General features: G+C 30.5%; 42 protein-coding genes, 1 pseudogene, 1 riboswitch and 1 other annotated feature. Of the genes and pseudogenes, 10 read left to right on the plus strand and 33 right to left on the minus strand.

All coding sequences use genetic code 11. The features are described from left to right. A partial coding sequence (locus J2Z42_RS06205; protein ID WP_209701785.1) for a transposase occupies positions 1-277 on the minus strand: 277 nt, incomplete at its 3' end. 68 nt (positions 278-345) lie between these two features. Between J2Z42_RS06205 and J2Z42_RS06210 the strand changes: the two are divergent. After that, positions 346-837: pseudogene (locus tag J2Z42_RS06210) on the plus strand (IS91 family transposase); the annotation flags it as partial. Between the two features lie 346 nt (positions 838-1,183). After that, complete coding sequence (locus J2Z42_RS06215; protein ID WP_209701786.1) at positions 1,184-1,492, plus strand: DUF3784 domain-containing protein; 309 nt, start codon at positions 1,184-1,186, stop codon at positions 1,490-1,492. A gap of 247 nt (positions 1,493-1,739) precedes the next feature. On the opposite strand, the gene J2Z42_RS06220 is transcribed toward J2Z42_RS06215, so the two are convergent. The 6 genes from J2Z42_RS06220 to J2Z42_RS06245 all read right to left on the minus strand — a co-directional run bounded on the left by J2Z42_RS06220 (position 1,740) and on the right by J2Z42_RS06245 (position 6,576). Further along, complete coding sequence (locus tag J2Z42_RS06220) at positions 1,740-2,336, minus strand: RloB family protein (protein WP_209701787.1); 597 nt, start codon at positions 2,334-2,336, stop codon at positions 1,740-1,742. Next, positions 2,327-3,580, minus strand: coding sequence for an AAA family ATPase (locus J2Z42_RS06225; protein WP_209701788.1), 1,254 nt, complete (start codon positions 3,578-3,580; stop codon positions 2,327-2,329). Before J2Z42_RS06225 ends, J2Z42_RS06220 begins: the two co-directional genes overlap by 10 nt. A 457-nt stretch (positions 3,581-4,037) precedes the next feature. After that, on the minus strand, positions 4,038-4,280 hold the full coding sequence (locus J2Z42_RS06230; protein ID WP_209701789.1) for a hypothetical protein: 243 nt from the start codon (positions 4,278-4,280) through the stop codon (positions 4,038-4,040). Further along, positions 4,277-5,095 carry an ImmA/IrrE family metallo-endopeptidase gene (locus J2Z42_RS06235; RefSeq protein ID WP_209701790.1) on the minus strand — a complete coding sequence of 273 codons (819 nt, stop codon included), beginning with the start codon at positions 5,093-5,095 and terminating at the stop codon, positions 4,277-4,279. Before J2Z42_RS06235 ends, J2Z42_RS06230 begins: the two co-directional genes overlap by 4 nt. Then, on the minus strand, positions 5,095-5,472 hold the full coding sequence (locus tag J2Z42_RS06240) for a helix-turn-helix domain-containing protein (protein WP_209701791.1): 378 nt from the start codon (positions 5,470-5,472) through the stop codon (positions 5,095-5,097). Before J2Z42_RS06240 ends, J2Z42_RS06235 begins: the two co-directional genes overlap by 1 nt. A 369-nt stretch (positions 5,473-5,841) precedes the next feature. Then, positions 5,842-6,576, minus strand: a complete 735-nt coding sequence (locus J2Z42_RS06245) for a Fic family protein (RefSeq protein ID WP_209701792.1) — start codon at positions 6,574-6,576, stop codon at positions 5,842-5,844. Positions 6,577-6,865: 289 nt separating this feature from the next. Here J2Z42_RS06245 and J2Z42_RS06250 point away from each other — a divergent pair, with 289 nt between their 5' ends. The 4 genes from J2Z42_RS06250 to J2Z42_RS06265 all read left to right on the plus strand — a co-directional run bounded on the left by J2Z42_RS06250 (position 6,866) and on the right by J2Z42_RS06265 (position 11,146). Then, positions 6,866-7,324 (plus strand): PTS sugar transporter subunit IIA, encoded by a 459-nt coding sequence (locus J2Z42_RS06250; protein WP_209701793.1) that lies wholly within the window; start codon positions 6,866-6,868, stop codon positions 7,322-7,324. Between the two features lie 2 nt (positions 7,325-7,326). Further along, on the plus strand, positions 7,327-7,626 hold the full coding sequence (locus tag J2Z42_RS06255; RefSeq protein WP_209701794.1) for a PTS sugar transporter subunit IIB: 300 nt from the start codon (positions 7,327-7,329) through the stop codon (positions 7,624-7,626). 29 nt (positions 7,627-7,655) lie between these two features. Beyond that, a complete protein-coding gene (gene ulaA, locus J2Z42_RS06260) occupies positions 7,656-9,023 on the plus strand; it encodes a PTS ascorbate transporter subunit IIC (RefSeq protein ID WP_209701795.1) in 1,368 nt (455 codons plus the stop codon). Between the two features lie 62 nt (positions 9,024-9,085). Further along, positions 9,086-11,146, plus strand: coding sequence for a BglG family transcription antiterminator (locus J2Z42_RS06265; RefSeq protein ID WP_209701796.1), 2,061 nt, complete (start codon positions 9,086-9,088; stop codon positions 11,144-11,146). 77 nt (positions 11,147-11,223) lie between these two features. On the opposite strand, the gene J2Z42_RS06270 is transcribed toward J2Z42_RS06265, so the two are convergent. The 6 genes from J2Z42_RS06270 to J2Z42_RS06295 all read right to left on the minus strand — a co-directional run bounded on the left by J2Z42_RS06270 (position 11,224) and on the right by J2Z42_RS06295 (position 19,041). After that, a complete protein-coding gene (locus J2Z42_RS06270) occupies positions 11,224-11,856 on the minus strand; it encodes a DUF6198 family protein (RefSeq protein WP_209701797.1) in 633 nt (210 codons plus the stop codon). A gap of 40 nt (positions 11,857-11,896) precedes the next feature. Further along, positions 11,897-12,760 carry a DMT family transporter gene (locus J2Z42_RS06275; RefSeq protein ID WP_209701798.1) on the minus strand — a complete coding sequence of 288 codons (864 nt, stop codon included), beginning with the start codon at positions 12,758-12,760 and terminating at the stop codon, positions 11,897-11,899. Positions 12,761-12,786: 26 nt separating this feature from the next. Continuing rightward, the gene (locus J2Z42_RS06280) at positions 12,787-14,118 is read right to left on the minus strand and encodes an MATE family efflux transporter (RefSeq protein ID WP_209701799.1); all 1,332 of its coding nucleotides are present in this window, start codon (positions 14,116-14,118) and stop codon (positions 12,787-12,789) included. Positions 14,119-14,216: 98 nt separating this feature from the next. Then, positions 14,217-15,755 carry a sigma-54-dependent transcriptional regulator gene (locus J2Z42_RS06285; RefSeq protein WP_209701800.1) on the minus strand — a complete coding sequence of 513 codons (1,539 nt, stop codon included), beginning with the start codon at positions 15,753-15,755 and terminating at the stop codon, positions 14,217-14,219. Between the two features lie 52 nt (positions 15,756-15,807). Further along, entirely contained in the window at positions 15,808-17,820 is a 2,013-nt protein-coding gene (locus tag J2Z42_RS06290; protein WP_439897316.1) for a glycosyltransferase family 39 protein, read from the minus strand. Between the two features lie 84 nt (positions 17,821-17,904). Next, positions 17,905-19,041 (minus strand): acyltransferase, encoded by a 1,137-nt coding sequence (locus tag J2Z42_RS06295; protein WP_209701801.1) that lies wholly within the window; start codon positions 19,039-19,041, stop codon positions 17,905-17,907. Positions 19,042-19,186: 145 nt separating this feature from the next. Between J2Z42_RS06295 and J2Z42_RS06300 the strand changes: the two genes are divergently transcribed. Next, positions 19,187-20,062, plus strand: coding sequence for an SDR family oxidoreductase (locus J2Z42_RS06300; protein ID WP_209701802.1), 876 nt, complete (start codon positions 19,187-19,189; stop codon positions 20,060-20,062). Positions 20,063-20,132: 70 nt separating this feature from the next. Here J2Z42_RS06300 and tyrS read toward each other — a convergent pair whose 3' ends face one another. Continuing rightward, positions 20,133-21,353, minus strand: coding sequence for a tyrosine--tRNA ligase (tyrS, locus tag J2Z42_RS06305; RefSeq protein ID WP_209701803.1), 1,221 nt, complete (start codon positions 21,351-21,353; stop codon positions 20,133-20,135). Positions 21,354-21,544: 191 nt separating this feature from the next. Continuing rightward, a complete protein-coding gene (locus tag J2Z42_RS06310; protein ID WP_209701804.1) occupies positions 21,545-22,687 on the minus strand; it encodes an AlbA family DNA-binding domain-containing protein in 1,143 nt (380 codons plus the stop codon). A 289-nt stretch (positions 22,688-22,976) separates the two neighbouring features. Here J2Z42_RS06310 and J2Z42_RS06315 point away from each other — a divergent pair, with 289 nt between their 5' ends. Further along, on the plus strand, positions 22,977-23,138 hold the full coding sequence (locus J2Z42_RS06315) for a zinc-ribbon domain-containing protein (RefSeq protein ID WP_209701805.1): 162 nt from the start codon (positions 22,977-22,979) through the stop codon (positions 23,136-23,138). Positions 23,139-23,175: 37 nt separating this feature from the next. Here the strand turns inward: J2Z42_RS06315 and J2Z42_RS06320 are convergent, their stop codons facing one another. Then, complete coding sequence (locus J2Z42_RS06320; RefSeq protein ID WP_209701806.1) at positions 23,176-23,742, minus strand: ECF transporter S component; 567 nt, start codon at positions 23,740-23,742, stop codon at positions 23,176-23,178. 553 nt (positions 23,743-24,295) lie between these two features. On the opposite strand from J2Z42_RS06320, the gene J2Z42_RS06325 reads away from it, so the two are divergent. Next, positions 24,296-25,285, plus strand: coding sequence for a phosphatase PAP2 family protein (locus J2Z42_RS06325; protein WP_209701807.1), 990 nt, complete (start codon positions 24,296-24,298; stop codon positions 25,283-25,285). Between the two features lie 85 nt (positions 25,286-25,370). Here J2Z42_RS06325 and J2Z42_RS06330 read toward each other — a convergent pair whose 3' ends face one another. Next, positions 25,371-26,963: a peptide chain release factor 3 gene (locus J2Z42_RS06330; RefSeq protein ID WP_209701808.1), complete on the minus strand. Its 1,593-nt coding sequence runs from the start codon at positions 26,961-26,963 to the stop codon at positions 25,371-25,373. Between the two features lie 203 nt (positions 26,964-27,166). Between J2Z42_RS06330 and J2Z42_RS06335 the strand changes: the two genes are divergently transcribed. Next, entirely contained in the window at positions 27,167-27,982 is an 816-nt protein-coding gene (locus tag J2Z42_RS06335; protein WP_209701809.1) for a Cof-type HAD-IIB family hydrolase, read from the plus strand. 89 nt (positions 27,983-28,071) lie between these two features. Here J2Z42_RS06335 and trpS read toward each other — a convergent pair whose 3' ends face one another. The 16 genes from trpS to J2Z42_RS06415 form a co-directional block, all read right to left on the minus strand. Continuing rightward, positions 28,072-29,085, minus strand: coding sequence for a tryptophan--tRNA ligase (gene trpS, locus J2Z42_RS06340; RefSeq protein ID WP_209701810.1), 1,014 nt, complete (start codon positions 29,083-29,085; stop codon positions 28,072-28,074). Between the two features lie 343 nt (positions 29,086-29,428). After that, a complete protein-coding gene (locus J2Z42_RS06345) occupies positions 29,429-38,083 on the minus strand; it encodes a glycoside hydrolase family 94 protein (RefSeq protein WP_209701811.1) in 8,655 nt (2,884 codons plus the stop codon). Between the two features lie 114 nt (positions 38,084-38,197). Further along, the gene (lysA, locus tag J2Z42_RS06350; RefSeq protein ID WP_209701812.1) at positions 38,198-39,496 is read right to left on the minus strand and encodes a diaminopimelate decarboxylase; all 1,299 of its coding nucleotides are present in this window, start codon (positions 39,494-39,496) and stop codon (positions 38,198-38,200) included. A gap of 30 nt (positions 39,497-39,526) precedes the next feature. After that, positions 39,527-40,729, minus strand: coding sequence for an aspartate kinase (locus tag J2Z42_RS06355; RefSeq protein ID WP_209701813.1), 1,203 nt, complete (start codon positions 40,727-40,729; stop codon positions 39,527-39,529). 77 nt (positions 40,730-40,806) lie between these two features. Continuing rightward, positions 40,807-40,984, minus strand: a riboswitch (Lysine riboswitch). A gap of 60 nt (positions 40,985-41,044) precedes the next feature. Beyond that, complete coding sequence (locus tag J2Z42_RS06360; protein ID WP_209701814.1) at positions 41,045-42,349, minus strand: M18 family aminopeptidase; 1,305 nt, start codon at positions 42,347-42,349, stop codon at positions 41,045-41,047. A 23-nt stretch (positions 42,350-42,372) separates the two neighbouring features. Further along, positions 42,373-43,407: a [FeFe] hydrogenase H-cluster radical SAM maturase HydE gene (gene hydE / locus J2Z42_RS06365; RefSeq protein ID WP_209701815.1), complete on the minus strand. Its 1,035-nt coding sequence runs from the start codon at positions 43,405-43,407 to the stop codon at positions 42,373-42,375. Between the two features lie 31 nt (positions 43,408-43,438). After that, the gene (locus J2Z42_RS06370) at positions 43,439-45,571 is read right to left on the minus strand and encodes a HelD family protein (RefSeq protein WP_209701816.1); all 2,133 of its coding nucleotides are present in this window, start codon (positions 45,569-45,571) and stop codon (positions 43,439-43,441) included. Between the two features lie 100 nt (positions 45,572-45,671). Then, positions 45,672-47,528, minus strand: a complete 1,857-nt coding sequence (gene ftsH / locus J2Z42_RS06375; protein ID WP_209701817.1) for an ATP-dependent zinc metalloprotease FtsH — start codon at positions 47,526-47,528, stop codon at positions 45,672-45,674. 121 nt (positions 47,529-47,649) lie between these two features. Further along, positions 47,650-49,041, minus strand: a complete 1,392-nt coding sequence (gene pepV / locus J2Z42_RS06380; protein ID WP_209701818.1) for a dipeptidase PepV — start codon at positions 49,039-49,041, stop codon at positions 47,650-47,652. A 192-nt stretch (positions 49,042-49,233) separates the two neighbouring features. After that, the gene (proS, locus tag J2Z42_RS06385; protein ID WP_209701819.1) at positions 49,234-50,670 is read right to left on the minus strand and encodes a proline--tRNA ligase; all 1,437 of its coding nucleotides are present in this window, start codon (positions 50,668-50,670) and stop codon (positions 49,234-49,236) included. A gap of 59 nt (positions 50,671-50,729) precedes the next feature. Next, positions 50,730-50,939 (minus strand) — a binding site (T-box leader). Positions 50,940-50,995: 56 nt separating this feature from the next. Continuing rightward, a complete protein-coding gene (locus J2Z42_RS06390) occupies positions 50,996-52,093 on the minus strand; it encodes an Ldh family oxidoreductase (RefSeq protein ID WP_209701820.1) in 1,098 nt (365 codons plus the stop codon). A 156-nt stretch (positions 52,094-52,249) separates the two neighbouring features. Then, complete coding sequence (locus J2Z42_RS06395) at positions 52,250-53,521, minus strand: nickel pincer cofactor-dependent isomerase, group 22 (protein WP_209701821.1); 1,272 nt, start codon at positions 53,519-53,521, stop codon at positions 52,250-52,252. A gap of 74 nt (positions 53,522-53,595) precedes the next feature. After that, entirely contained in the window at positions 53,596-54,603 is a 1,008-nt protein-coding gene (locus tag J2Z42_RS06400) for an ABC transporter substrate-binding protein (RefSeq protein ID WP_209701822.1), read from the minus strand. A 19-nt stretch (positions 54,604-54,622) separates the two neighbouring features. Further along, a complete protein-coding gene (locus J2Z42_RS06405; RefSeq protein WP_209701823.1) occupies positions 54,623-55,822 on the minus strand; it encodes a threonine synthase in 1,200 nt (399 codons plus the stop codon). Positions 55,823-55,863: 41 nt separating this feature from the next. Next, positions 55,864-56,652 carry an ABC transporter ATP-binding protein gene (locus J2Z42_RS06410; RefSeq protein ID WP_209701824.1) on the minus strand — a complete coding sequence of 263 codons (789 nt, stop codon included), beginning with the start codon at positions 56,650-56,652 and terminating at the stop codon, positions 55,864-55,866. Positions 56,653-56,675: 23 nt separating this feature from the next. After that, positions 56,676-57,464 (minus strand): ABC transporter permease, encoded by a 789-nt coding sequence (locus tag J2Z42_RS06415; protein ID WP_209701825.1) that lies wholly within the window; start codon positions 57,462-57,464, stop codon positions 56,676-56,678. Between the last annotated feature and the right edge of the window lie 207 nt (positions 57,465-57,671).

A 57,671-nucleotide genomic window follows, 5' to 3' on the forward strand; every position in this document is an offset into this window, starting at 1 on the left:
TCTTGGCGAAGTAGGCTGCCGCTTTTTTTAATATTTCATTTTCTTCTTTAAGATCTCTAATTTCTTTTTCTAATCTTCTTAATTTCTCATCTTCAAGCTTAAGATGTCCACTGCCAGGAAAAGGTGTATCAGGTGATTCTCTATACTTCTTTACCCATCCATGCATTGTTGTTGGTCTTACTCCTAATTCTGTTGCTATCTTATTTAATGATTCTCCAGATTTCTCTAATCTTTTTATTGCTTCAATTTTAAATTCTGCGCTATATTGTTTTTTCATAACCCTACCATTCCTTTCACTTTTAATATAACACGAGTTCCTCGTGTCTATCAAAGTGGGTAAGGGTCAAAAAAGATTGGATAGTTTATTGTAAAGCCCCATTTAAGAGTAGTGAACATGTATTTGAATATTTAGGAAGATATACACATAGGGTTGCAATTTCAAATAACAGAATTCTTGCTCTTAAAAATGGCCTTGTGAGTTTTAAGTGGAGAGATTACAGGGATAATAATAAAGAAAAAGTTATGACAATTGCAGCTGAAGAATTCATACGTAGATTTTTAATGCATATACTGCCGTCTAAATTCATCAAAATAAGGCATTATGGAATTTTAAGTAATCGCAGCCGCAGAACAAAGCTTAAAAAGTGCAGGATAATTCTTAAGGTTTCGATAGGGAAAAGTGAATCTAAAACTAAAGTAACAGCATCAGAGTTCCTTTTAAAAGTTACAGGAGTAGATATAAATAAATGTCCATGTTGTAGTGGAAAAATGATAACAAAAATGAAAATAGAACCCAAAATTTCAGGACCACCAGATAAAAATACTAAAACAGCATAAAGTATGGACATTGTGATTAGTTTATTAACTATGGGGAGGGGGAAAGTCTGTATGTGATTAAGTAAAAGTCAAATAAATGTGGGCGTATCTTACAGTTTTACTCTAAATTCTGTGCTAAAACATAGGTAAATGTTAAACTTAAGAATATATAGGGTATATTGAAACCCCATAATAATTGCCTCGCGGCTTCGTCCTATAATTCGTTTCGGAAATTGAGCGACTTTAGAAATTAACATCATTTAAGTATGCATCTTATGGTGTTGGTTTTTATCGGCTCAAAATCCGAATACGAATCTATTCATATTACGTTCTAAAAATTATTTACTTTTTAAAGGAGTGAAAGATAATGCCTGTTGTAGTTTTGATAACCATATTATTCATTATTTTAGGAGTAGTTTTTTCTCTAGGCAAAGGATCTTTTTTAATAGCAGGATACAACACATCAAGTAAAGAAGAAAAAGCCAAATATGATGAAAAAGCACTGTGCAAATTTATGGGCAAATCAATGTTTGTATTTGCTTTTAGTATTTTTTTATTCGGTTTAAGTGATTTAATTAAACAACCTATTATATTTGTTATTGGATTAATCTTATTGCTTGCTACAGTCATATTTATTCTTATTTATGTAAACACCAAAAATAGATTTATGAAATAACACTGTACAAAATAAGCATAATATTCATTCGTTTTCTTCTTATTTTGTCTGTCATCAGCAGGCAGTCCAAATTCAGCTTAAATTTGGACTACCTGTCTTTAGCATATATCAGTAATTTAGTCAAAGTATAAATTTAAAATCACTTAATCCTATCCATTATTATCCCACCCCAAAAGCTTTTTCTCAAGCTCTTTAAAATCATACTTTCTTTGGTTTCTAAAATCACTAATCTTTAGGTTTTATAGTTTTATTCCTTATTAATATCTTCAATATATTTGACAAGTTCGCCTATTCTTGTATTTGGGTTACTTTCAACTATATTTTTTATATTTAATTCAGGTGGAACTTTAGAATAATCAATTAAAGTTTTTCCTAAATCTTTATGGTGCTTGTTTAACCTAAAAGAATTTTCAATTGCTTGATTTGTATGATCTACAATAATATTGTACACACTCTTATTCTTTTCGTAATCTTTAAGTGGGGTTTCTTTCTGAAGTTTTATTTTCAAAGCATCATAACTTTTTAAATTGGCGGTAGTATAAGTATAATGAAGCAAATACCAAAGTTCAAAACATGGATTTGATATTCCTAAATGTATAAATGCTTTTTTCCCTTTTGCATACCTTTTAACTTTTATATAGGCTTTTTCTAATTCTTCTGCTCTTTTGCTTGTTGGATCTGCAGTATTATAATTTACATCTACATTAACATACTTTAGATTAAATTCTTTAAAATAATTTACTTCAGTATCTTTACCTTCACATATTATTAAAATTGTAGGTCTAATTTTACGCTTTTTCCTCTTGTCCCTTGATAATTCTACAATTTTTCTTTTTACCGCCATTGTAAGCCACCTTTCAGATATGGAATAGCTCCATACTTACCCTGTAAATATCCTTTTTCAATTGCAGCATCTTTTCTAACCGGAAAATCATCTAGCGAATATAAGTCTGTACTATTATTTTCTTTCTTTTCAGTAAACCATATTTGATCTCTTCTGAAAATCTCCTGATCTAAAAGATTGGTATCATGAGTTGAAAAAATAAGTTGAGCATTTTTTTTATTTATTTCTTTATTGTGAAATAACTCTACCAAAAACCTTGTTAGTTTAGAGTGTAATCTTATATCAAGCTCATCTACCACAAGCGTTGCTCCTGTATCTAATACTTCAATCCACGGACCAAGGAGTCCAAAAAGTTTCTTAGTTCCATCTGATTCATTATCTAAATCAAATTCTACTAACTCTTCTGAATTATTCATTTTATGAAAGGTGCTTATATTTAAAAATTTATCAGAACTATTAACAAACTTAGCTTTTGCATCTTCACTTAAATATTTTAGTATTGGATCATTTTTTACATCCATTGGAATTTCTGTGAATTTGATGTCTTCAATATCATTAACTACAGTTTTTAATAATGATTTCACCCTCGTATTAATAGATTCATTTGATTTCATTAAATTCATGGTAAGTTCTTGTAAATCAGTATGATCAATTATAACAATCAAGTTATCGGTAAGCCATTTAAATGGTATTTGAGTTTTTTCATATTCCCATAAGCTTGCAACTGCAATAAAAAGTTTATTTGATGAATTAAATTTATCCTTTATTGCAGTTTGTTTTTCTATATCATTAGTAAACTTATAATTATTGGTATCTTCTCTTTCGAAAATTATTGTCTGTCTTCCATTTGGATAATAATAAAGATACTCATCAATAACTTTTTCATCTGTGGTTGAAAAACCATAAGCATACTTTATTCCTTCTGCTTTAAATATAATATCAAATTTACTTGGCATATTAAGACAAGCTCTATCAAGTTTAAATGGCTCAACTTCAATTTTTTTACCTTTCTGCATTTCATGTGACTTTCCTAAAAAGTAAGATACGAAACTTATTGCCTTTATCACATTTGTTTTTCCTGATGCATTAGCTCCATATATAGCTGCTGTTTTTAATACATTTACGTTTTTGCTTACATTTTTAATAATATTATTCTCGTGAGAGATATCTTTTGAAGTCACCATACTAAGTGTTACTCTATCCTTTATAGATAGAAAGTTCTCAGCACTAAATTCTATTAACATAATTTATCCTCCAACATCTTTTTTCTTGCTGCATATATTCTATATATACTAGTATGTATATTTATATTATATCCATAAACATGTGAAAAATCCACAAATTATAAATATAAAACATTATATATTTATAGTTTGTTTTTTAATTATATAGGCAATCATTTCTAATCTTAACAATTAATATACCACAAAATACTATTATTTGATTAATTTAACTAAATTATGCTAATATATTACTAATGGCATTTTAAGAAGGTGAAGGTTTGAAAATTATTGTAAAATTAAAAGATTTACTTCATAAAACAAAAGTAAAATCTAAAAAGTTAACTTATGATTTCATTGAACAAAGTGTTCAATGGCTAAACAGGTTTAACTTAAAATATATGCAGGATATTATATCAAATGATAATAAATATAATTATGAGGATTTAATGCCTAAAATTGATGAGGAAAAAAATAAACACTACTGCGAAACGCTTAAATCCTTATCACTTAGTACCATTATAGTTTCCTTTTCTATTAACTTGTCTAACAGCTTTTTTGACTCTTGCGGCCATCTAACTTCTTTGTGTATGTGAGCATGAATATAGTACACACCTTCTAATTTTAAAAGTTTTTCAAGTAGAGATTCTTCTTCTCTTTTTAAAGTTATAGAAGTTTTTATTATAGAATCTGTATCAAGAACAGTTGTGCCAAGCTTAATCACTTTTTTTCACCAAGCTCTCTATAAACTTCATCAATGTTTCTGGTAATATATTCAATGTCATCTTTAGCTTTCATAATAGGTACTAATTCTTCCGAATTATTGTCAATTATCAATGCCTTTAAATTGTCATATCTAATGTCATTAGTTCGCTTTTGCCATCTTACAGCTGTTTCGTACTTATTTATTTCATATAAAATTCCTTTATTTTCATCTCTATCTGGAATTTGCAGCAATTCATCTGCTTTCTTAACATTTATAAATTCTATTTCAAATAAACGTAAAACAATAGTTTTATAAGGTACTGCAAAAACATCCATAAGTTTTATAAGATCTAAAGTATGAATTTTATTTTTATCAATTTTTAAAAGCTCTATTTGTTTTTTTAAAGAATTGGTTGGAACTAATAATAATGCTGCAAAAAGATTTGCCTTTTCTTCCATATCATTTTCTAGATCTGTGCTCTTTACTAAATGGCTGTAGCATTTATCTAGCTGTTCCCTATTATATTTTAAATGATATAATTCATGGGCTGCCGTAAATATTTGTTCTTCTAGTGGAAGGTAGGTATTTATATACATGAAAATTTGTCCTTTATAATTGCATACAAAACCACATATTTCATTATCTTTAATTGGATACATTAATAATTTTAAGTCAGGACAGTAATTCATAATAATACTAAATATATCATCTTGAATGATCATTCTTTCTCCGGTTCCAAAATATTTAGTTAAAAATGAAATAGAGCCTTCTTCTAATTTTTCATAAGTATCCTTATTTCTATTAAATATACTTTTACTAATTAAATCATGCATTAATCATCCCACACTTCCTGAAGTATTCCTTTTTTCTCCTGGATTTCACTGTGAAAAAGAATCATATCCATAATCTTCTGTGCATGCATTAATCCACGCTTAGCTTCTTTGCTGTTAACTTCTCCCATAAAAAGCTTTATAGGCTCCTGCTCTTCTTCTTTTAAATCATCTTCATTTGTAAGTCTTTCCATATCTACACATAAAATATCACATATTTTCTTTATTTCATCTATTGAAATGTTTCTCCTGCCATGAATTATTTTATTTAAAGTTTGTTTTGTAATGTCTAATTTTTCTGCCAGCTGAGTTTGTTTTATGTCTTTTTCATTTAATATATTTAAAATATTTCGCCCTATTATCTCGTTTGTACTTAACATAAACAACCCTCCTTCTTACTTATATTATACTCATCTTTATTAATTATAGTCAACAAACTAGATACTTTTTATAATATATTTATAAAATTAGTATCTATTGTATTACTAATATCTTCACTATTATTAACTTATTTCTATTAGTAATTCTTATTATTTATGTCCTCCAACATGTAAAAACATAGAAATACTTGCTGGTAAATAAAAGAAATGTATTTTTTCTAATGCATTGATATAACTTGCTTCTAAGGTATATATTAAAACATACCAGTACAGATTAAAATACCTTTTGTACAACTCAAAATTGCTCAATAACTATTAATACGCATTCTTCATATTAGTGTAATAATTAAAATTAAATAATTTTCTGCATCATTTTAAAATATACAAATACGTATCTAGGCTTCTATTTACTGCTGCAGCAACAATATCTATAAAGTCTTCCAAATTATTTTCAACACTTGCTTTTTCAAGGGCACTCATATATTCATTTCTGTCTTCCATTCTTATAACAGTGATTGGATATCCACATCTCATAAGAATTAAATTCATGAGTAATCTTCCGCACCTGCCATTTCCATCTATGAAAGGATGTATAAAAGTAAATTTATGATGAAATTCTGCTACAAGCTTTATAGGATGCAATTTATTTTTATTTTCATCATACCACTTAATTAAGCCTTCCATTTCTTGTTGAACTAAGAAATGCTCTGGTGGTCTATGTTTGCTGCCACTTATGAGTACATTCACATTTCTGTATCTTCCTGCATTTTCATTGTTTATAGTTTTAAGAATAATGTAATGTAAGTTTTTTATGACGCTTTCAGTAATATCTATATTTTTATCAACTATATCTTCAATGTAATCCATAGCTTCTTTGTGATTAATTACTTCAAGATGCTCTCTAAGAGTTTTTCCTTTTCCAATAGTAATTCCATCTTCCAAAATAACTTTAGTTTCTGTAATTGTAAGGGTGTTTCCTTCAATAGCATTTGAGTTATATGTAAGTTCCACATCAAAATACTCTTTCAAATTTTTAATAGCAGTTTTATCAAATGGTCTTTTACTATCAAGTATTTTTTTCTTTTCATCTATCTCTTTAATCATAAATATCCCCCTCACAAACAAAATTGTTATTTATAAAATACTCTTAAGCGTATTATACCATACAAAATTTATATTCATGGTAAAATATGAATATCTCATAATTAGTATTATTTATAATATTAAATGAAGTCACATTTTGCACTGAAAAAAGTGTCATCTCTGCACTTGTAAACGCTTTTTTCTGAATTTATAATAAAACATGTAAATTAAGTTGTCCCTAAATAAATAAAAAAAAATAAACTATTGACGAATATGTCATTACATTAAATACAAGTGAGGTGAAGATAATATGCTAAGTGATTTATTAAATAAGGATACTATTCAAATTGATAATAACGCCCATATGAACTGGGAAGATGCTATTCGAAAAGCAGCTATTCCACTGTTAAAAAATAAGAGTATTGAAGACAAGTATGTGGAGGCGATGATTAATTCCGTAAAAGAAAATGGTCCTTATATCAATATAGGACAAGATGTTGCATTTGCACATTCTCGGCCAGAAAATGGAGTTAATAAAATTGCAGTTTCTCTTTTAAAAACATATCCAGCTGTCAATCTAGTAAACGAAAATCATAAAATCAAGCTATGGTTTGTGTTGTCAGCTGTAGATAACAATAGTCATTTAAAAGTAATTCAGCAGTTAGCAGAACTATTGGGAAATGAAGAAAAAGTCAACAGTATGCTGTCTGCAGAAAGTGTTGACGAACTAGTAAATATTATTGATTCAAATAATAAGGAGGAGAGATAAATATGAAAATTATTGCAGTATGCCAAAGTGGATTGGGAAGTAGTTTTATGGTTCAAATGAATATTCAGCAAGTTATGAAAGATGAGGGAGTTAATGCAGATACTATTCAACTAGAACACAGTGATGTAGGAAGCGTTACAGCTGGATCAGCAGATTACTTCTTCGTTGAATCAACTCTTGCTGGAGCACTCAGCAGTATTCCTAAAGACAAAATTGTGCCATTAAAAAGCTTAATTGATAAAGAGGAAATAAAAAAACACGTAAATACAATTTTGGATAAAGAAAATATAATCCATTCTTAAATAAAATAAATTAAGAGGTGAGTTTAAAAATGAAATCTTTACTAAACTTATTTGTGTCAATTGCAACTCAGCCCGCTATTTTAGTTGCCTTAATCGCAATGTTAGGTCTTATTTTACAAAAGAAAAAATCAACTGAAATCGTTCAAGGCACAATTAAGACTTTTGCAGGTTTTCTAGTCCTAATTGGTGGTGCAGGTATTTTAAGTAATTCCCTGACACCATTTGCCAAAATGTTTAAATTTGCACTGCATGTTCAAGGTGTTGTTCCAAGCAATGAAGCAGTAGTTGCACTTGCTTTAGTCAAATACGGAACTACAACAGCACTTATAATGTTAGTCGGAATGATTGTCAATATTATATTAGCTCGTTTTACAAGATTTAAATATATTTTTCTAACTGGTCAAGCAATGCTGTACGTTTCCTGTTTAACTGCAGTTATTTTAGTAAGTGCTAATTTAGGAACTGGTTTGGAAACAATTTTACTTGGAGGTTTATTTGAAGGAACATTATTAACCGTTACACCCGCTTTATGCCAGCCATTTATGCGTAAAATTACAGGTGGTGACGTTGTTGCAATGGGACATACCGGAAATATAGGATATGCAGTTTCCGGATTAATCGGTAAATGGTTTGGGAATAATAAACAAAGTACTGAAGATTTGAACATTCCCAAAAGTCTAAGCTTTTTGCGTGATTCGACGGTCTCAATTACTTTGTTAATGTCTGTAGTTTACATTGCCCTAGCTATTATTGCTGGTCCAAATTTTGTTGAAACCAAATTGAGTTCAGGAAATAACTTTATCATATATGCCATTGTTCAAGCTGGAACTTTTGCCGCTGGATTTGTTGTAGTTCTTCAGGGAGTCCGCATGATTTTAGGAGAAATTGTGCCTGCTTTTCAAGGTATTGCCCAAAAACTAGTTCCAGACTCCAAACCAGCACTGGATGTACCAATCGTATTTCCATATGCACCAAATGCCGTTTTAATTCGTTTCTTTGTAAGTTTTATTGTAGGTACTTTAAGCATGTTTGTAATGATTGCTATGAAAACAACAGTTATTATTCCAGGTGTAGTTGGACACTTCTTTTGCGGTGCAGCTGCTGCTATTTATGGAAATGCAACTGGAGGAAAACGAGGTGCAATCCTTGGTTCAGCAGTTAACGGATTATTAATTAGCTGGCTGCCACTGTTTGTTCTCCCTGTGCTCGGAAATCTAAAACTTGCTGCCTCTACATTTGCAGATACAGATTACTTAATTCCAGGAATTATATTAGGAAAGATTGGATCTTATGGTCAATTAGCACTTATTTTTGGTATTATTGCCTTTACACTTATAGTAGTTATTTTGAGTTTTTTACTAAATTCCCGTGACAAAAAAGAGATTATAGAAAAGTAGAAATTACAGCCTCCGGATTTTAATTCGGAGGTTTTGGTGTAACCTGAAAAGGGGTGTATTTTATGATTCACTTTAGTCATACAAAACATGGAGATGAGTTGTTAAATTTATTAATAAGTGCTGACAGGTATTTATCTCTTCAAGAATTACAAGATAGGCTAAAACTATCCAGGAGAAGTGTGTTCTACATACTTAAAAAAGTCAATGCTGAGCTTGAACAGGATAATTTAGATCATATTCAGAGAATCGGTACTGTAGGATATTATTTGACTCCAGATGATATTGCCCAATTAAATAAAAAACAATATTCATCTGATTTTGCACTAAAGCCTAAACTTAATCGTCTTGAAAGAGATCAATTTATTATATATAAATTAATAAATTGCGAAAGAGTCTCATTACTCACAATTACTTCAGCTTTAAATATTTCCAAAAATACTGCTATTAGCAGTTTAAAAAATGTAAACCTTGAATTAAAAAAGTATGGATTAAAATTAATTAAATCAAAGCAAGGTCAAAAGCTGGAAGGATCAGAAACATCGCAGCGTAATTGGGTATATGAGCAATTGAGCAAGCATAATTCAGTTATTTACAGTCAGCTATCCAATGACCCAAGCAAACTATCGCAGATTAATGCTTATCTTCACCAGTTGGAAAAAATAACTGGAAACTACTTAACAGATGATGCTTTAATGATTATAAGTACTTTCATACTCTGGTATTTAGATCGCATTAAAAATTCACATAAATTATCGATTAATATTCCAGAAAATGGCAGTTTTGAAGATTCAGCAGGATTAAAATGGACCAAAGAATTTCTCAATAAAAATGGTATTACAAATGAAGGTGAAGCTCACTATTTAGTAAAAATGATCAATTCCAGCCAATTTTCTAAAGTAAATCAGGAAGATCTCACAATTAAGAAATTGATTCCTATTACTAGAGCAATAGTTGATAGATTCAACCAGGTAGCAGGTGTTGCTATTCCACCTAAGAATTTAGAGATTTCTTTAACTACACACTTGCTTTCAACTTATCACCGCGTAAAGTACAACATTTCTTATAAGCATCCAAATTTAAAACAAATAGAAGTAAAATATCATCAGTTATTTAGCCTCACAAGATATTCTGTTTACTATTTTGAAAAATTTATTTCAACACACTTAAGCGATGATGAAATAGCACTTATTGCCCTTTATTTTGGAAGTGAACTTAGAAAACTAGAAGAAAAAGCTCTTAAAAATGAAAAGCCTGATGTAATTGTAGTTTGTTCCAGTGGAATAGGTACATCTATTGTTTTAGAGCAGCAATTGCGCAGTCGTTATCCTTCAATTAAATTTTCTTCACCTATGAGTGTCCTCCAGTACGAAAGTAGTTCTCTATCTGGAGTTAAACTAGTTATTAGCACAATAGATTTGCTGGAAAGAAAACAAATACCGGTAATTCAAGTTACTGCAATTCCAGATATACCTGAATGGAACAGCATTACCCAAACACTTGCTAAAGTCGGTTTAAATAGCGGAAAAAAGTCACAGATTAATATAGAAAATTTATTAGATATTATTAGTAACTATGCTAGAATTGAAGATGTAAATAGTCTTAAAAAAGCATTGGAAAGTTATTTTAATCAAGTAAAAAATGGTAAAAAGTTAAATACAGAAAATAATATCAGACTGCAAGACCTACTTTTTGAGTCCCACATTATGTTATATAAGCAAAAATCAAGCTGGGATGAGGCTATTCAAATTACCTATGCTCCACTTATTAAAGAAAATATCGTAAAATACAGATATATTGATGAAATTATTAATTTAACTAAAATTCATGGACCATATATGGTACTTGGAAAAGGCATTATGCTTGCACATGCAAAGCCAAGCAACGGTGTTAATTCTCTCGGAATTTGTTTAGCACTATTCAAACATGCTGTGGATATACCTGTTCTAAAAGATAAAGGAACAGCTAAAGTTAATCTCATTATAGGTTTAGCCCCAGTTGATTCAGTAAGTCATCTTACAGCACTATCACAATTGATGAATAAAATTCAAGATGACAATTGGATTGCTTCTGTTTATAAATGCACTAATGAAACACAGTTAAAAGAATTAATTTTATTTTCTTAAGAATTTATTCCTTTTTTTAGAAAAGCTATGCTTGAAGTAAAGGGGAGCCATTTCCTCTTTTACTTCAACTTATTAAATTACTCTACAAGTACAATCATTTTCTTTTCAAATAACATATTAGTTAATGCAATAGCACGTCCAACACCAATAACTGCTGCCAAAGTTCCAAGTCCAATTCCAACAATTTTTCCAGCACATACCAAACCAATAATTATAGTAATTATAACACACGATATATCCGTTATATTCTTCGCCAATCCAAGCCCTTTTTTTATTCGTTCTGATAGTGCCTGTGTGAGACCATCTGCTGCATTCGGAACTATCTTCATTTTAACTGTAATGTATGCCCCTATTCCAGTTAGCATAATTGCTGCTGCAAGTAAAAGCAAATTTATTATCAGGTTATTACAATTTATGACTATCATATCATTAAAAATGTTAATTATGCGACTAAATATAATGCTCATAGGAATTTGTAATAAATCAAATAGATGAAATTTTTTTCCTCGCAATACTGCTTGTCCAGCTACACACAGTATATAAATGCACATAGTTGCATTTCCTAAATTTATATTCCAAATCTTTGATATAGAATATGGTATTGAAATTATAGGAGATACCCCTAAACCAGTTTTTGTATTTAATATAATCCCTAATGCTAATATTAAAAGTCCAATACAGTACATCATTACTCGATAAAACTTCTTCACATGTATCCCTCGATTCTTAATTCTATTTTAATATTTCTATTCAATCTATTTTTCTAATATTGTAAACAGCATAAATAACAAGTGCAGCCCCAAAAACCTGCAGTAATGTCAAAGGTTCCTTTAAAATAAAAAATGAAAGCAGCATGGCTGTAGGTATTTCTAAGTTGCCTATTATTGAAACCTTTAAAGGTCCAATATTCTTAATTGCTGAATAAAGCAAAGTCAAAGGAATTATTTCACAGACTACTGCTAATATTACAATACAAATAATTAATTTAATGCTTAAATTCTGCTCAAATGCTTTCATTGGTGATTTAAATATTATCAGGGATAAGAATGAAAAAATAATTGAATAAAAATTAACCGTAAGAGAATTTATTTTTGTCATCTTTTTTTCAGTATATATGTTCATAAAAGCATAAAATATTGCTGCTAAAATCCCACATGCAAAACCTTTTATTGAAAATGACTTTATACCGTTTGTAAGTCCTAATGCCAGGAAACAGCCTGTAAAAGCAGCAGCAAGATCAAAAACTTTATTAAAACCTATCTTAATCTTTTCAAATATTGCATAATAAATAAAAACCATTGCTGGATATGTATAAAGCAGTATGGTAACCATTGAAACATCCAGATAATTAAAAGACATATAATAGAAAACTGTCATAAATGTATTACCTACTATCCCAAGTACTGCTGTATGACATAAATCACTCTTTTTTATTTTCAAAGCATTTTTGTCTGTTATTAATATACTTAAAAATATAATTGGAATTGACACCATATATTGAAGTATCAATATATTTATAGAATCTGCTCCTTCCGCAAAAGCAATTTTTATTATAATTCCACAAGTTCCAAATAATATTGCAGACAAAACAGAATATATGTAACCTTTTTTCAAAAAAACACCCCTACTTCAATAGTTAATTAACAGTTAATATAATTTTTCTTATACCTAAAATAATATGGTACTTCATAGACTAACATAAGTATCCATCCTATGAAGCTTGCATATGCAACTCCTTCAATTCCTATATGTGGAACTAATACATACACAAATATTACTCTAAATGATATTTGTATAATCGTAGAAACTAACGTAATCTTCATATTACCGATGCCTCTAAAGAATCCTTGTACACCATTTGTAAATGCCGAAAGTAGATAGAAAAATGCCATGAGACTTAAATACCGAACACCAATATTAATCATGCCTGTCTCTTTCGGAGAAACAAACAATTTCATAATTGGCTTTTTCAGACATAAAATAACTATACAAATTAATATCCAATAGCAAAATTCAACGAATAATCCATTTTTAAATCCAGCTTTAACACGTTCTTTATTTTTTGCGCCATCGTTTTGTGCTATAAATGTCATCATTCCGTGAGATATGCTTTGTTCTGGTGTAAATGCAAAATCATCAACTCTGCTTACAGCATTAAATGCTGCAATAGAATCGACTCCTAAAGGATTAATAACACCTTGTATCATCAACTTTCCAATCGGTTGGCAGGACTGTTGTAAAGCTGTGATAGACCCTTGACTCAGTGTCTTTTTCAAAAGATATTTGTCCAGTTTTATATCCTCTTTACTCATTCTTAATAGTGGAACTTTTTTATATATATAAATTATACAAAAAAGTGCAGAACAAGCTTCTGCAATATCTGTCGATAGTGCCGCTCCAACTACACCCATTTTAAAACCACCTACCAAAATCAAATCAAAACATCCATTTAAAATAGACGCAAATGCTAAAAATTTTACTGGTGTTTTGGAATCACCAACACTTCTCATAGCTGCCGCTATTGCATTATACAAATATGTGAATGGCATTGCTATAAATATAATTCTAAGATAAATTTCTGCAGAATCAAGAATTTCATTTGGTACTCCGAGAAGACTTAATATTCCTTTTGAAAAAATCAAACCGAAAATTACAATCAATAAAGAAAAAAAGCAGCCAAATAATAATGTGGTTGATATTTCTTTCTTTAATTTTTCATACTCACCAGCGCCAAAGAATTCACTCATAATAACTGACGCTCCAATGCATATACCTGTTATTCCCAAAATGACAATATTCATTACAGGATTAGCTGTCCCAACTGCTGCTAATGCATCTCTTCCTGAAAATTGTCCTACAACTATAGAATCCACTGCATTATAAGTTAGCTGAAACATATTTCCAAGTATCAAAGGTATAGAAAAACTAATCAAATGTTTTGGTATATTACCTTTTGTCATGTCTTTAATCATAGACTCACTTCCTCGTAATATTCTTTCAATATGATATTATACTAAAGTGATTATGACATCTTCAACACATTATTGATCAGTTTTGTTTCATTATGAAATCATTTTAATTTTCTCCACAATGTACTATGCCCAATCTCTAATCTTTTTGCAACTTTTACTTGATTCATGCCTTCCTCAACCATTATATGCCTTATAATACGAGTTTCAATTTCTTTTAAACTTCCACTAATATCAATAGGCACCAGAGAAGCATTTCTATAATTATCACGTTCTTTTTTTATGGCTTTTTTAACTTGGCTTTCAATAATATAGGAACCATTGCATGTCAGTGTCAATTCATTTATTACTCTCATAAACTGTCTCAAATTTCCCGGCCAGTCATAATACGATAATAATTTTATCCCTTCTTCTTTCATTCCAACAACCTGACTTGCACATCTTACATCTAATTTGGCAAGATACATACTTATCATATTATTAATTTCACTTGTATAATTTTTAAAAGGCATTAGCTCTATTCTTACTTCATCTAAAATTGAACGAAGCTGTCTTAGAATCCGTTCACTCGAAACGCCAATTTCTACAGGTAATTCAGAAGATGCAATTATTTTAACATTACCATTTTTATTTAACCTTTTTAAGATATTGATTATATTTTTCTGTCCTTTTTTGCATAACTTTTCTATATCCTCTAAAAATAAAGTTCCACCTTCACTATTCAAATGATTCATTATAAGATTATCCAGTAAATCATAGTTATAATCATCTGGTATTGAATAACAACTTACACATATTACACTCTTCTTTTTCTGAGGACCAAAACAGCAGCATAAATATCCAACATCATTTTTACACATTCCATCTTCACCAGTTATAATAGTTGGAAGTGATGTATTGCTTAGTTCTGATATTTGAGAAAAAATTGTCTGTGGAAATACAGTGTGTACAAAACCGGGTGATATTTCATCTGCATTTAAAATTCTCACAAATTTATTGACATTATCTTTTTCTATCTTCTTATCATATGCGTAATTATTTGATAAAGTAATTTGATCTTCATTTTTATAAATAGCATTGCATAATCTCACTGCCTCTTCAATAGCACTTTTTACACTTTCTATTCCACTAGTAAGCAATATACTGTTCATTCCTAATTCTTGTGCTGTCTCATATACAATATTATCTCCAATTACTAGTTCATAGTTTTCTTTTTTTAGTTTTTCAATTATGCTTTTTACTTCTTTATGCTCAAAATAACATTGTGAACTTATGGAATATCCCATAAGTTCACTTAACTGTTTGAATGACTTAAAAATGCTTTGATAAGCTAAAAATATTTTCTTTCCCGTATACCCTTCAGACAATTTTAAAATTCTAAGTATATCAAAAGCATTTGAATAAACTTCAATGATTGGCGTTGTTGTAACCTTCTTGCATACTTCAACTGTGCCGCCCCTTGTTATAATCGCACTATAATTTTCATCAGCCTTAAGTTTCTTTAGAAGTTTTGGTCCATTTTCATAATTTCCTTGATACACATCAATCTGTATACCTTCATATTCCTTTTCCTCTAAAACTGACATTGCTAGTTCTTTCAGTCCCAAATATGGTGCTATAAAAAGAATTTTCATTTTCATAACTATATTCCTCATTTAATTACTGTTTTTATTGCATTTTTATCAATAGCTATTATCTTTTTAGGTCATATAATTCAGCAGCCCCATTATTAAATCTTTGATTTTTTTCCTGGCTCTTTGAAGTATTGGAATTATTCCATTTACTATTTGGAACAACTTTTCCATTTTCTTTAATCCAATTCATGATATTATTATTTGAATTATTTCCGCCAGCACCTCCGAAACCTCTATTGTTGTCTGTATTCACCAAAGCATACCTTAAAGCTCCACTATCAACTAATTTTTTAAACTTTTCTACAGTAAGTATTGGATCGGAACCACTAAATCCTCCAATTGCCATTACAGGCTCACCAGTTTTAAGTATTAGATCAGAACCATAAGAATTAGCTGAAGGAACCGCAACAAGATATTTTTCATTTGTCTTGTTATTCTCTAAGAATTTTATAAGCTTCGAATTATTACCAGTACCTGAATTTCTCTGTTCATTAGAGCTTGCAAGTTCTAACCCGGCTGAAGGACTGCTTCCATTCATCTTATAAAACATTGGAGTAAACGACCAAACTGTAGGAGCGATTAAAACTCCTGTAAAAGCAGCACTAATTAATACTTTACTTAATGCTGTAGTATTACCTTTGTATGAACTTTCTCTCTTGATTCTAGTTAAGTTTACCATACACAATATAATTGAAGATACAATGCATAAAATTCCTGTTACTAAAATTATAATCCTGTATCCATTTGATCTATTATAATTATAAGATAAAATAAGCATCTCTGCACAGCCATTTGCAATAAGTGCTATTGGTAAAATCCATGACTTTGACTCACCTTTTTTATAAAATTCATACATAGCCGATAATCCAATTCCAGTCAAAGCTGCTATAGATGGTGCCATTGTCGTTAGATAATATGTGTGGGTTATGTTTTTTGAAAAGCTAAAATATATAAATTCAGGCAGCAGCCACATAATCCATAATATCAATGACAGCTTTCTTTTATTATCAAAAGGAGCTTTTAACTTTTCCTGTATTGATGCAGCAACAAATCCAATTATGGCAAACAATAAAAGCCATGATATTTGATCTGACATGTTTCCTTTGGCAAACAATCTAAAAATGCCAGAATTTGAACTGGATCTCATGCCAGCTTGACCACCACCTGCATATTGCATATTTTTATTTGATGTATTAATTCTATTTCGATTATTATTTTTACTTGATTCACTTTTAAATATTCCCTGCTGCTTTTGACTTCTACCTGCAATTTTCTTGCCTAGTCCAATTCTCTCAAGTCCATTATGGCCTATTATAAGCTGCATAACCGTATTATTTGTGCTGCTGCCTATATAAGGTCTGCTGCCTGCTGGTATCAAATCTACAGCTACCGCCCATGACAGTGATACTACTAAAAGTACAACTGTACCTAGAACAAGATCCCTTATTTTCTTTTTAAAATTCATATTAGAAGCTAGAAGATAAGTTATATATATAGCAGGAGCTACCATATATGCCTCCACCATCTTTATATTAAATCCTATACCTACAAGAACCAAACTAAGCATAAGGTATTTAGTTTTTCCCTTTTCAGCAGCTATAAGAGCAGCCCAACATGCAAGTAATAAAGGCAGTACAAGTAAATTATCAATTGTATTATTTCTACCTGCAGCTACAGATATTGGAGTTACTGCAAGACATAATGCTGCAATTAGTCCTGCTGAAGTTCCAAAAGATCTCTTAACAATATGATATATAATTCCAACTGAAATTACTCCTGCAAGAGCCTGTGGAAGAATTATACTCCAACCGCTGAATCCAAATATTTTTGCAGATATAGTTTGAATCCAGAACCCCACAGGTGGTTTGTCAATAGTTACAAAGCCTGCTGGATCAAAGGATGCAAAAAAGAAATTTTTAAAGTTCATCATCATACTTTTTACACCTGCCGCATAAAAAGTATTTGCATTTCCCTCTATCCCCAAATTAGCGAAATTTAATATTGCAGATAATACTAAAATTAATAATAACAAAATATTTTCCCCTGTAAATTTCATTTTTTTGTTCAACATAATAGCCTCCTTATAATCAATCTGAATTTAATATTACATTATAAAAATGCTACTCATATGTCAAACTTGTGAATAATATGAAAACTAATCTAATGAAAAAATATGTTTAAATGAATTTTTAACTGAAGCAAAATTTATTTTGGGCTTTGATTTTATACCTATCGCATATTCACTATAAGGTAAATAATTAATTACATAAAAAATAATTGTAGTAAACATAACCGTCTCTATTAACAATAACATGGGTGAATACAAATTCTTTGTTTGATGATAATTATTTACAATATACTGTATTACAACTATATGAAACATATATGCAGGGAAAGAATATTTTCCGATAAACATAAGCAGCTTGGACAATATTTTTCTTTTATTTAAAATATATGCGGAAACAATATAAAAGAACAATATAGATAGTATTCTGCTGTTAATATTTATAATATAGTTGAATTTAATATATGGAAGTGGATTTCCTATTACATCACGTATCTCATCATAATAATTATAAGCAAGAGTCAAACCATACAAAGCAGTAACAATTTTCTTGTATTTTAAAATTAACGCTTTAAATTTATCATAATTTAATATTATATATACACCTACAACAAAATATAATGACCAGAGCACCGGAGTTATATTTATAAATCTCTGCTGCAAATCGTCTGGATTTTTAAATATAAGTGTTCCTAAAAAATTTGTTATATCAATATTATTTTTCAATAACCACAAATATCCTAAAAAATAAGAAATAAAGAAACCTGCTTTTATTAAAATACTCTTTTTATTTATTTTTCTTATAATTAAAAGTATCAAAGGAAAAAACAAATATACTCTTAAAGTCATTGCCATATACCACAAATGATATGCCGCATTTCCTGTGACAATTTGAGCTATAAAACTTTTTAATCTATCTGTATGCTTTAAAAAAACTATATTCAAAAACGAAAATATAATATATGGAATAACCAGAAATTTTAATTTCTTTATATAAAAGCTTTTCAAATTAAATTTATCATAATATGTATATACTAATCCCATAGCAGTCAAGGCCAAAAATATTACAACAGCTGGCTTGGACATTGTATAAATAAATCTTGTTATAAACAAGTTACTAGTAGAAATATCTTTAGAGTAAGAATATCCACCTAAAGTATGTTCAACTACTACTAAAATAAATGCAAATCCCCTCAATATGTCAAGTTCCAATAGTCGTTTTTTCATTAAATTACCTCCAAATGTCATGTGTTGTATAAACTGAATATAATTATAATAACATATCTTTTACATATCTAAATTTAACTAATTAAAATCTTATAAACTGTTCATACTAATATTGTTATTTTAAAATACAGGAGGTAGCATTTATATGAACGATAATATTTATTTAAATTTTCCAAAATCGGTTCCAGAACAAAGTCAAAATAAACAACCTGGAATAGAATCTCAGATGAATCCAAAACCAGTATGGGAAGATCCAGATTATAAAGGCTCTTTTAGATTAAAGGATAAAGTTGCTCTGATTACAGGTGGTGACAGTGGTATAGGAAAAGCTACTGCTATAGCTTTTGCAAAAGAAGGTGCAGATTTAGCCATAGTTTATTATGATGAAAATTCAGATGCAGTAGAAACCCAAAAAATTATAGAGAACACTGGAAGACAATGCTTACTTTTACCTGGTGATATATCAGATGATAATTTTTGCAAGACTGCAGTAAAAAAAACTATGGATAAATTCAATAAAATAGATATACTCGTAAATAATGCAGCAGTTCAATTTCCCCAAAACAGCATTGAAGATATAACAGATGAGCAGCTAGAAAAAACATTCAAAACCAATATATTCAGTATGTTCTATCTAACACGAGCAGTTGTACCTCATTTAAAACCTGGCTCCTGTATAATAAATACTTCTTCTGTAACTGCTTATAAAGGGAGTGAAGTATTAATTGATTATTCTTCTACAAAAGGTGCTATCATTTCATTTACCCGTTCTCTAGCTCTATCTCTAATAAAAAGAAATATAAGAGTAAATGCTGTTGCACCGGGACCTGTTTGGACACCTCTTACTACTTCTTCATATAGTCCACAAAAAGTAGGAAAATTTGGATCAAATGTTCCTATCGGCAGACCTGCTCAACCAGTAGAACTTACATCAACATATGTATTTTTAGCATCTCCTGATGCCTCCTACATAACAGGAGAAACTGTACATGTAAATGGAGCAGAATTTATAGCAAGTTAAAATTCTCAAAAATAGCGGAAGGTTATGCATTAGCTTGCATCCTTCCACTATTATATTTAATTTAAACTCATTATTTTATTACAACTTTGTTGTAATTTTTCTTTCCTCTTCTTATAAGCATACTTCCATCTTTAAAGTCCTCATTAGTAATTACTGCATTAGCATCAGTAACTTTTTCGCCATTTATGGTAAGTCCACCTTGTTTTATAAGTCTTCTTGCTTCACTCTTGGATGGCAATATTCCTGTTTTGACAATAATATCTACTATTCCAGAGTTAATTTCAGCTTTTTCTATTTCAACAGTTGGAACATTATCCATATTCGATCCGCCTGAGAACAATGCCTCCGCAGCCTTTTTAGCTTTATCAGCTTCTTCTTTTCCATGAATTAATTTTGTAACCTCATAGGCAAGAATTTCCTTAGACTTATTTATTTCAGAATCCTTAAGTGAACCAAGTCTCCTAACTTCATCCATAGGTAAAAAAGTCAAAAGTGCCAGACACTTTTCAACATCTGAATCATCTACATTTCTCCAGTACTGATAAAATTCATATGGACTTGTTTTTTCCTTATCCAGCCATATAGCTCCACCTTCAGTTTTACCCATCTTCTTGCCATCGCTCTTGGTTAAAAGAGCAAACGTCATTCCATATGCAGCTTTCTTTTCTTTTCTTCTAATCAAATCCACTCCTGCAAGTATATTTGACCACTGATCATCTCCACCCATTTCAAGAATACAGCCATATCTTCTATTTAATTCAAGGAAATCGTAACCCTGCATAAGCATATAATTAAATTCAAGAAATGATAATCCTCTCTCAAGTCTCTGTTTGAAACATTCTGCCGTAAGCATTTTATTTACAGAAAAATGAACTCCGATATCACGAAGAAAATCAATATAGTTTAGCTTAGAAAGCCAGTTTGCATTATTCTCCATTATAGCTTTTCCTTCACTAAAATCTACAATTCTCGAAAATTGTTTTTTAAACATATTGACATTGTGCTCTATCTGTTCTTTAGATAGCATTTTTCTCATGTCTGTCTTTCCTGATGGATCACCTACCATACCTGTTCCTCCACCAAATAATGCTATAGGCCTGTGTCCTGCCTTTTGCATATGTGCCATAACCATCATTTGAACAAAATGTCCTACATGAAGACTATCTGCTGTTGGATCAAATCCTATGTAAAAAGTTACCTTCTCTTTCCCAAGTAATTCTCTTATTTCTTCTGCATGTGTAGTCTGTTTTATGTAACCACGTTCCAGCAGAGTATCATAAACATTATCCAAATTATGTTCCACCTTTCGAATAGTTTTTTTCTTTTAATTCTTCCATTTATTTCTTTAAAAATGCCATATATTTAGCTTAGATGTAGAGTTTATAATAAAACTACATATTAAAATATACTAATAGTTATGTATTATCATAAATATTAGTATATAATTAAAGCTCCTTTTTATCAACAGTTGCAGAGTATAAACTATTTAAACTTTTTAATTCCCGGATAAATAACCTTGAAATTATCATTCTTCATTGAGTTTATAAATTTTATTCTTCCCTTATTTCTAAAAGCTTTCTTCATTTTATTAAAGCCATCTCCAGCCTTGATAAATCTGTCCTTATCGTCTAAGGTAATCATTTTTTCGTATATCCATGTATTTCTATTTACATAATTATAAGAATTGGTATTATTTCTCCTTATAAGTATACCAGGACTTGAAACCGTAATACTATTATTATCAATTACAATTTTTATTTCTCTTGAGAAATCAGAATAATCTCTATAAAGTACAGCATTTCTTATTCCTTCGTTTAACGCTTCTAAAGGATAGGATTTATAAATTATATTTGATAAAATCTCCTCTGTCTTATTTATGATATACAAGAGATCACCACGAACTATAATTGGCTGTGAATAATTATTTACTTTATCAATTATTTTTATCATATTATGTGGTAAATATATATTATTAATCTTTGAAAATACTAAAAGTCCTCCTAATGTTACCATATATTTGCCGGTATCTTTATCCATATATATAATTGAAGCATTTTCCATAAGCTTAACTCTATTTTCTTCATTGATCCCTATACCTTGAATTCTAAAATAATTATCTACAATTTCTTTATCGATACAACTTAAATCACTGTGTGGTACAGGACAAAGCTCAGAATTTAATATAAGATTTTCACTTATAGTAGACACTATTTCCTGCTTTCTCATAGTATCATTAGTTGATCCCCTTCTTATGTAAAAAGCACCATTATCCCTCATTTGATAAGGTTTTTGAGGTCCATCATATATATTTATAATTGCTATATCCTTGTCTTCATATTTTATAAACTCCAATGACACTGGAACTGGCGGATCTATTCTTGAACTAACAATCTGCTGAATTTTTTCTTCATTTAAATCGTTTTTGCAAATGCCTAGTATTCTTTTGCTCTTGTCCTCAACTCCAATAACAAGATGACCCCTTCCGCCTCTTGAATTAGCTATGGCGCATATGTCTTTAGCCAATTCCTTTCTTCCAGAATCAATATCAATTTCTATACATTGCTTAAAATCTAATTTTGAGCCTTCCGGTTTTCTAAGTAAATTTAAAAATTTTTTTGTATCCACAATAATCATCCTCAACTAATTAACTGTTCAGTCTATTAATTTAATTATACCCTTATTTAAGGTATTATTTAATATAATTTCAGTAAATTATTGTTTAGATTTGATCCAATGATACATATTTAGTTTTATATTGTTTTTTTATTGCCATATGATATAATTAGTTTAGAGTTTTACTCTAATTATTTTGTAAGTAGGCCAAATTTTTTCAAGGTACCAATTTCTCCTTAATAAATCTAAGGGGTAGTTATCAAGAATAAATTAGTCCTATGATTTTAAGGAGGTTTTTTTAATGGCAGATAAGACTATTGTATGTAAAGACTGCGGAAAAGAATTCGTATTTACAGAAGGTGAACAAGAATTCTACAAAGAAAAAGGTTTCGAAAATGATCCTGTAAGATGCCCAGAATGTAGAAGGAAAAGAAAAGCTGAAAAGAATAGATCAAGAAGATAGTGAATAATTAGGAGAGGATAATCCTCTCCTTTATTTATTATTTGTTTCTTATAATATTTGCTTTTTTTAATATCTTTCCAAGTGGCAATGCTATAGCTGCACCTGCTATTGATTGGGCTATATTTCCCGGGATTTCAGCTGCTGACATTATAAATGCCTGAGAAAATTTTATATTTGTTACAAAATGCATTAGTATAACACCTGCAAAATAATATGCAGCTATCATCCATATACCTGCAGCTACAAAAGCTATTATATTATTCCATATTTTTTCTCCATTGTAGCTACTTCTATATGCAATAGATGCAGCAATATAAGCCATAATACCTTTTATAAAGAAAGTAAATGGTGCCCATATAGCATATGGTGATAAAATATCAAATAAACTCATTCCTACAGCTGCTGAAAAGAAAGCTTTCTTCTTTCCTAATAAAATAGCAGCTAACAGCACCATGCTGTCTCCCAAATGGACTACACCTTTAAATACCACCCCACTAGGTATATTTATAACTGCTGTCGCAATATAAGTTACTGCAGCCATAAGAGCTATTTGTATAATGTCCTGGATTTTCAATTTACTTAAATTTAAATTCTTTTCTTCCATTTTAAATAAGAACCCCCTGTATTTATTAATAGTATATATTATATTTGTATAACCACAAATTTCAAAATGTACCCATACATTATTATGAAAATGTTAAAATTTTACTATAATAAATTTATTCAATAATGTAAATAATAATATACGACTAATACATAAAAATATTCTATAAGGGAGGTACTATTGCTATTTTTACTTTGGCAATAAATTTATATGATTTTCTTCAAATGGCTCTTTAGCTTAATACTTGTAATTGTATTAATTACAGCAGCACTAAAAATAAGCGGCTTACTTGTAAACATAATACTTGTTAGTTTGTTACTAATGTTCATAATCGACATATTATTTATACATAAAAAAAATGTATAAATAATTATTTTACCCTCTTTATAACTCAAAATAGTGCAAATTTTACTTTTCACAGCTAATTTTACTCCAATACCGAATTAATTCTTAAGTACATGTTAATTTATTTAAGTTTTTGTTAAATTACACTATGTACTTAAGCTATTACTAGTGATATAATTTATTTTGTGTATAAGGAGGAGAAAATTTTATGTACAATGTTATTGAAAAAAGTTCATTCCAAACTTTAAAGTATGTATTAAATAAAATTTGGGATTTATTTTATAAATATTACTTCATTTTAATAGGAATTTATTTTCTAAAAAGCGCCATACATCTTTCTAAATTTCATTCAATTAGTTTAACTAGTAAAATTTACTTATTTGTACTAGCCTTTATGGCATTCTCTGCCTATAAAGATATGAGAAATGATGTAAAATTAATTCCTTTTTTAGTATTAGCTGTTCCTTTTTTTCTATTTCTTATCTACTTAAATAAAAATGGATATGCAATGTGGGGAAAAATATTGAACTGGCAGATAGGTCAAAGGATAGTTATTGATTTAAATCCCATATTCAGCAAAATACCTTTTAATGATGGAAGTTTTGCAAGATTATACAAATCAGAAACTTTAACATGGTTCTTTAGGATGGTTTATAACAATGGCTTTGTATTACCTGCTTTGCTTGTAATATATAGATCTGCAATTACAAGAGATTTAAAAAAAATGATAAGATATGCTTTATCAGCACATATAGTACAAGTATTTTTGATAACACCCTTTTATTTGACTTTTCATCTTCAAGAAGTATGGTACGTATTAGGACAACCTGATGGATTAGACAGGCATTTAACTGGTGCTGCTGCCGCTGGAACAGCATTAAATTGTTTTCCATCCATGCATACTTCCATAACTTTTGCAATGTTTCTATTGGTTTTAAGAGAAAAGGACAAGCTTTTTAAAATATTTATGTCGTTTTTCTGTTTAAGTGTAGCATTTTCTACATTATATTTAGAAGTTCACTGGGTAATTGATGTAATTGCTGGTATGATTTTAGCTTATTTAACTGTAAAGTTAGTAGATTTTTTAATGGCAAAAATACAGCATGTTATACAAAAACCTTTAGACAGATTTTACTATAAAAAAAGGAAAACTTCTTATATAACTATAACTAATTATTATTTAGATACTATGGATTAAAATTTAACTTTAAATATAAAACTGTCTCAAAATAGATTTTGAGACAGTTAATTTTATATATAATTATTTTGAATTTCATCTTTAATTACTCTGATTTTCCTATGTCGGATAGAACCAATCCTTTATTGTGTTCAAGCGCCCAGCTAATTGACCACTCATTTTGAAATATCAAAAGATCCCTATTTTTTAAATCTTTAACTTTCTTAGTGTCACTGCTAAGTACAAGATCTTCAATACTAGAATCAGTTTTCTCAATCCATCTTATAGCTCTATATGGAAGTATTTCTATTTTTGAATCAACATTATACTCATTTTTCATTCTATATTCAAGAACTTCAAACTGCAGTACACCTACTACACCAACTATTATCTCTTCAATTCCAATATTTAATTCTTTAAATACCTGAATTGCTCCTTCTTCCGATATTTCATTTATCCCTTTTATAAATTGCTTTCTCTTCATGGTATCTATAGTTCTAACTCTTGCAAAATGTTCAGGTGCAAATATAGGTATTCCTTCAAATTTAAATTTTTTCTGGGACATGCAAAGAGTATCTCCTATATTAAAAATTTCAGGATCAAATACACCTATTATATCTCCAGCATAAGCTTTTTCTACAATTTCTCTGTTTTGTGCTAAAAACTGCTGCGGTTGGGCAAGTTTTACCTTATTATTGCCCTGGACATGAAACACTTCCATACCCTTTTTAAATTCACCCGAACATATTCTCATAAATGCGATTCTATCCCTATGGGCTGGATTCATATTAGCTTGTATTTTAAATACGAAAGCAGAAAATGGTTCTTCAAATACATCTACTTCACCTTTATCTGACATCCTTGGAGTAGGCGATGTAGTCAGTTTTAAAAATTCTTTTAAAAAAGGTTCTACTCCAAAGTTAGTCAAGGCACTTCCAAAGAATACTGGTGTAAGTTCCCCAGTTTTAACCTTTTCTATATCAAATTGATCTCCTGCTATATCTAAAAGTTCTATATCTTCTTTTAGCTTTGAATGAAGTGAATCTCCTATAAGGTCCTTAAATACCTCATCATCTACACCTCCTTCTACAGATTTAACTGTAGTTTGCCCATGATTTCCACCATTAAAAGCTTCTATTATATTCTTATTTCTATCATAAACTCCCTTAAACTCAGCTCCTGAGCCTATAGGCCAATTCATAGGATATGATTTTATTCCAAGTACATTTTCTATATCTTCCATAAGTTCAAAAGGATCTTTGCTCTCTCTATCCATTTTGTTTACAAAAGTAAATATAGGAATTCCCCTTAAACTGCATACATGAAATAATTTTTTGGTCTGTTCCTCTACTCCTTTAGCTGCATCTATTACCATAACAGCACTATCTGCTGCCATTAAAGTCCTGTATGTATCTTCACTGAAGTCTTGATGTCCTGGTGTATCAAGTATATTTATGCAATAATTATCATAGTTAAACTGCATAACTGATGATGTGACAGAGATTCCTCTCTTTTTTTCTATATCCATCCAGTCCGATACTGCATGTTTTGACGCTTTTCTAGCTTTAACCGAGCCTGCAAGTCTTATGGCACCTCCATAAAGCAGTAATTTTTCTGTAAGTGTGGTTTTACCTGCATCTGGGTGAGATATTATTGCAAAAGTCCTTCTTTTTTCTATTTCCTTTTTTAAGTCTGCCACAACTTTCCCTCTCTTCTTTTTTTACTCTCATCAATGATTTTAACTTTATTAAACAATGATGTCAATATAACTATTTTAGTAATACATTACTTCTGTTAAACGTTTAATTATTAAAGTAATTACTGAATATGACAAAATATAAAAATTAAAACTAATGCTATAAAAACCATGTGATGATATAATTATATATCATGGAGGTAACTATGTATAAATTAATCGCAATAGATATGGATGGAACTTTATTAAAAGATAATAAAACTATATCAAATGAAAACATTGAAGCAATAAAAAAAGCAGTTGAGCATGGAACGAAAGTATCACTTGCTACCGGACGCCCTATAAAAGGTATTGAAAAATACCTTAAGCAGCTCGATTTAATTTCTGATTCAAATTATGCTGTTGGATTTAATGGAGCTGTAGTTGAAAATACAATGTCTCACAAGATAATATCTCAGGATACGCTATCACAAGACGATATTGAATTTATTTATAAATTAAGCAAAGCACCAAATATATATCCACAAATAGCACTAAAAGATTCTTCTGTATCACCCATAAAAAATAAATATAGTGAATTAGATGCTTATCTAAATAAAATAACTTTTAAAATAGGCAGTATTGAAAATGTTTCTGAAAATGAAAATATATTTAAATTTATGTTTTTAGGTGAAGGGCCTGATTTATCCAGGTGTATATCTAAACTTCCAAAAGAAATATATGATAAATATACTGTAGTTAGAAGTGAACCTGAAATTCTCGAATTTATGAACAAGAATACAAATAAAGGTCACGGTGTTGATGTTCTAGCTAAAAAATTTGGAATAGATAAAAGTGAAGTTATATGCATTGGTGATTCATTCAATGATGTTCACATGATAAAATATGCAGGACTTGGTGTAGCTATGGGAAATGCTGCCACAGAAGTTAAAAATATTGCAAATTATGTTACAAAGACAAATGAGGAAAATGGAGTAGCTCATGTTATAAATAAATTTGTACTTTCAGGTATCCTAAATTAAATAATTATCAGCAAAATCCACCTGATTGTTACAGGTAGGTTTTGCTGTATTTGTATTTATTACAATAATCTTTATCTTAAAACTAAGAACTATCTAGCTGGTGGAATAAATCCTATTTTCTTCTGCATCTTTCTAAGTACCTTGTTTGATACATAATATGCCTTTTCTGCACCTTTTTTATATATTTCTTCCAAATAGTCTTTATCTTGAAGATACTTATTTACTTTATCTTGAATTGGTTTAAGTTCTCCAATTATAGCTTCTGCTACATCATTTTTAAATTCTGCATAACCTACATTTTCGTATTTTTTTTCTACAGCTTCTGCTGTAGTTCCCTGTATTGCTATAAGTATATTTATAAGATTTTTTATTCCAGGCTGTTCATCGCTATATTTTACCTTTCCAATACTATCAGTTACGCATCTATTTATCTTTCTTCTTATAACATCTGGTGGATCCATAATTAATATAAAACTATTAGGATTATCAGATGACTTTGACATTTTTTTATTAGGTTCCTGAAGGTCCATAATTTTAGCTCCACTTTCTGGTATATATCCTTCTGGCAGAGTAAAAGTAGGACTGTATAGACTATTAAATCTCTGAGCTATATCACGTGTAATTTCTATATGCTGCGTTTGGTCCTTGCCAACCGGTACAAGATCTGCATTATACAGGAGGATATCTGCTGCCATTAAAACAGGATAATTTAAAAGTCCCGCACTTATAGGTTCTCCAGAATCACTATATTTCTTGGATTTACTTTTATACTGTGTCATTCTGCTAAGTTCACCTACATATGTGAAACAATTTAAAAGCCATGCAGCTTCAGAATGAGTAGAAACGTGAGATTGAATAAATATTGTATTTTTTTCTGGATCTATTCCTGCTGCAAGATATATAGCAAGAACTTCAAGTGTTCTCCTTCTTAAATCCTTAGGCTCCTGTCTTACTGTTATAGCATGTAAATCAACTACACAAAAATAGCATTCATACTGATCTTGGAGCTTTACCCAGTTTTTCAGTGCTCCTAAATAATTTCCAATAGTAAGATTTCCCGATGGCTGAATCCCACTAAATATTCTCTTCTTTTTTTCTTCCATAAATTATACCTGCCCTTCTATGTATTATTTCATTCATATAACTACAACTAAAAAACCCTATGATATTTTAATATCATAGGGTGTATTAACACTGTGCCACCTAAATTCAAAAAGATAAAATATATCTTTTCCTTATTAAATAAACATACTTTCTTCAAAAATCCCATTCGATTCAAGCATAACTTCTGCATTTTCAGCACCCTGCAGCTCTCTAAAAATCTGTTTTTAAATCTACTTGTTTTTCATCATCAGAACATTTTAGTATATAATTTTATATAAAATTATATACTAAAATACTTAAAACTGCAAATCATAAAAAATTATTTCATGATTTTATATAATTTTATATATTTACAATTATTTTATGTATTCCATCGTTTAAAAATGGAATTATATTATTTTTCATTTTTTCTCCATCGACAAAAATTCCTTTATGGATATCTCTTGCTATTTTAATGTCATATATGCATTTATCTTTTTTATACTTTATGCTGTATTCTTTCCAGCTGTCAGGAATACATGGCTTTACAGTAAAACCTTCCTTGCCTTTAAACTTAAATCCAAGTATACTTTCCATGCCTGCTCTATACATCCAGCCTGCAGCACCTGTATACCAGCTCCATCCACCTCTTCCTTCATTATTTTTAGAATTATATACATCTGCCGCAATTACATAAGGCTCCAATTTATACACTCTGCAATCCAAATAAGATTTGCTGTGATTTATTGGATTCAACATACTGAATATATCATATGCCTGATTATTATATCCCATATCGGCAAATGCAATTATTGACCATATAGCTCCATGAGTATATTGACCTCCATTTTCTCTTATACCAGGTAAATATCCTTTTATATACCCAGGCTCTAAATTTGAATTATTAAAAGCAGGCGTCAAAAGCAGAACAATGCCTTTATCCTTTTTAACCAAATTTCTGTATAAAGCCTCCAGTGCTTCTTTTGCCCTTGATTCTTTTGCAGCTTTTGATATAACTGCCCAGGCTTGAGCTATACAGTCAATTCTGCATTCATCATTTTCCATTGAACCTAGTGAAGTGCCATCATCAAAATAAGCTCTCTTATACCAGCTTCCATCCCATGCATTTTTTTCCAGGCTATCTTTTATAAAATTTTTAAGTTCTTTATACCTTTCAGCATTTTTTATATCCATATTATAATTACATATAGGTATAAATTTATCTAATATATCATATAAGAACCAGCCAAGCCATACACTTTCACCTCTGCCTTTATTACCTACTGTACTCATTCCATCATTCCAGTCTCCAGAACCCATAAGAGGAATATTGTGTGTTCCGAACTTACACGCTCTGTCTATTGCTTTAATACAGTGCTCATAGACAGAACCTTTTTTATCTGAAACCCTGGATATATTGTATCTCTCATCTTCATTTTCTTTTAAAATACTGTCTTCCAGATATTTCGTCTCTTCTTTCAATACACTATAATCTCCTGTATTTTCTATATAATCTGCTGTTACATATGGAAGCCAGAGAAGATCATCTGAAAATTTCGTCCTTATACCACTATCTACAACTGGATGCCACCAATGTTGTACATCACCTTCTAAATATTGTCTTGTAGAACTGTATACTATATGCTGTCTTGTTATATCCGGGTTTAGATAGCCAATTGCCATTACATCCTGAAGTTGATCTCTAAAGCCATATGCTCCTCCTGATTGATAAAAGGCTGTTCTTGACCAGTATCTGCAGCTAAGCGCCTGATATATAAGCCATCCGTTGAGCATAATATTCACTGATTTATCTGGGGTATTCACCTGTATCCTTCCAAGAAATTCCCTCCAGAATTCTTTAGAATGTTCAAGCTCCTTCTCTGCAATACCTGGCTCATTATACTTTTTTATAATTCTTTCTATATTGTCCTGTTTATCTTCCTGTCCCAGTAAAACTACCAATTGTTTTTCTGAATTAGGTTTCAGGGTTACACCTACACTTTCAGATAAACATGGATCAAATCCAGCTCCTACTTCATCTGACAATTTTTCTTTTCTAAGTCCTCCTGGATCTTTAAAACTACAGCCCCTGCCTATGAATTCTTCTCTATTTCCCGTGTAGGATATCTCTTCTCCTCCGATAATTTTTAAATAACATATCAGTTTTCCAAAATATTGGCTGTATGGATTTCTTGCATAAATATACTGGTTATTTGGTTCAAAGCCTGTAAATATATATTGGGCTGTCTGTTCATGGGCAACACCTAAAACGAGTTTTGCATAATAACTTAAAGAAAGTTTTCTTATATTTTTACCAATATTTTTTAATTTTATTGTACATACTTTTACACTTTCATCCATATCCACAAACATAGTAACTTCTCCACATATGTCACTTACAGTATGCTTAAAATTAGAATATCCGAAGCCATGTTCTATAACATATTCTCCACCATCCCTTATAGGTTTAGGTGATATGCTCCATACTCTTCCTGTCTCCTCATCTTTTATATATATAGCTTCTGATTCTCCATCTACTACTGCATCATTCGTCCATGATGTCAATTTATTTTCTCTGCTGTTCTTATTCCAGGTATAGGCAGCTCCTCCTTCTGATACATGAAATCCAAAACTTTTATTTGATATTACATTTATCCACGGAGCAGGTGTATTATTGTAATCTTTAAGCACTATAATATAGGAATCGCCCTGTTTTGAAAATCCACCCAAGCCATTAAAGTATTGTAATTTTGATGTATCAATTCCATAACTAAATGTAGACTTCTCTGCCTGCTGTGATTTAATTTCATTTTTATAAATTTCATTACTTTTAATCTCATTTTCTTTTATGTGCTTGAATAAATCTCTATTTGCACTATCCACAACAAGTCTTGCTATAGCCATTATAAGCTCAATATCTTCTTCTTTCATGGTTTCTTTATTATAAACAAATACTCCACCAAATTGGTTCTTCTTGTTTCTAAGATGGCTTGAATCTATGAGCTCGTTTATCTCATTTTGCATTGGCTGAACATAAGAATTTCCTTCTAAATTAAGTATAACAAGATCTACTTTCAATCCTTTTAGTCCCCAATACTCATGTGCACATAAAATTTGTCTAACCAAATATATATCTTTTTTATTTCTCGTTATAAGCAATATTATAGGCAAGTCACCTGAAATCCCATAAGGCCACAGTGAAGATTGCCCTTTCTGTATATTCATAATATGCTTGCTTCTATCCTTTAGAAGCCTATTTAAAAACAGTATTCTTGATGCCATTATTTGATACATGCTAATTCTGGATGCCTTTAAGCCAAGATACTGAGTTTGCATATTCATTTCATTTTTAGAAAGCTCAAATATTCTATTTATGTTACCCATATTCCCATATTTTTCAGCCAAATCTATGATCTTTTCTCTCGAATTTGAAACCGCTACAGAGTATGCAATTCTACATGTTTTACCAGGTTGTATTTTCATCCTGACTCTCAAACTAATTATAGGATCAATTACTGCTCCAACCGTCATGGTAAGCTGCGTGTCATTATCCATAGCTTTAGGATTTGAAATATCTCTATTTCTTCCTATAAAATTTTCCCTGCTGGTCTCATACTGTACTGAACCGATTTGAGTACCTTCTACTGCAGCAGTCTGCATAAGCCAATTTTTTTCTGCTCCCTTAGTTCTAGGTCTCCTGCTCGCCATCAAACACATTGGACTCTTTAAAAATTCTGTCTCTATAAACAAGTTGCTAAATGATGGATGAACCAAATCTGCACTATAAGGAGCCAGTGTAACTTCAAGATAACTTGTAACTTCAACTTCTCTTACATGACTGCTATTATTTGTTATTGAAATTTTTCTGATTTCTACATCATCTTCCTGAGATACAGTAACTTCCGTATAGGTTTTTAGATTTCCGTCTTTTCTCTCAAATTCAGCTTTGTCTTCTGAAAATACAACCTTGTAATCCTCGCCCGTATATTTGCACGGTTCGTAAGCCGCACTCCAGTATTCATTTGAATTTATATTTTTTATATAAAAGAACATTCCTGTATCATCTAAAGTAGAATCTTCTCTCCACCTGTAAACTGACATTTCATCTTTTTTACTATACCCGCTTCCGCTATTTGTTATCATAATAGAATAACTTCCATTTGACATTATATTTGTTTCAGGAAATTTTGTATTTGCAGTAGTATATTTTCTTTCTGCCATAAGAAAATTTTCTTTTTTAGAGTATACGGATTTCTTTTTTTCTCTTCTATCATACACAATAGTTTTTGGCATTTTTTCTTGAAGCAATAATTCTACAGCTTTTACCCTCGGTATACTATGAAATCTTTTTTGGATTATATTATCATTTAATGAGTTGTCAAGTGACATAAGACTCATTCCCTGGTGATGTATCATAAAACATTTTACTATTTTCCTTTTATTTTTTTCTAAATGTCCTCTAGTATAATCTACAGATTCATATAATCCATATCTTCCCTTTAATCCATCAGCAATTAATCTTTTAATATTATAAAATGCATCTTTTTTATTCACTTGAAGTGCCATAACAGATGCATATGGTGCAACAATTCTTTCGTTTGCCATATTTCTATCTAATCCTATGTCCGGCACTCCTATAGCTTTATACTGATATGCAGAGTTAGCATCAAAGCTATAGTAAGCACACTCAGATATTCCCCATGGAATGCCCATTTTCTTTCCATAACTTTTTTGAACTTCAACTACATTTTTATAAGTTTCGCCAAGAAGAGTACCTGGAAATGACTTCATTATAATAAGAGGCATCAAATATTCGAACATAGTACCTGACCAGGATACTAGAATTTTTTCTTTAAATGCAAGTGCCATGGATCTGCTTAATTTAAACCAGTGATTTTTCTCTATCTGACCTTTTGCTATAGCTATAAAACTTGCCTGCCTTGCCTCAGAAGCTAAAATATCATAATAGCTTTTATCTTGAAAGCTTTTATCTGCATCGTATCCTATAGAAAAAAGCTGTCTTTTGCTATCATATAGTACTGTGAAATCATGAGAGTCATCAATAGCTTTAAATCTTTCTATTAAATCTTTAATTTTAGATATTAAAGTATTTATATTTTCAAGACTTATTTTTAGATTGTTTCTAAACTTTTCTATTTCATCTTCATTAGAATATGTCTTAAAATAATCAATTGCCTTTTCTAAATTCCCTGGTATATCCTCAACAGGTATATCACAGGTAACTTTATAAAGAATATCTTTAATTTCTGCTGACTTATCTTGTTTATTTGAATTTTTATAAAAATCATCATTAACCCATTGTAAATATTTATTGATAAAATCAGTAAAGTCATTTAAAGTTTCTTTAAGTTTTTTATTCCAGTATAAATTCTTATACTTTTTTAATACCTCATCACACTTTTTCTGTAAATCATCCAAAAAATTTTGAAGCATATAAATGTTCATTTCTTTTTTTTCATTAATTTGATTTATATTTTCATTATAAATACCTTTTATTTCATTTATATTTTTAATTTCCTGTTGTGCCAAATTTATAGTATCATATACACCACGAATAAAATTTTTATTCAAAATAGGTGATTTTAGATACCCAGAAAGAGTTTCTTCTGTAAGCCATACATAACAAACCAGGTTACCACTATCCACTGTAGATATATAATTGTGAAGTGGTTTTTTTGATTTTATATCGTACCAATTATAAAAATGTCCTTTAAATCTATCCAGACTTTCCATATTAGAAACTATTTTTTCAAGTCTAAATTGAAGTTTATCCAAAGTTATATATCCCAAGTCATATGCAGCTGTATTTGAAGTTATCCCCATTGCCATATTAGTCGGCGAAGTTCTATATGCTATACCCAACTTTGGATATTCTTGATAATTATCAGGAGAGAGCCAGTTGGTTTCTTCTGAAACAAAATCTTCAAAATATGCCCATGTTCTCCTTGCAATTTCTTTTAAAATGTTATTCTGTTTCATGCTCAAATCATCTTTATTAACTTTTTTATCCATACTTATTTTATATGCAATATATGGTGACAAAAACCATACAATGCAGGATGGCATCATTAAAAAGCCCGTAAATTTAGAATTATAAAAAGCCAAGATTCCAATAAATAATCCTATTAGACTGCCTGAATACATAGTTCTTATATAGTCGTAAAATGTCTTGCCTGAATTCATCTCTACATCTGCCGCAGTAGTCCATTGAAGTAGATGTTTTCTACTTACAAAAAGCCTGTATAAAGTTCTAATTATAGCATCTAACATCAAATATGCCTTGTATGGTAAAAATATAAATATAAGCAAAAACTGTTCAAGTGCAGTTTTAAAATTATCAACTTTTCCTGAAAGACTTATTCCCCTAGATGGCATTACAACACAATCTGATGCATTAAAAAATACAGGACACATGAGAGTTATCAGCGCTATAGTAAGACCTTTGTCTGGATTTTTAAATACAATAATAGACCAGAAAATAAGCATTATTATAAAAGGTGCCAGTAAGCTTCTCCTTAAATTATCAACTATTTTCCATCTTGATAATCCATTTAATTTACTTTTTTTAAAGATCCAAGGAATAAGCTGCCAATCACCCCTAACCCATCTATGCAGTCTTTTGGAACTCGAATTGTAATATGCAGGATATCCATCTATAAGTTCAACATCTGTTAAAAGTCCAGCTCTTACATAAGAACCTTCCAAAAGATCATGACTTAAAACTGAATTTTCAGGTATCTTATCCTTTAATATGTTCATAAAAATATCTACATCGTAAATTCCTTTTCCTGTAAATATTCCTTGATCAAATAAATCTTCATACACATCAGATACAGCATTTGTATATAAATCTATTCCAGTATCTCCTGAAAAAATACTGGAATAGATAGTCTTGTTTGCACTTAGAGTGCCTACACTTACTCTAGGCTGCATAAGTCCATGTCCTCTCACTATTTTGCCATTAATTACGTATGGTTTATTTAAAACATGTGCCATGGCACCTACAAGCACTTTTGCAGTATCTTTCGGAAGTTTTGTATCTGCATCCAACGTTATTACATATTTTACTTTGTATAAATTCTTTATATCTCCACTTATAACATTGTAACTCGTGGATTTGTCTCCTCTTATCAAAGAATTGAATTCCATAAGCTTTCCACGTTTTCTTTCCCATCCTATCCATTTTTCTTCTTTTTCATTGTATTTTCTATACCTATTTAAAAAATAAAACTTGTCATTTTCACCATTTGAATACTTATTATTCAATCTTTTAATCATATTTAAAGCTGTTTTGAGTATTAATTCATCTTCAGGTTCATGCTCTGATGTGCTGTCCTTGAAATCTCCTAAGATTGCAAAATATAAATTTTTTTCCTCGTTAGAAAGATAATAAACCTCCAGTTCATCTATAAGACTTTTTAATCTGGAAACACTTTCAATCAATGTAGGTATGACAACAATAGTGCTGTATTCTTCAGGTATCTCATGTTTAAATTCTATTTTAGGTATAAAATTAGGATTGGTAAGTCTGCTTATGCTCCAGTTAAATATAGATATAAATACCTCGCTTATTGGTATTAGCAATACTAAAAAAGTTATAATATATTTCCATGAAGTATTGTAACTTTCAGAATATATATCCATATAGCTTACAATTAAACTAATAACTCCAGTTACAGTCAATATGGTATATATATACAATTTCTGAGTAAATATGCTGCTGTATGCCGGAATATTTTTCTTGCTTTGATCTATAGAATTTCTTAAAACTCCTACTCCATCATCGATTATATAATAGCCTACGTGCATTTCATATTCTTCTACATTATTTCCACTATCTTTATCATCTGCAGCCTTTTGTGCACATTGTACTGCTTTTTTCGCTATGAGTACTTCTGAAATTCCTAATTTTCTCGATAATTTTTCTATTCTATGCCTATAGTAATCTCTGGAATAAAAGTCCATATTTTCATATAATTTAATAGGATCCTTTTTAAGTATTTCTTCTACATAACTCAATCTTTCAAAATTCTCTCTCCAATTTAGAGATGAAATGTTTCTTATTCCATTAAAAGAATTGCTCATTACAATCTGATAATTACTCTGATTTTGATGATCAATATTTACCATCATATCAAAAGTCTTATCCTGTTTTACAAGTTCATCATCTATCCATTTATAAACTTCTGGATTTTCTATAAAATTATCTCTAAGTATTTTTATAAGTTTTTCTGTAAGGGAAGGTGTAAATTTAATATCTTCTTTTTTAAACTTTTCAATTTGTTCAGATACATGATTTTTTCCTTTTAAGCCTTCGTCATTGCATAAATTTATTATACTGTTTGCTATAACTTCTCCTCTGTTTTTTTCTTTCTGTATATAAACTATATTTTCTACAGACCTACTTATATTTCTAATCAAAGCTATTCTAAGCATTACCGGAAATAGCCATAGCTCTCCGCTTGTAAGTACTGTATTTTTCTGATATTCATTTAAGAAATTTTCTATTTCATTTTCACTGATTTTTCCATAATCCCTGTTTAACATTTCAACTGCAATATGGTACACCCTCGGATAGCCTTTCATGTATCCTTCATCAATAACAGGTAAATTTTTATAATATGGGCCCATCATATTACACTTTATATCCTTGTATTCTCTTTGAATTAAGTACATATTGTCAAGAATCCACCTGGCACATGAAATTATTTCCTTGCTTTTATCAATTTCATTATCTAAAAAGTTATAATTTTCCAGTATGCTATTATAAGATTTATCTAGATTATTTACTAATTTTCTTCTGCAATTTTTTATTTTAATTTTTAAAGGAATGGATGATATTTTTTGTGCATGCTCACTTAATTCTTTTCCAGCATCACTTGCTGTATACATATCTTCCACTATATTTTGATTTCTATATTTTAAAATGTAGATCGTAAAATATAAAAGTATACAAATTAACATTAAACCTATTAAAATAGTACTATAATAAAGCATAAAAAAATTCATCCTTTCTTATGAAAAATATTAACTTTGCTTTGATTATTGTTCCCAATAATCCACAAAATATTAATTCATAGAAAGAATGAACCTACCTGAAATATTAATTCACTAAAGCATTAATTCATTCTGTATTATATCCTTTAGATCTTGCCTCTTGCAAACCAACTTCGTTTTTTCATTATTTACAAACACAACTGCCGATCTTTCAGCTTTATTATAATTACTGGCCATGGAATAACCATAAGCCCCTGTAGTAAATACAGCTAAAATATCGCCTCGTCTTACCTCGGGAAGCTCTACATTTTCTATTAATATATCACCAGATTCACAGAACTTTCCTGCTACAGTCACTTTCTCTTTAAAATCAGATTCCATTCTATTTGAAATGGCACATTCATACTCAGCTCCATATAAAGCTGGCCTTATATTATCTGCCATTCCACCATCTACAGATACATATTTTCTTACACCCGGAATATCCTTTATAGCTCCAACCTTGTAGAGAGTAGTACCTGCATTTCCGACAATCGATCTTCCTGGTTCAATTACCAGACTTGGAAGTTTCATTTCAAGTTCATCTGCTTTATTTTCTGCTTTATTTAATATAATGGAGCAAAATTCTTCTATGGATTTAGGCTTGTCACCATCTACATAATATATTCCAAAGCCGCCTCCCAAATCAAGTTCATCTACAGCAATCTTAAATTTATCTTGAATATTCTTTATAAATGACAGCATAACATCAACTTCTTCACAATATGGCTCCACCTCAAATATTTGAGAACCTATATGGGAATGCAGTCCTGAAAAATGTATATTTGAAAGCCTCAATGCTTTTTCTACTGCCTCTTCAGCTTTGCTATCTACTATAGTAAATCCAAACTTTGAATCTATCTGACCTGTTTTTATATAGTCATGTGTATGTGCTTCTATGCCTGGTGTAATCCTCAGAAGTATATCTTGAACTTTACCTTCTTCTTTAGAAATATCATTTATACTTTCCATTTCTTCTAAATTATCTACTACAAACTTTCCAGTTCCCAATCTAACTGCCATTTTAATTTCATCAATAGTCTTATTGTTTCCATGGAAATAAATTCTTTCCATTGGAAAGTTGCTCTTATATGCAGTAAATAGTTCTCCTCCTGATACTACATCAAGATACAGTCCTTCACTATTTATAAGCTGACACATTGCAAGAGTTAAAAATGCTTTTCCTGCATACGCTACTTTATTTGTACCCTTTTCTGATTTAAAAGATGTATAATATCTTCTACACTTATCCCTAATTAATTTCTCATCCATTACATAAAGAGGTGTACCAAACTTTTCTGCTAGGTCTACCGAATTTACACCATCGATATACAAAATATTATCTTTAACTTTCATATTATCAAATAATTTCAAGAAAGTTTCCTCCTAAATTTCCATAGCATTTTATAGATTGAATTCATTTGCTACTATTTTAACCGTTCTAAGCTTATCTTCATGTTTTATTGCACATGTTACCCTTATTTCAGATGTAGTTATCATCTTAACTTCTATATTGTTCTCTCTGAATAATTTAAACATCCTAGCTGCAACTCCAGATGTAGTCTTCATTCCTATACCTACTATAGAAAATTTAGTTATATCCTCATCTATATCTACCTGACTTTTTATATCACAATGTTCTTTTAGTATATTCAAACACTCTTCTAAATCTATCTTTGGTATTGTAAATGATATATTTATTTTATTATTTATAGGTGCGGTCTGACTTATCATATCTATATTGATTTTTTTATTTGCTATATTTTCAAATAAGTTAGATATCAAATTTATATTTCCATCGATATCTTTTACAGTTACAGCTATATCCTCATCGCTAGTAGCAATCCCTGTTACTGGCTTATTTTCCATATTCATATTACTTTCCTCCTTTATGATCGTTCCTCTTATTTTACTATTACTTAATCCAACATATATTGGTATACTATATTTTTGTGCAAGTTCTATGGATCTAGGGTGCATTACCTGTGCACCAAGACTTGAAAGCTCAAGCATTTCCTCATAATCTATTTCATATAGTTTGCTTGCATCTTTATGTTCTCTTGGATCTACACTATATATTCCATCAACATCGGTGTATATTTCACAAAGTCCATTCAATTTTACAGCTATAGCTACAGCCGTTGTATCAGATCCTCCCCTTCCAAGTGTAGTTATATCTCCATCTTCATTTATTCCCTGAAAACCAGCTGCAATTACTATTTTTCCTTCATCAAGACTCTTTTTTATTTTGTCTACATTGATGTCGTCTATAAGAGATTTACCAAACTGTCCACTTGTTTTTATATTTATTTGATATGCTGTATAGCTTACAGCATCACATCCTAATGACTTTATAGCCATAGCAAGAAGTGCTGCGGATCTCATCTCTCCTGTAGATAAAAGAGCATCCAATTCTCTCTTATCCGGACTGCTTGTAACTTTATTTGCAATATCTATGAGTTCATCTGTAGTATCTCCCATAGCTGACACTACAACAACCATACTATCACCGGAATTTTTTCTATCCGTTACAGTCTTAGCTATAGCTTTTATTTTTTCTACTGTACCAACAGAACTTCCACCATATTTTTGAACAATAATTGCCACGATATCACTCCTTAAAAATTTATAAAATAAATGCAGCAAAGGAAACACCTCTACTGCAAAAATATCGCAATGTTGTGTTACCTTGTAGCTCTCCACCAAATATATAAAAATTAGTGACAGATTTACACATATTTTATGTAAACCCAAAGATTAATTTTGCCAAATTAATCTTTTCGGCTGTAGTTCCTTTTTTTGATTCTTAACACCTGCCGGCTAAAATCAAATACTCCTAATTACAGCACCTCTACCCTAGGTAGACCGTTATTAAATTTTCCATAAGTGTACCATAAATATTTACACATTTCAACTATATTTTTATAAATCGTAAAATTTTTTAAAACTTTTTATTGAATATGAGTAATCTTTTACCCCTCCAAGTTCTCTTACAGAATGCATTGAAAGTATTGCGAGTCCCATATCTACAGACGCAATATTAATGTGACTTGAAGATATTGGTCCTATAGTTGAACCTCCCCTTTCATCAGAGCGATTTACAAATGTCTGTACAGGAATTCCAGCTTCACTGCATATACTTTTATAAACTGCACTTGATACACCGTCTGTAGTATAACTTTGACTGGCACTTAACTTTATTACAGGGCCTTTATTTATTACAGGTCTATTTACAGGATCACATTTTTCCTGATAATTCGGGTGGAGTGCATGACCTAAATCACAAGATATCATAAACGACCTGGATATAGCTCTATAAAATTCATCTTTGTCTTTATCAAGATTAATTGCTATTCTCTCCAAAATTGAATATAACATAGGAGAATTAGCACCCTGTTTTGTAGTACTTCCAACTTCTTCATTGTCAAAACATACCATTACATTTGTGCTCATATTTACTCTAGAATCTGAAATTGCTTTTATACCTGCATACACCATACTTAAATCATCAAGTCTTCCAGATGATATGAACTCTCTGTCTGCTCCAAGTATACTTCCTTTTTGAAATTCATATAAGAACAAATCAAAATCCAGTATATCTCCTTGAGGTACAGATAATTCATTTGCTATTATTTCAGCTAAATAATGACCTCTTTCAAATTCATCACTTACAAGTGCCAAAAGTGGCAGTAAATGTTTCTGCCTGTTCAGTTCAATACCTGAATTTATATTTCTATTCATGTGTATAGCCAGGTTAGGTATTATCATAAGAGGTCTATTTATATTTATAAACTTTACATCCGGACAGAACGGATTTTTTCCCTTTAGCACAACCCTTCCTGCTATTGAAAGCGGTCTATCCATCCATGTGTTAAGTATAGGTCCCCCATAGACTTCCGTGTTTAACTTTACATATGAATTTTCGATTTCAATATCCGGATTTGGTTTTATTCTAAAACCAGGTGAATCAGTATGAGCACCTATTATTCTAAAACCATCTTTTTCAAGTTCACCATTTCCAACTACAAACGCAATTAATGCAGAATTATTCTTAGTCACAAAATATTTTCCACCAGTATGTAATTCCCAGGATTCATCTTCTTTTATTTCAGTAAATCCGCTCTTTTCAAGTGCAAGTTTTGCGTTATTTACAGCATGAAATGATGTAGGACTTTCATAAATATAATCTATAAGTTCTTTTGCTTCTTCAATTTGAAAATTTTCCATAACATCCTCCAATTAAAATTTTATTACATTTTCATCCTGAAACCTTTAGTAGAAGCTACCTCTCTACCTATCATAACTATTTTTCCTGTGATGCAGTTAACACAATGTGCAGGTGTATCACCTGTACATATTTTTCCAGGATAGAGAGCATACAGTTTTCTGTATATTCCCTCCGTAACATTTGGCATAACTACATTTGCACCACTTCTTAAAGTTAAAGTTCTCCCATCTTTATTTAATGTCTCCATAGCTGTAGTTGCCGGTATATTTATATCAGGCATTAAAAGTCTCATTATGGCTACAATTTTACGTGCAATTTCAAATTTTCCACCATCTGCATCCTTTAGAGGAGTATCTGCATTAGGTATAAACGGGCCAACACCTACCATGTCTGCATCTATTTCTTTAAAAAACAGTATATCATCTGCCAGTGATTCCATGCTCTGATTAGGGAGCCCTATTAAGCATCCCGTACCAACTTCATAGCCAAGTTTTCCTAAATCCCTAATACATTTTTTTCTATTTTCGTGGCTCATTCCAGGATCCATAGCTCTGTAAAGTTCAGGATCTGTAGTTTCTATTCTTATAAGATATCTGTCCGCCCCTGCTTTTTTTAAAGCCTTATATTCTTCAAATGTCTTTTCACCTATGCTAAGAGTTATAGCTACATCCATCTTTTTTATATTTGATATGATATATTTTAATATATCAACAGTATAATAGTCATCTTCTCCAGACTGCATTACTATGGTTCTATATCCATATCCAACTGCTTTTCTAGCTAATTCTATAATCTTATCCGGCGGTATTCTGTATCTTTCTATATTCTTGTTTGACCGTCTAAGTCCACAATACATGCAATTTCTCTTGCATATATTTGAAAATTCTATAAGGCCTCTCAAGTGTACTTCATTCCCAACATATTTTTCCCTAACCCTATCTGCTGCTTTAAAAAGTTCATCGTCATATTTGCTTTCTTTAATCAATCTTACGATATCGTCTTTCTCCATATAATGACTTTTTTCAGCATTTTCTATCACACTTAATAAATTTTTCATAAAATCCAAATCCTTTCTGAAAAATTTAGCTTTAAAATACACCGTGAGCCTTATATACACATAATTTATGCAAGGCTCTCGTACACATAATGTATTTAAGTTTGTCTTCACTATCATTTGAAAAATTATCTATCATTATAACTGCATCAAATTCCAATCCCTTTGCAAAATAGCTTGGAATTATTATTTCTCCCTTTGAATATATCATATATTCCCTGTCAAAAACATTTATATGTATCTTTTGCTGAATTAGTTTGCTTAATGCTTCAGTTTCTTTTAAAGATCTGCATATTACGGCTATACTTTCATAACCTTCATCTCTCAGTTCCATAATGTTCTTAACTATTTTTTCTGCAAGTTCAGGCAAATTATCAATTTTAAATTCATCAACTTTTTCACCGTTTCTCACTCCTACAGATAATTTGTTTGAGCTTACATATTTATCCGCATATTTCATGATTTCATTTGTGGATCTATAGCTGGTTTTAAGCAGAAATTTTTTTACATCCACATCATCAAATAAATTTTCCAAGTTAATCATTGCGGTCTGTTCTTTAAATGGCAAAATACTCTGACTTACATCGCCAACTATAGTAAATGATTTACAATTTGTAAGTCTTCTTATAACTATAAATTCCAGAGGTGAATAATCCTGAGCTTCATCTATTACTATATGTCTTAAATGTTCCTTATATTTTAATCCTTCCAGCTCAATTTTCATATAAAGTATAGGTGCTAAATCTTCATATATAAGTTCCTGATTTCCATTAAAATCATTATATATATCAATAACATCAGGATTTTTCAACCTATTTAATTGTTCATTTTTAATCTTCAGAGATTCTTCTACTACTTTTCTAATTTCATTTTTCTCTTTGAATTCAAGATTTGCTGCGTTGATGTTGAGTTCTTCTTCTGTCATACTTTTTATTAGATAATTATAACCTTCTTGTATTTTTCTTACCCTTATATTTCTCTCTTCTTTTATTTTAGAATATATTATACGAATTATTCTACTGCTCCTTTTGAAAAGAGGCATTTTTTTAAAATATACATTAAACATATCTTCTATTTCTGACTTTTCAACTAAAACTTTATTATAAAATTTTACATCAGAAACCTTAAAATAATTTTTTTTCAGGTTATCTATCAAGCTATCAATCGCATTAATATATTCCATGGATCTCTTATATTTAATTTTTTTCGTAAATTCGCAATTGTTTTGCAGCACATTTTCCATATACCTTTTAAAGTCCATTATTCCATCTATCTCAATTATTTGAGAAGCAAATTTTCTAAAGGTAGTCTGTTCTACCCCTTCTTCACCAAGACTCGGAAGTATTGTGGAAATGTAATCCATAAATATACTATTAGGGCCAAATATAAGTACTTTATTCTGAAGCTCACTTCTATAATTATAAAGGAGATATGCTACTCTATGAAGTGCTATTGTAGTTTTACCACTTCCTGCCACTCCATCTATAACTACAACTCCTTTTCTTGGCTGCCTTATCAAATCATCTTGTTCTTTCTGTATTGTCATAACTATATTTTTTAATTTCTCATTCGCATTTTTACTCAAAACATACTGAAGTATCTGATCCTTTACATTTAATATTGAATCAAACATTCCTGTAAGTTTACCTTTTTTTATAATAAATTGCCTTTTAGAAATTATATTTACATCTTCTTCACCTTCAGGAGCATTATATTTTGCTTCCCCCAATTTATCCTGATAAAATAAAGAGCTTACAGGTGATCTCCAGTCTACTACAATTGGTGTACATTCATTCATGTCAGTAATTCCAAATCTACCTACATATATATTTTCTTTTCCATATTTATCTTCAAAATCAACTTTTCCAAAGTAGGGGTAATCTTTTAGAATATTGAACTCTCTCAACTTTTTATCTATAACCTTATATTGTTCTTCCTTTATAAACAACTCATGGTTAAAATATTCTATTTTCTTATCCTCATCATATTTATACTCTTCTAAACTCTTTTCTCTATAATTTAAGATAAAGTTTGCAACTTTTTTTCTAGCACTAATAAACATTAAAATTTGATCGTTTATTTCTTTTATGACTTCACTTAATTTGTCTTTTTCATTGTTTATCTCAATTTCCTTTTTAAGTTCATTTTCCAATTCACTATTTTTCATAATCATATCTCCACATTAATAAAATATTAAAATCTCTGAATAATATATAATATCCACTTTTAAATTCTAGAGAATTAAAGTGGATATTATATGTCGTTTTTTAAACGTCTGAGTCTTCAATGACAGTAATCTCTTTGCCATTTTCTTTTTGATATTCATGCACCATAGCCATAAATTCATCTCCCATAAGAGTTTCTTTTTCTATAAGAGTATTAGCTATTTTATTCAAAAGGTCAATATTATCTAAAAGGACACCTTTTGCCTTTTCATGAGCTTTCTTTATTATTTTCAAAGTTTCATTATCAATAATTGTTGAAGTTTCAGCACTACAATTTCGCACAGGCCTGCCGTCCAAATATCTGTTTTGTATAGATTCAAGTCCCATCATGTCAAACTTGTCGCTCATTCCATACATAGTAACCATACTTCTTGCAGTTTGAGTAGCCCTTTCTATATCATTTGCAGCACCGGTAGATATACTGCTAAATTTTACTTCCTCAGCAGATCTTCCACCCAACATAACACATATTTGATCTAACATTTCTTCCTTGGTATTTAAATATTTTTCATGTTCTGGAAGCTGCATGGTATAACCAAGTGCACCCATAGTTCTTGGAACTATAGTTATCTTATGAACAGGATCTGTATGTTTAAGTAATGCAGCTATAAGTGCATGACCCACTTCATGAAAAGAAACTTCCATCTTCTCCTTTTCAGAAAGTATTCTATCTTTCTTTTCTTTACCTGCTATAATTACCTCTACTGCTTCTTCAAGATCATTCTGTTCAACTTCATTTCTTCGATTTTTAACTGCAGTTAGTGCAGCTTCATTTATTATATTAGCCAGATCAGCTCCTACAGCTCCAGGAGTAGCCTTTGCTATAGAATTTAAATCTACATTATGTGAAATTTTCACACCTTTTATATGAACTTTAAGTATATCTTCTCTACCTTTCAAATCAGGTCTATCAACTATTACCCTTCTATCAAACCTTCCAGGTCTTAAAAGAGCCTTGTCTAAAACTTCCGGTCTATTTGTAGCAGCCAGTATAACTACTCCTTTTGAAGAATCAAATCCATCCATTTCAGCCAGAAGCTGATTCAATGTCTGTTCTCTTTCGTCATTTCCAGACATATTGCCGTCTCTACTCTTACCTATAGCATCTATTTCATCAATAAACACTATACAAGGTGCTTTTTCCTGAGCCTGTTTAAATAAATCCCTTACCCTTGCAGCACCCATTCCAACAAACATTTCCACAAATGCAGATCCTGATATGGAGAAAAACGGCACTTTAGCTTCTCCCGCTACCGCTTTTGCAAGAAGTGTTTTACCTGTTCCAGGCGGTCCTACAAGAAGTGCACCCTTAGGCAATCTAGCTCCAATAGCCACATATTTTTGCGAATTATGAAGAAAATCAACTATTTCAATAAGTGATTCTTTTGCTTCTTCCTGTCCTGCAACATCATTAAAGTTTACTCCAGTTTCATTTTCAGCATAAATTTTAGCAGTATTTTTACCGAAAGACATCACTCCACTGCCCATTTTTTTATCGAGTTTTCCAAAAAGCAGTCTTCCTAAAAAAGCAAGTATTAAAAACGGAATTACCCATCCTGTAAGAATATTCTTTACAGCCGAATTTTCCTCTGGCATTCCTCCATATTTTATTTTAGCATTGTCTAATTTCTTAATTAAATCTGGATCATTAACTCTTTCTGTATATAAAATTTTCCCTCCGCTATCTTCTTTAGGAGTAATTAACAACTTATCCTTAGTTATTTGTACTTCAGAAATTTTATTCTGATTTATATAGTTTACAAAATCACTATACTCTATACGTTCAGATTTCATCCCATTTATGTAATCGTTCAATACAAATATCACTATGGCTATAATTAAAGAATAGTATATAGCATATTTAAATTTGTTTCCATTAAACTTTTTATTATTGAACATATCTAGCCTCCACTTTATTTCATCTACATTTATATTATAACAATAAATATTATTTTCCTATATAGTATTAACAAAAATATTATAATATTTAATGGAATGTTTAAAAATACCTATACTCAAATTACTTAGCCAGTTCATATATAGCATGGGCATATATTTTTGCATTTTTAATTATATCATCAATTTTTATATATTCATTTGCATTGTGTATTGTTTCAGGTTCTCCCGGGAAAATAGGCCCAAATGCCACTATGTTATCCATATCCTTAGCATAAGTACCTCCCCCTATTGCAAGTAATTCAGCCTTTTCTCCTGTTTGTTCCTCATACACTTTTTTCAGTTTCTTTATAAGGGGATGATTTTCAGGGAAAAACAATGGTTTTTGATGCACCATATCTTCAATTTTGAAATCAAGCTCCTTAATTCTCTTTTTAAATGGATTCATCATATCATCATATTTAAGTGTTACAGGATATCTCAAATTAAGAGCAAAAGAAACTTTATCTTCACTCATATGAACTGCACCTACATTGAAGGTAAGTTTCCCTGATTCCTTATCTTCTAGTGCTGTTCCAAAAAATTTTCCATCAGTTTCAAATCCTACATATCTATTAAAAAAATCTATTACAGACATAGAATCACATTTTTCTATCTTTAGTTCTCCCAGCAATTTAAACATCTGCATTACTGCATTTTTTCCAAGTTCCGGAGTACTTCCATGAGCTGCAAGTCCCTTAACTCCAATTATAATTAAGTCATCTTTCGATTCTACTTTTACGTCAAATTTATTTTTATTTGAAATCTGTTCTATAGAATTTATTACAGAGGCTCTATCATTAGCTTTTAACCCAGCCTCACAATAATTAGGAACTACATTTGCCCTTTCTCCACCTTCTACATATTTTATAACTATGTCTCCATGAGATTTTTTATTTAATTCTTTAACCAGATTAAATGTAGTTATACCCTTTTCTCCATATATAATAGGATAGTTTCCATCTGGAGTAAATCCAAGAACAGGCTGTTTTTCTCTATCATTATAATATTGTATTTCAGAACATCCATTTTCTTCATTTGTTCCAAATATAATTCTAACCCTCTTTGAAATAGGTAATTTCAAATCCTTTATAACTTTAAGAGAATAAAGTGTAGTTATTATAGGTCCTTTATCGTCCATAGTTCCTCTTCCATACATTTTCCCATCATGTATTTCAGCTCCATAAGGTGGATATTTCCATCCTTTTCCTTCAGGTACTACATCAAGGTGTCCAAGCACTCCTACATAATCTTTGCCTTTACCGTATTCTGCATATCCAACATACCCATCTAAATTTGTAGTTTTAAATCCAAGCTTTCCCGCAATTTCAAGTGCCTTGTCAAGAGCTTTTGATACTCCTTCTCCAAAAGGTTTTCCTGGCTTTTCCTCATCACTTACGCTTCTTATCTTAATAATTTCTTGAATAGATTTTATCATGTCTTCCTTAATTTCTTCAACTTTACTGTCTATTTCCATAATCAAAACTCCAATCTATATTTAATTATGCATTAATTCAATTTAATATTTATACTAACAAAAATTATTATATCACAATATAATAATTAATTGAAAAATTTTACAGGTTTTATATTAAAAAGACAGAAAATCATTGGATACCAATACTTTCTGCCTTTACCTACGCAAAATTATTATCTATTGTAAATTATATTAATAAGCTCTTCCCCAGTAAACAAGTTTCTTAGCTTTCTTGCCGCAGCAAACACATGTATCTGAAACTTCTTCTTGTTCAAATGGCATACACCTTGAAGTAGCTCCTGTTTCTTCTCTTATTTTGTCCTCACACTCTCTATCTCCACACCACATAGCCTTTACAAATCCAGTTTTATTTTCAACTATATCCTTAAACTCATCCATATTTACAGCTGTATGTGTTTTTTCCTCTACATTTTTCTTAGCTTTCTCAAACATATTATTATGTATGTCATCTAAAAGTTCTGGTATTTTAGTCTCTAAATCATCCATTGAAACTGTTATTTTATCTCCTGTATCTCTTCTTGCAAGTACAACCTGATTGTTTTCTATATCTCTAGGTCCAACTTCAAGACGAATTGGAACACCTTTCATTTCATACTCACTAAACTTCCATCCCGGCATCTTATCACTATCATCAAGTTTAACTCTCGCAATCTTTGCAATTCTATCTTTAAGCTCATTTGCCTTTTCAAGAACTCCATCTTTATGCTGGGCTACAGGAACTATGATAACCTGTATTGGTGCTATTCTTGGTGGTACAACAAGTCCATTATCATCACCATGTACCATTATTATAGCTCCTATTAAACGGGTTGTTACTCCCCATGAAGTCTGGTACACATACTGAAGTTTTCCTTCTTTATCTGAATACTGCATTCCAAAGGATTTTGCAAAATTTTGTCCTAAGAAATGGGATGTACCTGCTTGAAGAGCCTTTCCATCGTGCATAAGTGCTTCTATAGTATATGTAGCTTCTCCACCTGCAAATTTTTCTTTTTCAGTTTTTCTACCTTTTAAGACAGGTATTGCAAGCACATTTTCACATAAATCAGCATAAGTATTTAACATTCTCTTAGTTTCATTTTCAGCTTCTTCTTTAGTTTCATGAATTGTATGACCTTCCTGCCATAAAAATTCAGTTGTTCTTAAAAATGGACGTGTTGTTTTTTCACATCTTACAACAGAACACCACTGATTATATAGTTTTGGAAGATCCTTATATGATTGAACTATCTTTGCATAGTGTTCACAAAATAATGTTTCAGAAGTAGGTCTTACGCACAATTTTTCAGTAAGTTCCTCGTCTCCACTATGTGTAACCCATGCAACCTCTGGTGCAAATCCTTCCACATGGTCTTTTTCTTTCTGAAGCAGGCTCTCTGGTATAAACATTGGCATATATACATTTTGATGTCCTGTTTCTTTGAACTTTTTATCTAAATAACTCTGTATGCTTTCCCACATTGCATAAGCATATGGACGTATTATCATACATCCCTTAACACTTGAATAATCAGCTAATTCAGCTTTTTTTACTATATCCGTATACCACTGTGCAAAATCCTCATCTCTTGATGTTATTTCTTTTACCAACTTTTTTGACTTTGACATTACATTGCCTCCTAATTTATTTCATAATATTTTTCACTACAAAAAAACCTCAATCCCAATAAAGGGACCGAGGTTATACATCGGCGGTGCCACCCTGATTAATATATCTCATATTAAATACATTCTCTCAAACTTTAACGGCAGGATACCGCTGCAACTTTCATTGCAGAACTCCAGGGTAGGTTCAAAATCATCCATTAGAAGCTTTCAGCTGCCGCTTCTTCTCTAAAATAGATTGAATTTCTACTAATCCTCTTCTTTGTATTTCATATTTAAAATTCATATTTTATATTAAAATATGAATCCTGTATTGTCAATAGTATATTTATTTTAATATTTTTATATAGTCATTAAATTTTATATCGAAATACTCACATATATCACTTATTTCCTTAAGAGTGCTATCATTCATTGGAATTCCATTTTTCATTTTATCATTATAAGCTTCAACTTCTTTTTCACCATGAGTATATATTCTTGCAGCACCTTTAGCTTTCTTTGATTCTCTGAGTTTCTTCAAATAATTAGAAAAGCTCTCTTCAATATCCTTCTTGTCTCCAAATATTCCATAATCTACTGCAAAGAAATAATGGCATGTCCCTGATCCACCTTTTCCGTCCAAATGAACTTTATCTCCTGTAAATCCTCCAGACAAAATAGCAGTAAACATTTCAACTGCAAGAGCAAATCCATATCCTTTATGCCCACCTGTCAATTCTTTAGATCCACCAAGTGGAAGCAATCCCCCACCAAGTTTTCTTGGTACATTATATAATATATCATGTGGGTCTTCTGTATCTTCTCCATCAATATTTAATGCAAGCCCTAGTGGAAGTGGTTCTTTTCTCTTATTATAGACTTCAATTTTTCCTCTTGTAACCACGCTTGTTGCCATGTCCATTAGAAATGGATAAGGTTCAGCCGGCATAGATATTGCAATAGGATTTGTTCCAAGCATCGCTTCTCTGCCAAAGGTAGGAACTATAACAGCTGGTGAATTAGTCATGGATATTCCAAGCAGTCCTTGCTCTTCAGCCATTTTGGCATAATACCCTGCAATTCCATAATGATTTGAATTTCTAACTACTACCATCCCCATACCTGATGTTTTAGCTTTTTTAATTGCCAGGTTCATAGCTTTTTTACCAATAAGCTGGCCCATGCCTGCCTGTCCGTCAATAGTTGCAGATACAGGTGTTTCTTTGACTATCTTTACATCTGAGCTAACATTTATAAGTCCATTTTTTATCTCACTGTAATACTTTACAAGTCTCTGGATTCCATGAGATTCAATACCATATAAATCTGCTAATAACAAAACATCTGTTATTGACTGACTATCTTCTGCACTAAATCCAAACTTTTCAAAAACCAAATCGCACAGTTCTTTTAAATTTTCATACTTAACTTTTGAATATGTCATATTATTCCTCCTAAAATAGTATTAAATTCTTCATTACATTAACGCTTTATCAAATAAAAATATTTAATACCAGCCCCAAATTATATTATCAATTAACTATTATAATAATACTTTTTTATATTATTTTCCACTGCATTTATTATAGCCCTAACTTTTTTACTTAAATTTTGGTTCTCCATTATAGAACTTAACATCCTCAGCTTCTGTCAGAATATCCAGATCAGGGTTCAATTTCACTTCTTCTAAAAGTGGTTCACTAACTATAATGTTATCTAATTTCATTGTATTTTTAATCCACACAATTTTATGTTCACCAATCTTTACTCCATTGCAAATTTTTACTGCAATTTTTATTGCATCTTCTGAATTTGCCGCAACCATAGGTATCTTTGCAGGTTCCATATATGTACTAGTAAAGCAATTAGTATACATAGATATAAAATCTATCTTATCAAATAACTTTCTAGTAATTACATCCGATACTCCAACACCATTAGCATTTCCATGAGATTCTTTACTTATATCAAGTATTGCACATTTCTTAAATTCAGGTCCTCCACTAGCATATTTTGTAAAATATAATCCTGTTACATTAGGATCTTGTCCATTTCCGCTTATATTCTTTCCTATTTCATCTATTACAAGTACATCAAATTTGGGCAAAAGTATTTTTGCCATAAGATCTCTGCTTTCTTTCAATAAAGCTTCTTCTCTTTTTAATTGAATAATCTCATCTTTATTTATAAATTCTATTTTATAAGTTTCATCATAAGCATTTTCAATTATAGCTAAGGCAAATAATACATTGATTTTTTTTGCTATCATACATCCAATCCCGGGTATAAGTTCTGAAAATCTTCCAAATCCTTTACTATGTATTGAATCCGCTCCTATTTGTTTTCCAAGTCCTATAGATAACATTTTGCAAATTCCGCTTTCTACTCTTCCTCTAAATCCTGTATGAGGTTTTATCCTTGGTATTATCACTATACCATCAGCCATAAGCACACTTTTAGCTAAATATACAGGCAAATCAGGTTCATATTCTCCTATAATTTTTGTGTCCATAGATCCATCTATTTTAACACCCATAGTCTCTTCTGAAATTCCATAAGAATTCAAAATTTCTATTTGTCCATTTTCTGTAGCTCCTCCATGACTTCCCATAGCAGGAACTATAAATGGTCTGGCTCCAGCCTCTTTTAGACAGTTTATGACTGTTTTCGTTATTATATTTATATTTGCTATTCCCCTGCTCCCTACACCTACTGCAATTTTTTTATTTCTCAAGCTATTTATATATGGCATAATCTGTTTTTTCACTTCATCACTAACATTTTCAATTTTATCCCTTTTAAAATTTTGTCTTACTTTTAAGAATTTAGGCAATTCTATTTTAGAAAATTTACTTAAATCAAGAGACTCCACATTATACACCTTCTAAATAATTAATATTTTTAGATTAGCCTTAGTCCATATTAAAATGTACTAAGGCTAATCTATTATTGCTGTATTCCAGAATCTTTTATATAAGTTTTATCTATAAGGTCATTTACCTCTACATCTTTTCTTATAGTATTATTTTGTCTTAAAGTTTTAATAGTTGATGTAAGTGATTTTGTAACTTCATCAGTTAATCTTATATCAAAGTCTTCCTTAGCAAGACCTTTTGCTACAATTTCCTTTTTTAACTTAAGTTCTTTTGATATAATATCAGCTGCCTGATCTGGATTTGCTTTGACCCATTTTTCCGTCTTTTCGTAGACTTTCAATACTCTTTTTATTACATCAGGATTATTTTTAGCGAAGTCATTATTTGCCATAATTAAATTTACATCATATTTAAGATTAGTTCCATCCCCTATTATGTGAGCTGTATTCTCAGCTTCAATAGAAGATGCATATGGTTCCCAAACAATTGCCGCATCAATGTTCTTTGATGTAAAAGATGTTTTTATATCAGGCGGCTGTAAATTAACAAGTTGTATATCACTTTGTTTAAGTCCTTCTGATGCCAAATACCTAGAAAGAAGCATATGTGCAGAGGAACCAACCGTAACTGCCACTTTTTTTCCTTTTAAATCTTTAGCTGACTTTATATTTGAACCAGTTGCTGCAAGTATTGAATTTAATCTATAACCTGCTGCATAAACTCCAATAGCTTTAACATCAGTGTTATTTGCTCTCGCCTGAATGGCAGGTTGATCTCCAACTTCTCCTATATCAAGTTTTCCTCCTGCAAACGCTTCAACCATAGGTGGTCCAGATACAAAGCTTTGAAATTTAATATTTATATTATCTTTTTTAAACTCATCATTAAACCATCCTTTATTTTTGGCAATAATTAAAAGTGCATGATTTATTCCAGGTTGATAACCTATATTAATCTCTTTTAGTTTCGATGGAGATTTTTTTGTATTATTTCCAGAATTACCACTTGTTTGTCCGCATCCTGAAAAAGCAAACAAACTTATTAATAATATTGAAACTATAGAAAATACTTTTTTCATAATATTCACTCTCCTTATTTTAAATATCTGCATCAATTTCAATTACCGGAAGTTTTTCTTCAACCAAATTAGGATATTTTAATCCACTTCCTGTATTCAAAAGTACAACTTTTTCATCTGATTTTAAGAAACCTGTCTTAAACAATTTATTTACTGCTGCAACTAATGTAGCTCCTTCAGGGCATATAAACAGCCCTTCAGTCTTTGCCAATAAATCAAGTGATTCAACAATTTCAGAATCTTTTACTTCAACTGCTGTCCCTTTGCTCTTTCTAATTGCATCTAAAACTATAAAATCTCCAAGAGCTTTAGGTACACGTATTCCTCCAGCTATAGTATTTGCATTTGTGCAAAATTCAGAAGCTTCTGTATTTTCATTAAATGCTTTTACAATAGGATTACATCCTTCCGATTGAACTGCAATAAGCTTTGGAACCTTGTCCTTAATCCATCCAAGTTCTTTAAGTTCCTGGAAAGCTTTCCATATTCCAATTATTCCCACACCGCCACCCGTTGGGTAAAGTATTGCATCTGGAAATTCCCAATTAAAATATTCTGCAATTTCAAGCCCCATAGTCTTTTTTCCTTCAATTCTATATGGTTCTTTAAGTGTAGCTGCATCAAACCATCCGTATTTTTTTACACCTTTAGCTATTATTTTGCCAGCATCAGATATTAATCCCTTAACAAGATAAGTTTTTGAGCCATATATAAATGCCTCTTTTTTAGCCAGATCAGGTGCATCTTGAGGCATAGCAACTACAAGTTCAATTCCTGCTTTAGCAGCATATGCTGACCATGCTCCTCCTGCATTACCTGCTGTAGGCATTGCTATTGTTTTTATTCCAAGTTCCTTAGCCTTTGATAATCCAACTGCAGCTCCCCTTGCCTTGAATGTTCCTGTAGGATTTAGTCCTTCATCCTTAATATATAAATTCTTTAACCCTATTCTTTCTCCTAAATCTTTGGCTTTAAGTACAGGAGTATCTCCTTCACCAAGAGTTACTATATTTTTTTCATCTTCAATTGGCAATAGTTCTCTAAATCTGAATAATCCTTTTTCTCTAGTTTTAAATACATTTTTGTCTACATTCTTTTTTATTTTTTCCAAATCGTATCTTACAAGTAATGGACCACCACACTCACATAAATTATGTGGCTCATCTATTGAATATTTTTTTCCACACTTTGAACATTCTAAATAACTAAAATAACTCATAATAACTACTCCTTTAAAATTATATTTTTTATATCGTTAATTTATATATTATATGAAAATGGATTTTCTACTTTAGTAAAAAATTCATCATATATCTTGCTTTTAATACATGTAAAATCATATCCACTTCTATCACGAGGCCTTGATAATTCAACAGGCACTATTTTCTTAATTGTTCCTGGTCTGCTGGATAGAACTATTACCCTATCGCCAAGATATATAGCTTCATCTATATCATGGGTTACAAGTATCATGGTAGTATTTTCTTTTTCCCATATTTTTAAAATTTCCTGCTGCATATTAATACGTGTCATTGCATCTAAAGCACCAAATGGTTCGTCTAATAATAGAAGCTTAGGTTTATTTATAAGAGCCCTAGCAATACTTATTCTTTGTTTCATACCACCTGACAATTGATCAGGATATGCTTTTGCAAAACTAGTAAGTCCAACTAATTCAAGCTGCTTGTGGACTAATTCTTTTTTTTCAGAATTTGATACTCTTCTACTAAGTCCAAAAGCTATATTCTTTTCTACTGTAAGCCACGGAAAAAGTCGTGCTTCCTGAAAAATCATTCCACGATCTACTCTAGGTCCTTTAATAGATTCTCCATATGATAATATATTACCTGAATAATTTCTATCCAAACCAACTATCATTCTAAGCAAAGTACTCTTGCCACATCCACTAGATCCAACAATGCTTAAGAATTCTCCTTGATTGACTGATAAACTTATATTATTCAATACATTAAAATTTCCACCATCTATTTTAAAAGTCTTGCTAAGATTCTGTATTTCAATTGATTTTAAAGTTTTTTTATCATTCATAACTTTGCACCTCTTTTTTAATTTCAACTATTTACATTCCATCTAATAACTAAAACTTGTAATTTTTTTATCATGTAATCTATTAAAAATCCAATCACACCTATTGAAAAAACCCCAACTAACATGACATCTGGCTGCGAAAGTTCCCTCGCATATGATATTGAATATCCTATACCTGAAGTAGCTGCAATTATTTCAGCTGTAATAACACTCATCCATGCACTCCCAATTCCTATTCGAAGTCCTGTAAAAATAGATGGAAGAGCTGATGGGAAAACTATTTTTGTAAGTACTTCAAGCTTATTTTTTTCTAATATTTCAGAAACTTCCAAATATTTTTTATCTGCTCCTTTTATACCATAAATAGTATTTATGAGTATAGGCCAGAAACTTCCAATTACTATTACAGTTATTTTAGAAGCTTCATCTATTCCCATCCACAGTATAAGTACAGGAACCCATGCTACAATAGGTATTGGTCTTAAAAAACCTATAAGCAAATCTACAGCTTTTTCTGCTATTCTGAACAATCCAATCAATATACCACAAATTATACCCAAAGATGCTCCTATACAATATCCTTTTACAACTCTTAGTATACTTATGGATAAATTTCTTGCCAAATCTCCGCTTTTAACCATATCTATAAATGCTAAAAATATAGTATGAGGAGAAGGAAGAACAGATTGCTTAACAAGTCCTTTATCACTTAAAACCTGCCATAGTAATATTATTATTACCGGAACTACCAATGCAATAGCTATGTTTCCTATCATTTTAATTTTTTTGTTCAAATCAAATTTTATATTCATTTTCATTCACCTCTCTTGGTATTATATTAAATTCAATAAATAAATTTTGTAATATATAAAATATTCAAATTATTATTTCTATAAGTTTTATCTTATTTAATTGATATCTTACATAGTAATTAAAACTTATTTTAATTAAAAAAGCTGTTTTTCGTATAAGAAAAACAGCTTGAAATTCAAGTTAAAAACTCAATTAACTCAACTACT

Source organism: Clostridium algifaecis, assembly GCF_017874415.1.
In the GTDB taxonomy this organism is placed as follows: Bacteria; Bacillota; Clostridia; order Clostridiales; family Clostridiaceae; genus Clostridium_B; species Clostridium_B algifaecis.

Bases quoted from the DNA above. Each gene is read 5' to 3' on its own strand.
- J2Z42_RS06215 (WP_209701786.1), top strand. From the start codon at position 1,184: ATGCCTGTTGTAGTTTTGATAACCATATTATTCATTATTTTAGGAGTA.
- J2Z42_RS06220 (WP_209701787.1), bottom strand. From the start codon at position 2,336: ATGGCGGTAAAAAGAAAAATTGTAGAATTATCAAGGGACAAGAGGAAA.
- J2Z42_RS06225 (WP_209701788.1), bottom strand. From the start codon at position 3,580: ATGTTAATAGAATTTAGTGCTGAGAACTTTCTATCTATAAAGGATAGA.
- J2Z42_RS06235 (WP_209701790.1), bottom strand. From the start codon at position 5,095: ATGCATGATTTAATTAGTAAAAGTATATTTAATAGAAATAAGGATACT.
- J2Z42_RS06240 (WP_209701791.1), bottom strand. From the start codon at position 5,472: ATGTTAAGTACAAACGAGATAATAGGGCGAAATATTTTAAATATATTA.
- J2Z42_RS06245 (WP_209701792.1), bottom strand. From the start codon at position 6,576: ATGATTAAAGAGATAGATGAAAAGAAAAAAATACTTGATAGTAAAAGA.
- J2Z42_RS06250 (WP_209701793.1), top strand. From the start codon at position 6,866: ATGCTAAGTGATTTATTAAATAAGGATACTATTCAAATTGATAATAAC.
- J2Z42_RS06255 (WP_209701794.1), top strand. From the start codon at position 7,327: ATGAAAATTATTGCAGTATGCCAAAGTGGATTGGGAAGTAGTTTTATG.
- ulaA (WP_209701795.1), top strand. From the start codon at position 7,656: ATGAAATCTTTACTAAACTTATTTGTGTCAATTGCAACTCAGCCCGCT.
- J2Z42_RS06265 (WP_209701796.1), top strand. From the start codon at position 9,086: ATGATTCACTTTAGTCATACAAAACATGGAGATGAGTTGTTAAATTTA.
- J2Z42_RS06280 (WP_209701799.1), bottom strand. From the start codon at position 14,118: ATGATTAAAGACATGACAAAAGGTAATATACCAAAACATTTGATTAGT.
- J2Z42_RS06285 (WP_209701800.1), bottom strand. From the start codon at position 15,755: ATGAAAATGAAAATTCTTTTTATAGCACCATATTTGGGACTGAAAGAA.
- J2Z42_RS06290 (WP_439897316.1), bottom strand. From the start codon at position 17,820: ATGTTGAACAAAAAAATGAAATTTACAGGGGAAAATATTTTGTTATTA.
- J2Z42_RS06295 (WP_209701801.1), bottom strand. From the start codon at position 19,041: ATGAAAAAACGACTATTGGAACTTGACATATTGAGGGGATTTGCATTT.
- J2Z42_RS06300 (WP_209701802.1), top strand. From the start codon at position 19,187: ATGAACGATAATATTTATTTAAATTTTCCAAAATCGGTTCCAGAACAA.
- J2Z42_RS06315 (WP_209701805.1), top strand. From the start codon at position 22,977: ATGGCAGATAAGACTATTGTATGTAAAGACTGCGGAAAAGAATTCGTA.
- J2Z42_RS06320 (WP_209701806.1), bottom strand. From the start codon at position 23,742: ATGGAAGAAAAGAATTTAAATTTAAGTAAATTGAAAATCCAGGACATT.
- J2Z42_RS06325 (WP_209701807.1), top strand. From the start codon at position 24,296: ATGTACAATGTTATTGAAAAAAGTTCATTCCAAACTTTAAAGTATGTA.
- J2Z42_RS06335 (WP_209701809.1), top strand. From the start codon at position 27,167: ATGTATAAATTAATCGCAATAGATATGGATGGAACTTTATTAAAAGAT.
- trpS (WP_209701810.1), bottom strand. From the start codon at position 29,085: ATGGAAGAAAAAAAGAAGAGAATATTTAGTGGGATTCAGCCATCGGGA.
- J2Z42_RS06345 (WP_209701811.1), bottom strand. From the start codon at position 38,083: ATGCTTTATTATAGTACTATTTTAATAGGTTTAATGTTAATTTGTATA.
- J2Z42_RS06360 (WP_209701814.1), bottom strand. From the start codon at position 42,349: ATGGAAAATTTTCAAATTGAAGAAGCAAAAGAACTTATAGATTATATT.
- hydE (WP_209701815.1), bottom strand. From the start codon at position 43,407: ATGAAAAATTTATTAAGTGTGATAGAAAATGCTGAAAAAAGTCATTAT.
- J2Z42_RS06370 (WP_209701816.1), bottom strand. From the start codon at position 45,571: ATGAAAAATAGTGAATTGGAAAATGAACTTAAAAAGGAAATTGAGATA.
- ftsH (WP_209701817.1), bottom strand. From the start codon at position 47,528: ATGTTCAATAATAAAAAGTTTAATGGAAACAAATTTAAATATGCTATA.
- pepV (WP_209701818.1), bottom strand. From the start codon at position 49,041: ATGGAAATAGACAGTAAAGTTGAAGAAATTAAGGAAGACATGATAAAA.
- proS (WP_209701819.1), bottom strand. From the start codon at position 50,670: ATGTCAAAGTCAAAAAAGTTGGTAAAAGAAATAACATCAAGAGATGAG.
- J2Z42_RS06390 (WP_209701820.1), bottom strand. From the start codon at position 52,093: ATGACATATTCAAAAGTTAAGTATGAAAATTTAAAAGAACTGTGCGAT.
- J2Z42_RS06400 (WP_209701822.1), bottom strand. From the start codon at position 54,603: ATGAAAAAAGTATTTTCTATAGTTTCAATATTATTAATAAGTTTGTTT.
- J2Z42_RS06405 (WP_209701823.1), bottom strand. From the start codon at position 55,822: ATGAGTTATTTTAGTTATTTAGAATGTTCAAAGTGTGGAAAAAAATAT.
- J2Z42_RS06410 (WP_209701824.1), bottom strand. From the start codon at position 56,652: ATGAATGATAAAAAAACTTTAAAATCAATTGAAATACAGAATCTTAGC.
- J2Z42_RS06415 (WP_209701825.1), bottom strand. From the start codon at position 57,464: ATGAATATAAAATTTGATTTGAACAAAAAAATTAAAATGATAGGAAAC.